A 56,864-nucleotide genomic window follows, 5' to 3' on the forward strand; every position below is an offset into this window, starting at 1 on the left:
GGATTGATGAGGTCCTGCAAACCGACGGTATTCTCGAGCGGCTTTGGCGAAAGCTCATCAAGGAGCAGCCGTACACGGAGTACTTCGCGCATGCGGCGGAGCTTGAACTGCTGGCGACGGAGATCTGCGAGTACGCGCCCATGGTGATCCCGGGCCTTCTCCAGACCCCGGAGTACGCGCGAGCGCCCTTTCTGGCGAGCAACCCGCTCGCCACTGACGAGTACATCGAGGAGTTGGTCAGGGGGACGCATGGACCGGACGCAACTACTCAAGGACGCTACACGACCCGTGTATTGGGCGGTCCTACACGAGGCAGCCCTGCGCATCCCGGTCGGCGACAGGGGGGTCATGGCGCGTCAGTTGGACCACATCGCGGGGCTGATGCGGTAGCGCAAGGTAGCTGTTGCAGGTGCTGCTGTTCGCTGCCGGGGCGCACCCGTCCATGGGCAAGATGATGAAGCTCATGGAGTTCGAGGACGCCCCGCCAACCCTCTATACAGAGGGGGTGTTTTCGGGGAATCTGCTGGACGATCCGGCTGTGGTGAAGCGAGTCCAAGCGTCTTACGATCTCCTCAGGGCTACCGCGTTTTCGCGGGAAGCGTCCCTGGCCCTGATCGAATCGGCTGCGGAGGACTACAGACGATGCGCGAGTCCTGACCAACGCCCGCTGGTGCAAGAGCAGCTACAGCAACGGCGAGGGCGGCAGTTGTGTCGAGGTCGCCGACGGAGTCCCCGGCGTTGTCCCTGTTCGAGACAGCAAGGTCCCGCACGGGCCCGTCCTGATGGTCGGTACCGCCGCCTGGGCGGAGTTCGCCCGGTTCGCTTCAGCGTCCGTGTAGTGTCGGCGGGCCTTCCAGGCGGGCGTCCCAGAGCTTGTCGAATCGGGCCTGGCGGCGATTGACGTTCCCCTCACGGGCATCGAGTTTGGCATTGGGGTTGAGCTGCTGCACATCCGTTTTGATCTCGAAGTACAGCTGCCCGTCCAGGATGACGACGTCCAACGTCTCGCCCACCCTGATGTGGGGCGGCAGCTGGGACAGGACCAGGACCCCGGTCTCGATGCCCGCGTTCCTTTGTTCCTCAAGGATTTCGTCAAGGTCGTCCAGTTCCTCCGGGAGCTGCACGATGAACAGGCGCCTGACCTTCACGCCACGCCGAATCGCCTCGCGCTGCACGTCCAGGTACTGCTTCGCGGTTGCGGTTTTCCAGAAGGCCAGGTCGACGAAGCTGCTGGTGGCGTGAATGCTCCGGCGGGCGCACGGTGTGAGAGCGATGAGCAGGTCGTTGTTCTCCCCTTCCAGGTCTGCGGTTCCCGAGGTCAGCGCCGTCATCATCGAGGCCACTCGCGTGATCTCGGCCCGCACGAACTCCTGCATGACGACCTGGCCCTGTGATCCCAGCTGCACGGCGCCCCTGACCAGCCTCGAAACCTCGCCGGACGGTATCCCCGAGTTGTCCAGCCTGCTGAACAGCTCCGTCACCTCGCCGACCCGCCGGAAGCCCCGACCCACGATCTCCGTCACCTCAAGGTGCTGGGCGGTCAGGCTCTCCCTCAGGTCACGCCTGCTCTCCCACTGCCCGGTCTCGACCGAGCGCAGCCGCTGTTCGAAGTCGACCATGTACTGGACGATCAGCGTCGCACCGCCGATGATGACGGCCAGGGCGAGTTGCCACAGTTCCTCCTGGGACAGGGGGATGAGGTTGGTGATCGCATAGGTGCCCGTCCCTACGGTCACCGTGATCAAGATCTTCAGAACGACCCGGGGTATGCGCAGACCGCCCGTTGCCGGACCGGGGGTTCCCGGTTCTCCGTCCATGCCTGCCTCTTCCGCCGGAATCGTTGGGGTTGCCGAGTCAGCGCGGGGAGAGCGCCTCGTACAACAACGGAACTGCCTGAAGCGCCAGTCGATCTCTGATGCGCCGGCTCAGGTTCTCCCACTGCCGGGAGAATCCCGGTTTCTCTTCCAGCACGTCCCACATGTGCCCCAGCACGGGGTCCACGTGTGCTCGCGGCATCCACAGATGCAGTAGATGAACCACGACCGGACGCAGCGCCTCGACCGCGGAAAGTCCGTCCGCCGCACCGATCCGGCCGTTGTCCAACATGTGCTGAACAGCCGTCAGGAGCCAGTCATGCAAGGCAAGATCTTCACATAGTCCCGCCGCGACGGCAGCCGGAACGTCCTCCGGTAGCCCTAGCTCCATGGTCCGCAGTCCGCCCTCGGCCACCGTGAAGTTCGTCAGGGATGCCCGCTCACCCTCGGACTCCCGTCGCGCGACCCAACGCAGCCGTGTGGGGCTGGATTTGAAAGGCACCCTGCGGTCCAGTAGGGCGTGGCGGCGGAGTTGGGCCAGCAGGCCCTCGGCGACCGCCCCGATATCGAGCTCGCCCCTCCCGGGACCGCACAACACGCCCTCTACAGCCGCCTGTTCGGGCAGCTTACCGAAGGGCTCAACCATGCCCGGCCGTACGAGGTACTGACCCCAGGGGCGCCGCACAACGGGGCCGACGGCCGGGAGGCCGAAGTACGCGGTCGACTGCAATAGGCGCCCTTCCGTCAGCGCCGCCCGGGCGACCACCGTACCGACAGCTCGGACCTTCGCACCGTTGGACGTGGGCAGTCGGCAGTCCACCCCGGTCAGCACCTCGGGGGAAAGGGCGTACATGGTGGGCCGTTCGGAGACCCGGACGTGTTCGTCGGCGCGCAGCCTGAGCAGCTGGGCGGCAGCCCGGCCGTCCAGCGCCTGAAGGGACGGCAGCAGACAGGTGCGCACCTCACCACAGACGAGTACCTCACGCGCCGGTTGTCCGGAGACCGTCGTCATCTCAGGGCTCCTCGTAGAAGACATAAGTGGCGCGCTGCGCGACCGCCGTCGGCACCGGCATCCTCTCGGCGGCAGACCGCTCGGAGACCTGCTGGAGCGCCCCCGCATCGACGTCGATCTGGTCGAGGATCAGCCGTACGGCGTCCTCGACGGCAAGGAAGCGGTTCGGCATGAGGGTGCAGGTGCGGTACGCGCTGAAGGCCGCCTTCGTGTCGCTGAGCCTGATCAGCGGCGGCAGCCGGTCCCAGTCGTGCGGGAAGTCCCCGCCCTCCCAGTCCCTCGGCACCAGCACGGGGTCCCCCTGGTGCCGTAGCAGCCCCAGCCGGGCCAGTTGCCACACTGCGGCCAGGAACGGGCAGGACCACAGCCGCCGTCCGTCCTTCTCGGACCACAGCTCTACGTCCATGAAGACCGAGTGGTTACGGGCCGCGGTCTCCTGGGGCGGCTCCCAGCCCTTGACCTCGCCCAGGGCGCTGCGTGCCGTCGTGGGCGTGCGCTGGCCGTTGGCGAGCCAGCCCGTCTGGCTGACGGGCGGGCGGGAACCGTAGCTGCCCGGTGGCGGCGACTCGACGAGGCGGTGCATCACGGACTCGGCGAGCTCGATCCGGTCGGCGACCGCGCAGCCCGACTCACGGGCCAGGTAGTCGATGACAAGGCCGGCCTTCTCGGCCTCCTCCAGCACCAGCGGTACGAGTTCGGCCGGGGTGGAAAAGCGGGTGAAGTAGTCGTCGATCAGGAAGCAGGTGCTGATGCGCAGCCTCTTGCTGCGGCGGGCGGCAGAGGCGCGCACCGCGTCCACCCAGATCCGCACCTCGGCAAAGTGCTCGCCCAGCCGCTTGGGGCCCGCCTCGAAGTCCTCCATGTAGAGGTGGCCCAGCTCCAAGGAGAGGTGGGCCAGCGGCACGGACTGGGTGCGCAGCTCCGCAGTGGTCTCCTGGAACACGGCTTCGGTCACGCCTGCTCCCAGTACTTGTCGTCGGTCAGGCGTCCGGCGAGCTGGCTCAGTGCCGTCCAGGTAGCCTCGTTGGCGATCTGGCTATCGAGCACGTCCTCGTCGGTAATGAGCTGCTCCCGCCACTGCAGGACCGGTTCGAGCGGCACCGAGCCGAGGACCTGGCTGTAGCCGATGCCGTGGGCGGAGGCGAGTTGCTTGAGGTCGCCGTCGGTCTTACGCATCCACGCCGACTGGGTGGGCGAGACCTGCGACCACAGGGGCGACTCGGGATCGGGTACGCCTGCCCGCACGAAGCGTATGGCGCCGCGCAGCGCCTCCTCGTCGTGGCCGCGGTCGACGCCGCCGGGGACGATGCCGCGCTTGCCGAAGACCAGGTTGGCCGCGGCAGCCACGTGCTGGCGGGTCCAGCGGTGGAAGACCAGCCAGCGGGCCGTGACTTCGCTCATCTCGGGCTGTGCGGTGGCCTCCAGGACCATGTCGACGGCGTAAGAGCGGCCGGCGCTGAGGTCGACGATGACCAAGTCGAACTCGTAGTAGAGCGTCGTCAGCAGGTCCACACACCGACGCAGGTTGTCGGCGCTGGTGGGGAACTCGCCGCCGCTGGGGTCGCCTGGCATCAGGATCAGGCGGCCGCAGCCGGGCGGCGGGAAGCGCAACACCTGGTGCTCGGTGTCGGCCCAGACGTCGATCCGGGCCGGTTCGCTGATCTCGCCTATCAGATAGGCGTGCAGTCCGCGGTCCTCGGTGGCCTGCCTGGCGTCGGCCACGTCGAAGACAGCCGCTGCAGTGGGCGACCCGAAGTCGAAATCCAGATAGCAGACGTCGTCCCCGGCCAGCGCGCGGTGGTAGGCGAGGTTAGCGCTGGTGACGGAGCGGCCGGTGCCTCCCTTGTCGGAGGCGGCGAAGATCAGCACGGTGTCACACTCCCCGGTACGCGGCTTCGCGGGCCCGGGCGAGCGAGTCGAGTTGTCCCAGCACGTCGAGCGCCAACGCGTAGGCCGTACCCGGCTGTTCGTCCACGAGGCCGCGGGCACGGCGCAACTTGACCTCGATGTTCCTGAGCTGCATCCCTTGCCGACCGGCGTCCGTGGGCGCGGGTTCCATCTGTTCGTTGCCCAGGAGGTGGGCGGACTCACTGATCAACGCCCTGGCCAGCTCGGTGAGTTCGGGACTACGGATCGGCGGTTGCCGGTACATCTCGTGGGCCTGGACCATCACCTCGGTGACCCGCTCGGTGATGCTCCACGACACCGGCACGCGCCGCTTGCGGATCTCCGCCTCGGGATAGACGGCGTGGATGTTGTCCCACAGACCGGCGCCCTCGCCGTCACGGATGCGGCGTTTCCACATGTGGTCGAAGATGTCCTCGGCGAGTCCGAGCAGCCGCTCGTGCGAGGCGAGGTTGCGCGACAGCGTGCATAACTGGATGGTCCGCTTCAGCAGCTGCGCCGAGAAGTCGCTCATGGACCATTGCAAGGGCGGGCCGAGTTGGTCGCTGCCCTGCAACGGCAGGGTGACACCGGGGTCGTGCAGCCGGATCATGGGGTCGTCAATGGTCATCCGGCTGGTGATGCGGCCGCGTTCGGCGAGCCGCTCCATGACGCTGACGGTGCGGGTCAGGTCGTCGTCGGTGGCACGGCGGCGCATCAGGTCGTGGACGAGGATGGCAGCGACGGAGAGCGACAAGTACTCGGATTCGAGCCGCTGTCCCGTCGTACGCCAGGGGATGTCCTCCAGTGGCCAGCGGTCGGCGCCGAACCGGGCGATGCCCGACCAGAACTGCTGGGTGAGCACCCAGCGCAGTCTTAGCGCCTCGGCAAGCTTCTGCTGTTCGGCGGAGAGCAGGCCGAGGGTGAGGGTGCGCTCGGAGAACAGGTCCTGGATGCCATCGAGGGCGACGACGGTGAAATACAGGTGCGGCACAGAATCAGCGACGCCCGCGGGCTGCGAACCGATGAGTTCGTCGGTCCCGACCTCGGGAGTGTCCCTGACGATGCTCCAGGCCCAACCGCATTCAAAGAACTGGTTCTCGTCCCTAAGCCGTTCCTCGACGTTGGCACTGAGGACTAGATCGTCGACGATCGCAGCGCGAAGCGTCCGGAAGTGACGCTGGAACCTCTCCAGGACCTGCCGCTGCGACGGCCTGTCCTGGCCCAGGAGGCCGATGAGGGTACGGCCCTGGTCGGAGTCTGCCTCGAAGACGTCGACGGTGAAGGAGCGCAGCAGGCTCACCATCGCGGCGGTGAGCCTGCCACTGGTGGCGGCGCGCAGTTCAGCGATCGTCTCGCGGACGTCGGCGCGCCGGGTTCTGGTTTCGTAAACCTTGAGGAAGCCGAGCGTGGCCAGACAAAGGGTGACCGACATGGAGTAGGAGTCGACCACGCCGAGTGCACGCTGCCTGTCTGTGACCTCCGTGGCCTCGCCCTTGGAGCCGAAATAGTGACCCCCGGCGAAAGAGGGGCTCTTGTCGTCACAGGTGTGGGTGCGCATGAAATCGGCCGCGGCGGCGACGATCTTGGCCGGAAGCTCCGGCCGCCCGCCGGCCTTCTTCATCACCTGATAGACGTCCTCCTGCGTGGTATCCGGGTCGTCCAGGCGGAACGCCGGGATCTCCGTGGCCGGATACAGCAGGCAGAGCAGGCGTTCCGCGTCGGCGACACTGCTCTCTCCGCCCCACTCGCCCCAGACCCACTCTCCGTCGTGGAAGGAGTGGCGAGCCATCGCCTGCCAAATGTCCAGCAGATGCTGGCGTGGCTTGATCTGCACTGAGTGCCCCCTCACAGATGCAGTCCCGGTGTCCTGTCGGAGAATCTCTAGTTACCCCCGGCGCGGAATCCGCAAGCCACGATCATGGACATATAGCCGGGCCGCACCGCGTCGGGCTGCCCAACCGTGAACATCCTGAGGCCTTCGGCATAGACCTCGATAGCGGAACGTATCTCCGACTCGCCGACGTCGCATGCGGGGAAGTGCGTGTCCCCGACGAAGTACCCCTCGGAGTGCTCCATGAACGCGGCGGCGAACGGCGCACCTGGCGTGAGCGCCCGCAGAAAACACTCGACGGCCTGCCGGAACTCCTCGTGGCTGGTCGACAGGGATTCCGCGACGAAGAACATGGTCCCGAGCGACCAGTGGTCCCGCCGGCCGCTGAGCGCGAAGAGATCTGCTTTCTCGACCCGTGTGACCTCGGTGAACCTGTCCCTCGGGTCGCCGGCAAGCGCGGCATAGGCCTCGTCCTTGCAGAAAAGGTCCCAGAACGCGTCCCAGGCCCTGTCGTATCCGAGCTGCTGTCCCTCCAGGTAGTCGACATTCGGCCCCGCGCGGTCGAGCAGGGTGATCTCGTCACACCACGGCAACATGGAAAAGGCCGGATAAAGGTTGGCTCCGGCCCCGACGTCGATCCCCCGGACCGAGCGATCCGAGTTGACACGGAAATGATCACCGAAGTGGGCGCGGACGATCGAAATGATCTCCCGGTCCTCCTGGATCACGCTCTTGTAGTTGTGATCGACGTAAGCCAGTGGGTCGAAAGCGTCCCAGGGGGCTTCCGCGTTCAGTTGCGACAGGTTCCCGGGTGATCCCAGATGCATGCCTCACGGTACCAAGATCGGAAAGTGCGATTACTTGAACTCCCGTACCCAAGCGGGCAATTCTGGTCGAATGTCTGATCACGACCCCGACCCGGACGTCCGCTCAACCTGCGAGAAGGATCTGCTGGAGCTCCACCGTCTCGACAACGAGGTCTTCGAGTCCAGCCCGTACCCCTACTTCGTCCTGCGTCAGCACTTCGATGCACACCACGACCAGCTGCTGGTTCTGCCCGAGGGGGAGAGCCTGCAAGGCTACGTCCTATTCGCCACCAGCTCGGATCGGTCCGTGAGTTGGTGCCTGAGCCTGGCCATCGCCCCGGACCGACGCGGCTGCGGGCTGGGCAAGAAGCTGATGCACGAAGCACTGAGGCGGCTGCGCGAGGCCGGCGTCCACGAGGCCCGCCTGGCCGTAGAACCGACGAACACCGCGGCCATCACGCTGTATCGGTCTTTGGGGTTCTCGTCCGAAGATTCCGAAGAGTTCGCGCGCAAGGACTACTTCGGACCCGGCGAGCACCGGCTCATCATGTCGCTGAAGTTGTGAGCGGTGATTGGTCCCCTTCGTCTTCTCCATGTCCTCACTGTGGCGCCCGCGCCCACGCCCCGCCGTCCACCGATGGTCTACGGCCTCGCAACCAAGGAATGACATCAGGCGTCGATCACTGGAGAGACGATCAGAGATCAACGACCCGGCGTCGAGCGAAGGAGAACAAGATCTTAGGCCGACGCACCCTGATCACGGCAGGCACCGTCACCGCCGCCGCGCTCCTCACGAGCGCACCCGCACACGCCGCCGACAAGCAAGTCACCGCCCGCCTCTGTGAATTGGAGCGGCAACACGGCGCCCGCCTCGGCGTGTTCGCGCACAACGTCCGTACGAAGCAGACCGTGGCCCACCGAGCCGACGAACGCTTTCCCATCTGCTCGGTCTTCAAGACCCTGGCCGCGGCGGCCGTCCTGCGCGATCTGGACCGGGACGGCGAGGTCCTGGCCCGCCGTGTCCACTACACGCGCGACGACCTGGTCGACGGCGCACCCATCACCGGGACGGACGAGCACCTGGCCGAGGGCATGACGATCGCCGAACTCTGCGACGCGGCCATCCGCTACAGCGACAACTCGGCAGGCAACTTCCTCCTGCGCGCGCTGGGCGGCCCCACCGCGATCACCCGCCTCGCCCGCTCGCTCGGCGACCAGGTGACCCGCCTCGACCGCTGGGAGACGGAGCTGAACTCGGCCGAACCGTGGCGGCGTACGGACACGACGAGCCCGTACGCGATCGGGCGCACGTACGGCCGTCTCGTCCTCGGCGGCGCCCTGTCCCGCCCGGACCGCGAGATCCTGACGGACTGGCTGCTGCGTAACACGACCAGCGTCAACCGTTTCCGCTTCGCGCTGCCGAAGACATGGACGATCGCCGACAAGACGGGCGCGGGCGGCGTGTACGGCACGAACCACGACGTGGGCGTGGCCTGGACGGACGACGGCACCCCGCTGGTCCTGGCGGTCCTGACGACGAAGCCGGACCGTGACGCCGCCGCCGACCACGACCTGGTGGTGGCGACGGCCACGCTCCTCGCGGAGGTCCTCGGTTAGGACCTGCACCTCGGGGACCCGGTGGCCGCGGTGACGCTGCCGGTCCGCCTGAAGCTACGCTTCCGCGGCCACCGCCCCCGAGCCACCCGGGCCCGAGCCCTGGCCCGGGTCCCCGAACCGCCGTACGTAGCGCCTTTGCCAGGGCGTCTCGACCGCGTGCCGGTCGCAGTTCCGGCGGACGAACTTCACCGCCTCGTCCGCCGGGACCCCGTCCGCACCGTCACACAGGCCAGCGCCGTCCCGGTGCGCCCGTGTCCGCCGCCGCAGGCGATCTCCACCCGCTCGGCCGCCGCCCGCCGCCACGCCTCCGCGAGCGCCGAGCGGGCCGCCTCGCTGTCCGAGGGGAGCCGGAAGTCCGGCCAGCGGATCCAGCCGGACTCCCAGGGGACTCCGGCGGCCGCCGGCCGTGGAGGTAGACGCCGTGCGAGGGGGCGGCGGGGGCCGCCGGGTCGAGGGGCGGCGCAGGGCCCGGCCGCGGATCAGGCGTCCGGACGGCAACCGCAGCACACCGGGGTGCAGAACTGTTGCCGCTTGACCGTGCAGGAGCGCGTTTTCGCGAGCATGAGTGAGCGCTGGTGCCGCGGTGGGCAGAGGGATGGGTTTCCGGTCGGGTGGGAACGGGAGTGTGTCCGTCGAATGCGTGACCTTTGCGGGCGGGGTTCGTTGAGCGGGACGACAGGATGTGTCAGCGCGCTACTGGGGTGGGGTGACGGGAGTGGGTGGACTGCGGGAGGTGGCCTCGCCGTTTGTCGTGCCCGGCCCGGCGGGTGTGGCGATCCGGGGCCGGTTGCGGGTGTCGCAGGCGGATGCGGCGGTGCTGGCCGAGGTGGGGGTGTTCCTCGGCTCGCTGGCCGCGGGTGACCTCGCGGTGCGTTCCCGGCACGGGTTGGAGCACGGCAGTGACACCTGGGCGGTGCGCAAGCGGGAGCTGACCGGGCTCTGTTCGGCCAGGTGGGCGGGCAGTATCACCAAGGCCACGCACGACCAGTGGGCGCTGGCCCGGCGGGGGCAGGCGGCGGAGATGGCGTGGCTGCGGGGGCAGATCGCGCGAATCGAGGCGCGGCTGGCGCGTCCGCTGGGGGCGAAGGCGGACCGGCGGGCGGGGCTGGCGCGGGGGTACGGGTCGCGGTCGGAGTGGCATGCCAAGTCCCGCCGCCTGCACGCCCTGCGGGCCCGGCTGGCCGGGGTGGAGGCGGACTGGGCGGCCGGCCGGGTGCGCGTGGTGCGCGGCGGGAAGAAACTCGCGCACCAGCGCCACCACCTGGATGCGGCCGGGCTGAGCCGGGATGCCTGGCGGGAGCGGTGGCGGGCGGCGCGGATGTTCCTGGCCGCGGACGGGGAGTCCGGCAAACGCTTCGGCAACGAAACCCTGCGCGTCACCGACACCGGACAGCTCTCCCTCAAACTCCCCGCCGCGCTGGCCCATCTGGCCAACGCCCCGCACGGCCGGTACCTCCTGGACGCGACCGTGCAGTTCACGCACCGGGGTGCGGAGTGGCTGGACCGGATCACCAACAATCGGGCGGTGGCCTACCGCATCCACCACGACGTGACACGGGGCCGCTGGTACGTGACCGCCTCCTGGCACCGCACCCCCGCCCCGGTCCTGCCACTGGAAGCGGCTCTCGCCCGGGGCGTGGTCGCCGTCGACATGAACGACGACCACCTCGCCGCCTGGCGCCTCGATAAGCACGGCAACCCGGTCGGCGAGCCCCGCCGCTACTTCTACGACCTGACCGGCTCCACCCAGCACCGGGACGCGCAGATCCGGCACGCCCTCACCAGGCTGCTGCACCACACCCGCGCCACCGGCGCGGCGGCGATCGCGATCGAGGACCTGGACTTCACCGACGGCCGGTGCCGGGAGAAGCACGGCCGCAACAAACGCTTCCGCCGCCTCATCTCCCGCTTCCCCACCGCCAAGCTGAGGGCGCGACTGGTGGCGATGGCCGCCGAACAGGACATCGCCATCGTGGCGGTCGACCCGGCCTACACCTCCCGGTGGGGCGCCCAGCACTGGCAGAAGCCCCTGACGAGCAGCAACCGACAGGTTTCCCGGCACGATGCAGCGTGCATCGCGATCGGGCGACGCGCCCTCGGACACCCGATCCGGCGACGGACGACACCGCCCCCACACGACCGGAGCGATCGTGCGGGGCATCGGACCGCCCAGGCCCGACCGGAAACCCGAGAGCGCGAGGAACCCCGCCCCCGCATCCCCGGACCACGCACCAGATGCGTGCCGCCCGGACGCGGAGCGAACGCGGGCGACCAGCGTGCCCAACACCGTTCGGAGCACGCGACTGAGCAGCGGTCCTGGATGCAGGACGCACTCCCGCTCAGTCTGTAGGAACGGTGCTTGATGCAGGCCGATAAAGAGGCCCACGTCGCGGTCAAGAAGGACGCGACCCCGCAGCAGGTCCGGCTGATCTGCAACGTCAAGGACGGCAAGGCTAGCGACCTCAACACCAGCGTGGGCAATGACGCGCCGGCGGACGCGGGCGCCGTGTACGCCGACATCAACAGCGGCAAGCTGTACCAGCAGTCGTTCCTCGACCGCGGCAACTGGAAGCTGCCGTTCCGCTGGGGCATCATCGGCACGGTCGACCCCTCGGTGACCAAGGTGACCGTCTCCTACGGCGGCAGCACCGGCGAGACCGCCCTGGACCACGGCTGGTTCGTCGCCTACGGCACCCTGAACCAGCAGGTCACGAAGGCTCCGCACATCAAGGGCTACGACGCCGCCGGCAAGCTCGTGTACGACTCCGACCAGGACAAGTACTACCAGAAGACCTTGCCCTGACCGCGGCCGCACGATCTGACCACGGCCGCACAGTCCAATCACCGTCGTACGGCCTGCCCGCCCGCGCCTCGATCCCTCGGAAGTGGACGGTCATCACGCGCTGCGCGCCCTCGACATCGCGGGCGCGCGGTGCGGTCAGCCGATCCCCACCCGCCGGAACTCGATCCTCTCGTACGCCCCCGCCACCCCCGTCTCGTACAGCACCCCGACGGTGCCCCGCCCCACCTGCACCAGATCCGAATACGCCGCCCGCCGCGCCGACAACGTCACCACCTTCTCGAAGCTCACCCCGCCGTCCACGCTCCGCCAGATCGCCATGGCCCGCCGGGCGGTCGGCACGGACGGGCCGGAGAACAGCAACGGCGCTCCGGGTCCGAGAAGTTGGAGGACGCTTCCCTCGACCACCGGCACCTCGTTCAGCGTGGGCTGCACGGCGTAGGGCCGGGACAGGGTCTTGGCACCGTCACTGGAGTAGCTGTCGAGGCGGTTGCCTGCGCTCGTGCCGCTCTGGTCCCGGGAGCTGAAGTACAGCCGCCCGTCGGGGAGTTGTGCCGCGCTGGACTCGTTGGAGTTGTTCACGCCGTCGTAGGAGTCGTCCACGAAACCGAGCCGCCAGCTGCGGCCACCGTCGTCGCTGTACAGCGCGTGGGCCCCGTAGTACCTGGCCTCCCGCCCCGTGTCGGCCGACCCTGCGGGCGGGGTGGCGGAGTGGTTGGCGGGGACGACCAGCCGGCCCGCGTGCGGCCCCCGGGTGAGGGCCACCGCATGGCCGGGCCCGGTCGCGTACCAGCGCCAGCCGGCCGGCTTCACCTCGGCCGTGATGTCTCGCGGAGGTGTGAAGTGCCGCCCGTCGTCCCCACTGCGCTGCACGAACACCCGTCGGCCCTGCTCCGGGGTGACCTCCCCACGCATGATCTGCGCCTCGGTCACGGCACCGCTGTTGTAGGAGGTGAGCAGCACGACCGCGCCGGTGCGCGGATCGACCACCGGTGCCGGGTTCCCCCGCGTGTCCCCGTCCCCGGCGGCGACGACGGTCATCGGCCCCCAGGTGCAGCCGCCGTCGGCCGAGCGGCGCAGGACGACATCGATGTCGCCGGTGTCGCCGGCGCCGCTGCGTCTGCCCTCGGCCAAGGCGAGGACCGTACCCCGGCGCGTGGTGACCGTGGCGGGGATGCGGTACGTGTCGTAGCCGCCCTCGCCCGAGACGTACGGCACGGAGGAGGTGCAGCCGGGCGTTGCCGAGGCGGCCCGGGTCGTGACGGTGAACGGGGTGAGAAGCACGGCGGTGGCCAGGAGTGTGCGGCTCAGGGAAATCATGGCTCTCCCTTACGGATGTGTCGTCCCGCACGGGACGCCGACCTGTCCGTCACATGGTCCCCGGTGTGACCATCCCCGACTCGTACGCCACGACGACCAACTGCGCCCGGTCCCGCGCCCCCAGTTTCCCCATGATCCGGCTGACGTGGGTCTTCGCGGTGAGCGGGCTCAGCCCCAGCGCCTCGGCGACCTCGGTGTTGTTGAGCCCGCGCCCGACGAGGGTGAGCACCTCCCGTTCACGGTCGGAGAGGCACTCCGGTCCGCCCGCCACCGGCGCCACCGGACTGCGCAGGAACCGTGCGATCAGCCGGGCGGTCGGCCCCGGCGAGAGCAGCGCCTCCCCGGCGGCCACCGTGCGGACGGCGTCGAGGAGTTCGGCCGGGCGGGTGTCCTTCACCAGGAAGCCGGAGGCACCGGCGCGCAGCGCCTCGACGATGTTCTCGTCCGTGTCGTACGTGGTGAGGACCAGGACCCTCACACCCGCCAGGTCCTCGTCCGCCGCGATCAGCCGGGTCGCCTCGATGCCGTCCAGGTCGGGCATGCGGATGTCCATCACGACCACGTCGGCACGCCGGGTACGGGCCAGCTCGACGGCCTCCCGCCCCGTGCCCGCCTGCCCGACGACCTCCATGTCCCGTGCCGACTCGACGAGCATCGCGAACGCGGCCCGTACCAGGGTCTGGTCGTCGGCGAGCAGCACGCGGATCGTCATTCGGTTCCTCCCAGCGGCAGCAGCGCCGTCACCTCGAAGCCCCCGTCGGCGCCGGGTCCGGCCGTCACCGTTCCGCCCACGCTGCGGGCTCGTTCCCGCATCCCGACGAGCCCGAAGCCGGGTGCGCGCGTGGCTGCGCCCGCCTCGCCGTGGTCGACGTCCACCCGGCGGTCGCCCTCACCGACGCGGGCGCCCGCCCCGTCGTCGGTGACGTGCACCCGGAGGGCGCCCTCACCGTCGTACACGCTCACCCGCACGGTGAGGTCGTCCCGGCCGCCGTGGCGCACGGCGTTGGTCAGCGCCTCCTGCACGATCCGGTAGGCGGCGGCCCCGACGGCGGGCGGCGCCTCGTGGGCCGTCAGGGACAGTTCGACCTTCGCCCCCGCGAGCCGGGCGACCTCCGCGAGGTCGGGCAGGCCGTGCAGGCCGGGCAGCGGCCCGCGGGCGTCCGGCGAGTCGTGTTCGCGGAGCACTTCCAGGGTCGTACGCAGCTCACCGCGTGCCGTCCGGCAGGTCTCGGCGATGTCGTCGAGGGCCTGGGCGACGGCGGTGCGATCGAGGCGGTCCGGGTCGGCGGCGAGGACGTGCGCGGCCACCGACGTCTGGACGCCGATCAGGGTGATGCTGTGCGCGAGCAGGTCGTGCAGGTCGCGCGCGATGCGCAGCCGCTCCTCCGCGACGCGGCGGCGGGCCTCCTCCTCGCGGGTGCGTTCGGCGCGTTCGGCGCGTTCGACGATCCCCGCGACGTACTGGCGGTAGTAGCGGACGTCGACGCCGAAGAAAAGCATCGCGATCACCCAGCCGGAGATCCGCAGCAGTTCGACGGCCTGGTGGGTGTTGACCGTGAGCATCACGCTGACGGAGATGGTGAGGACGGTCATGCCCGTCAGCACGGTGCGCAGTGGGCGGCCGGTGACGGCGAGGGTGTAGAGCGCGATGTACGAGGCCGGGGTCGGGGCCGCGTGGTTGTTGTCGAGGGCGTGGTAGGGCACAACGAGGGCCACGACCAGGGCCAGGACGAGCAGCGGGCGGCGCCGCCGCCACACCAGGGGCACGGGGACGGCGAGCAGCAGGATCCAGCCGAGCGCGTCGGGGCGGCGCCCGTGGTCGGTGCACAGCGCGATCACCACGCCGAGCACGGCGACCGCCGCCGCCAGCCACGCGTCGTTGCGGGTGGCGTGCGGGGCGGTCCGGGGGTCGCGGTTGATCGCCGCCATGATCCGCTCGCTGCGGCGGGCCGGCGCCGAGGTGGTTGCCTGCACGGGTTCATCTTCCGGTAGGAGGGCGCCCCTCCGGCAGGGAGGGGCGCCCGACGGTCACACGGGCTCCGGTTGCCGCTCCGGCCGTGCCGGATCGGGCGTCCGCGACAGCCGGCCCGGCCACCACACCTTCCGCCCCAGCGCCACGCTCGCGCTGGTCACCAGGTAGGTCCGGACGAGGAACGTGTCCAGCAGCACGCCGACCGCGATCACGAAGCCCAGCTCGACGAGTTGCACGAGTCCCATGTTGGTGAGCACGGCGAAGGTCGCGGCGAGGACCAGGCCCGCCGAGGCGATGACCCCGCCCGTCGTGCGCAGCGCGGTCAGCGCGGCGGCGACCGGCTCCGCGCCCCGCGTCGACTCCTCCCGCATCCGGTGCATGAGGAAGATCCCGTAGTCGACGCCGAGGGCGACCAGGAACACGAAGGACAGCAGCCCGAGCCCCGGATCCGTGCCCTCGAAGCCGAACACCGGCCCGAACACCAGCCCGCCGAGGCCGAGCGCCGCGCCCCACACCGCGACCACGGCGGCGACGAGCATCAGCGGCGCGACGAGCGACCGCAGCAGGACGACGAGGATCAGCAGGACGGAGACGAGGACGATCGGCACGACGATGAGCCGGTCGCGGGCGTTGGTGTCCGCCAGGTCGATCTGCTGGGCGCTGGGTCCGCCGACGTAGGAGTCGTCGAGGTCGTGCCGCAGTCGCTCGATGGTGGCGGTCTCGCCCGCCGACTGGGGCGGCGCCGCGGCGGTCACGGAGATCTCGGTCCAGCCGCCTCCGGTACGCCCCTGCTGCGCGCCCGCGACGCCCTGTGTGCCGCGGATCGCCGCGAGGGTGGCGTCGGCCCGGTCGGCCGGGGTGAGCACGTCTATGGGCTGGGCGGACCGTTCGGGGTAGGCCTCGGCGAGGGTCTCCATGGCGGCGACCGACTCGGGCCGGTCGACGAAGGAGTCCTGCTGTTTGACCGCGCCGGGCAGGTTCAGCGCGCCCAGCGCGAGCGCGCCGAGCAACACGGCTCCGCCGGCCAGCACGGTCAGCGGGCGCCGTCCCGCCGAGGTGCCCATCGCGGCGAACAGCGACCTGCGCACCTTGGGCGTGCTGCCGTAGGCGGGCACGAGCGGCCAGAAAACCCGGCGGCCCAGCAGGACGAGGAGCGCGGGCAGCAGCGTCAGCATCGCGACGAGCGCGCACAGCACCCCGACGGTGCCCAGCGGGCCCATCGCCCGGCTGGAGTTGAGGTCGGCGGCGAGCAGGCACAGCAGTCCGACGGCGACGGTCCCCGAGGAGGCGAGCACGGCGGGCCCGCAGCCGCGCAGCGCGGCCCGCATGGCGTCGTACGGCCGCTCCACGCGCCGCAGCTCCTCCCGGTAGCGGGAGACGAGCAGCAGGGCGTAATCGGTGCCGGCGCCGAAGACGAGGATGGTCATGATGCCCGAGCTCTGCCCCGACACCGAGGTTCCGAAGGCCTGGTTCAGGCCGTAGGCGACGCCCATGGAGAGGTAATCGGCGATGCCGGCCACGACGAGCGGCACCAGCCACAGCACCGGGCTGCGGTAGATGAGGATCAGCAGGACGGCGACGACGCCGACGGTGGTGTAGAGCAGCGGTCCGCCGAGCGATTGGTAGACCTTGCCCGCGTCGGTGGCCAGGGCGCCCGACCCGCCCACCTCGACCGTCAGCCCGCCCTCGCTGTGGGCGACGTGGCGTACGTCCTCGACGAAGGCGTCCCGCTTGTCCTCGTCGGTGCCGGGCTCGTTGGTGGCGACCGGGTACATCAGGGACGTCCCGTCCTTCGACGGGATCCCCTGCGGGGTCCCCGTCAGCGCGTGCCGCCCGGCGACCTCGGCGACCTGCCCCTGCGCGGCGGCCCGGTCGGCCGCGGTGAGCCCGCCGGCGCGGTGGTAGACCAGCACCAGCTCGGTGCTCTCGCCGCCCGGCAACCGGTCCTGGAGCTTGGCGGCCTGCGTCGAGTCGGCGCTCGCGGGCAGATAGTCGGTGACCCTGTCGTGCTGCACGTCGGCGAGCTTCGCCGCGAACGGCCCCGCGACCGCCAGCACCCCGACCCACAACGCGAGCACCAGCCAGGGCACGGCTCGTCGCCGCGTCCGCGTACTTGTGTCTCCGGCCCCCATGGAACGGGCCCTCCCTCCGGCACGGCTGTCTGGTTACGGGTTCCAGACTTCCGGCGCGGGAGGCGGGAATCGTCGCGCGCGAGGGCGAGTTCGGGCGTACTGCGTGGGGTGACGGCGCGGGCGCGTTACTCCCCGGGGAGTAACGGCACAGAGCGGTCCTCGTTCCCCGGCCCGCTACGACGGCGTACGCGCCGCCGCCAGCAACCGGCCCACGTCGTCCGCGCAGATCGCCAGCGCCGCCCCCACCGTCGCGAGGACGTCCCGCTCGGCGGGGGTGTAGGGGCCGTCGGCGAGGGCGATTCCGGCGCCCTGGAGGAGGATCGACTCGCGGCCGGCCGGGGCGAGGTGGGGGGTGAGCGGGTCCAGGGCCTCGTGGAGCTCTATGGCGAGGCCGGCGCCGCAGGGCGGGCCGAGGACGCGGCCGGTGTCCTCCGCGAGGGCCTCGACGAGGGCGCCGAGTTGGTCCTCCGTGCAGTCCTCGAAGCCGGCCGCGCGGACCGTGACCGCGGCGGCCTCCAGGGACGTACGGGCGCAGCTGCCGCCGGCGGCCAGGACGGCGAGGGCGACGGTGTGGACGGCGTCGCGGAGCATGGCGGAGAAGCGGGTGGTGGTGGGGTGGTCGAGGACGTCGGCGCCGAAGTGGCGGCGGCAGGCCGCGCACTCGACGACCGGGCCGGTCTCGCCGCGCGGCAGCACGGGCACGCCCAGGAAGGTGAAGCGCCGACGGCCGGTCAGGCGCTGGTAGTTGCGGTCGCCCCCGCAGCCGGGGCAGAAGAACTCGCCGTCGCCGACCGGCGTCCAGGCGGTACGTGTGCCCAGGATGCGCGCAAGCCTGGCGGCACGGCCGTCTCGTCCCCGTACTGGCAGCACGTCGCACCTCCGTAAGGCCGCAGCAACATCGCTGCGCTTGCGTGATGTTAGCCACATCGGCGAGGCGGAGTCAGTACCCCGGACGAGACCTTTCCGTGACCTCCACGGGTGGATGGCCGGAAACCGACGGGGCCCTGGCCGCCGTGGAAGGCGGTCAGGGCCCCGAAATGCCCGGTCGGACAGGCTCTAGCGGGTCGCGCGGTTCACCGCGGAGACGACCGCCTTCAGCGACGCACGCGTCGTGTTCGCGTCGATGCCGATGCCCCACAGAACCTTGTCGCCGATCGCGCACTCGATGTACGAGGCGGCCTGCGCGGAGGCACCCTCGCTCATCGTGTGCTCCTGGTAGTCCAGCAGGCGTACGTCGACGCCGATCGACTCCAGGGCGTTGAAGAAGGCCGAGATCGGACCGTTGCCCGAGCCCGACAGGACCGTGTCCTCGCCGTCGACCGTCGCCTCGACGGTGAGGGTGTCCACGCCGTCGGTGTCGGTTGTCGACTGGCCGTTCCTGACCTGGATGCGACCCCACGGGTTCTCGGGGTTCGGCAGGTACTCGTCCTGGAAGACCGCCCAGATGTCACCGCCGGTGACCTCGCCGCCCTCGGCGTCCGTCTTCGCCTGGATGATCTTCGAGAACTCGATCTGCATCCGGCGCGGCAGGTCCAGCTTGTGGTCGTTCTTCAGGACGTACGCGATACCGCCCTTGCCGGACTGTGAGTTGACGCGGATGACGGCCTCGTAGGAGCGGCCGACGTCCTTGGGGTCGATCGGCAGGTACGGGACCGCCCACTCGATGTCGTCGACGGTGACGCCCTTGGCCTTGGCGTCGGCCTCCATGGCGTCGAAGCCCTTCTTGATGGCGTCCTGGTGGGAGCCGGAGAAGGACGTGTAGACCAGGTCGCCCACGTACGGGTGGCGCGGGTGGACCTCCATCTGGTTGCAGTACTCCCACGTACGACGGATCTCGTCGATGTCGGAGAAGTCGATCTGCGGGTCGACGCCCTGCGAGAACAGGTTCATGCCCAGGGTGACCAGGTCGACGTTGCCGGTGCGCTCGCCCTGCCCGAACAGGCAGCCCTCGACGCGGTCGGCGCCGGCCATCAGCGCCAGCTCGGCGGCGGCGACGGCGGTGCCGCGGTCGTTGTGCGGGTGGACCGACAGGCAGACGTGCTCGCGGCGGGAGAGGTTGCGGTGCATCCACTCGAAGCGGTCCGCGTGCGTGGAGGGCGTCGAGCGCTCGACCGTCGCGGGCAGGTTCAGGATGATCTCGCGGCCCGGGCCGGGCTGCCAGACGTCCATGACCGCCTCGCAGACCTCCAGGGCGAAGTCCAGCTCGGTGTCGGTGAAGATCTCGGGGCTGTACTGGTAGCCGAACTCCGTCTCCGGGCCCAGCAGCTTCTCGGCGTACTCCACGACCAGCCGCGTGCCGTCGACGGCGATCTGCTTGATCTCGTCCCTGGAGCCGCGGAAGACGACCCGGCGGAAGACCGGGGCGGTGGCGTTGTACAGGTGGACGGTGGCGCGGCGGGCACCCTTCAGGGACTCCACCGTGCGCTCGATCAGGTCCTCGCGGGCCTGGGTCAGCACGGAGATCGTCACGTCGTCCGGGATCGCGCCCTCTTCCTCGATGATCGAGCGCACGAAGTCGAAGTCGGTCTGGCCGGAGGCCGGGAAGCCGACCTCGATCTCCTTGTAGCCCATCTTGACCAGCTGGTCGAACATCCGGCGCTTGCGCTCGGGCGACATGGGGTCGATCAGGGCCTGGTTGCCGTCGCGCAGGTCGGTGGAGAGCCAGCGGGGGGCTACGGTGATCCGCTTCTGGGGCCAGGTGCGGTCCGGGATGTCGACCTGCTCATAGCGGCCGTACTTGTGGATCGGCATGGAACTGGGCTGCTGGCGGTTCGCCATGATGCGTGGGCTCCTCGAGAAGGTGTCCGACGGGACGGCCGACGACGCAACGCCAAGCTCCGCGGGGAGGGAGTCGGCCTCGACTACAGGCCCTCGCCGCGGCAGCTAAGGAGAAGCAGCCCGAAACGCATGATGCTCCGCAGCCTAGCCGAGCCGCACCGGATGCGCGGGCCTGTTCCAGTATGCGGGACCGGCGGGGCAAGGGGAGCAAAGTGGACAAAAAGTGCTCCATACCACTCCGTGACGACGACCGGAGCCCTTTGCCCCCGTATTTCACCAATCATGGTTGCGGGTAGTGACAGCGAAATAACGCAGTGCAAAGGTGCCGAGCATGACGACACACGGGGGCTCCGAGCCCGTCTTCTGCACGATCATCCCGCCACACGTTCTCGACAAGCTCGCCCAGCACGAGGACCCCGCGCTCTCCGGTCCCGCCCGCCGCTCCCTGGAGCGCGACGCCCTCGAGCGCACCCGCCGCCGGCTGACCACCGTCGTGGGCGCCCCGGCCGTCGCCGCGGCGGCCGAGACCGGCAAGCCGCAGCGCACCGTCTACGACGCCCGCCACCGCACCGACCTGCCCGGCAAGAAGGTGCGCGGCGAGAGCGACAAGCCCACCAAGGACGCCACGGTCAATCGCGCGTACGCGGGCCTGGGCGCCACCTTCGAGCTGTACCTGAGCGCCTACCAGCGCGACTCGATCGACGGCAACGGCCTGCCGCTGGACGCGACCGTGCACTACGACACGGACTACAACAACGCGTTCTGGAACGGCGAGCAGATGGTGTTCGGCGACGGTGACGGCGAGATCTTCCTCGACTTCACCATCCCGGTCGACGTCATCGGGCACGAACTCACCCACGGCGTCACGCAGTACACGGCGAACCTCGCCTACTTCGGCCAGTCCGGCGCGCTCAACGAGTCGCTGTCCGACGTCTTCGGCTCGCTCATCAAGCAGTACACGCTCGGCCAGACCGCCGCCGAGGCCGACTGGCTGATCGGCGCGGGCCTGCTCGCCCCGCGCGTCACCGGCGTCGCGCTGCGCTCGATGAAGGAGCCGGGCACGGCGTACGACGACGACGTCCTCGGCAAGGACCCGCAGCCCGCGACCATGGACGACTTCGTGCACACCAACCGTGACAACGGCGGCGTCCACATCAACTCCGGCATCCCCAACCACGCCTTCTGCCTCGCCGCCACCGCCCTCGGCGGCCACGCCTGGGAGCGGGCGGGCCAGGTCTGGTACGACGTGCTGACCGGCGGCGAACTGAAGAAGGACGCGCTGTTCGCCGACTTCGCCACGCTGACCGTCAAGGCGGCCCGGGGCCGCTACGGCGAGGGCGAGGAACTCCAGGCGGTACTGAAGGCCTGGGAGCAGGTCGGGGTGCGCACCCTCTAGTTCCGTACTAGACAGGGACCTATGCGTATTCAGGTGAGGCGCACGGGCGGATTCGCGGGCATCGAGCGGTACGCCGAGGTGGACACCTCGGGGCGGCCCGATGCCCACGAGTGGCAGGCCCTGGCCGAGCAGGCACACGCCGCCGGCCGGGGCACGCCGCCCATCGGAGTGCCGGACGGTTTCAGCTACGAGATCACGGTGGACGGGAAGACCGTGTACGCGGCGGACCCCCGGCTGACGGAGGAGCAGCGGAAGCTGATCTCACGGGTGCTGAAGGAAGGGGCGTAGGGGACTCAACCGGCAGTTCACGCCCGGGCGTTGACTTCTGTTACCGCAGGTACGGATGATCCGGCCCATGGCGACGAACCCGATACCTCAGTTCCCGGCGTCCCCGGACAGCTTCCTGTGGGGCGTCTCCACCTCGGCCCACCAGATCGAGGGGGCCACGGACGGGCGCGAGCCGTCCGTGTGGGACGCGTTCACGGCCGAGCCGGGACGGGTGAAGGACGGCTCGACGGCGGCGGTGGCCTGCGACCACTACCACCGCTACCGCGAGGACGTGGCACTCCTGGCCGGCCTGGGCGTGGACGCCTACCGCTTCTCCGTCTCCTGGCCGCGGGTGAACTCCCCAGGCGGCCTCGACTTCTACGACCGCCTGGTGGACGAGCTGTGCGCGGCGGGCGTCCGCCCCGTCCCGACGCTCTTCCACTGGGACCTTCCGGTGCAGCTGGACTGGCTGGACCGGGACACGGCGGCCCGGTTCGCCGAGTACGTGTCGGTGGTCGCGGCACGGCTCGGTGACCGCGTCACCAAGTGGATCACCCTCAACGAGCCCGCGGAACACACCCTGCTGGGCCACGCCCTCGGCGCCCACGCCCCTGGCAAGCAACTCCTCTTCGACGCGCTCCCGGTCGCCCACCACCAGCTGCTGGCCCACGGTCTGGCCGTACGGGCGCTGCGCGCGGCGGGCGCCACGGACATCGGCATCGCCAACTCGCACGGCCCGACCTGGCCGGCGTCGCAGGACCCGGCGGACCTGGAGGCGGCCGGCTTCTACGACCTCCTGCTGAACCGCCTGTTCGCGGAGCCGCTGCTGCTGGGCCGATATCCCGAGGGCCTGGGCGAGTTGATGCCCGGAGACGTGGCAGCGGACCTGAAGGTCATCGCGGAACCGATCGACTGGTACGGCATCAACTACTACGCCCCGACGAAGGTGGGCTCCCCACAGGGCGCGGAGATCGAGTTCGGCGGTCTGACGCTTCCGGCCGAACTCCCCTTCTCCGTGCGGGAGATCGAGGACCGCCCGATGACGGACTTCGGCTGGCCGGTGGTCCCGGAGGGCCTGACGGAGCTGCTCACCACCTTCCACGAGCGCTACGGCGACCGGCTCCCGCCCGTCGTCATCACCGAGAACGGCTGCTCCTACGAGGGCCTCGACGACCAGGACCGCATCGCCTACCTGGACGGCCACCTGAGGGCGCTGCACCGGGCGATGGATGCGGGCGTGGACGTACGGGGCTACTTCGTGTGGTCGCTGCTGGACAACTTCGAGTGGGCGGAGGGCTACGCACGCCGCTTCGGCCTGGTCCACGTCGACTACGAGACCCTGACGAGGACCCCGAAGGCGTCGTACGCCTGGTTCCGGGACGTGCTGCGGGCCCAGAGATGACGGCCGCCGAGCCCTCGCCCGCTCATGCTCTCGCCGAGCCCGTCATGGGGGTCCCCCCGGTTTGAGCGAAGCCGAGAACTGGGGGAGGGTCGGCCGGGGGTGGACGGCGGCACTCGCGCTCGCCAACGGGGCGATCTGGGTCGGCTGGTTCGGTCCGCTCCAGATCCTGCTGGCCTCCCAGTCCGAGGACTTCGCGCCCGGCTCCGGGATGTCGAAGGAGACGATGCTGGCGTGGGTCACGGGCGTGGGCGCGGTCGTGTCCCTCGTCGCCAATCCGCTGTTCGGCGCGCTGTCGGACCGCACCACGGCCCGCCGGGGCCGCCGTACGCCGTGGATCGTGGCCGGGGCGGCGGGCGGCGCGCTGTCGCTGCTGCTGCTCGCGGGCGCGGACGGCGTGTGGACGATGACGGCGGGCTGGTGCCTGGTCCAGCTGACCCTGAACGCGGCCTTCGCGGCGATCACGGCAGCGGTCCCCGACCGCGTGCCCCGGCTGCAACGGGGCGCGGTCGGCGGCTGGTTGGGCGCGGCCCAGGTCCTGGGCGTGGTCGGCGGCACGGGCCTGGCGACGGCGGCGGGCGGCATCGGGGCCGGATACGTGGCGTGCGCGGTGTTCACGATGGCCGGCGTACTGCCGTACGTCCTGCGCCACGAGGATCTACGGCTGTCCCCCGCGGACCGCCCCGCATGGTCCGTCCGCGGCTTCCTGACGGGCTTCTGGCTGAGCCCGCGCCATCACCCGGACCTGGCCTGGGCCTGGCTGACCCGCTTCCTGATCAACCTGAGCAACGCGCTGGTGCTGCTGTACCTGCTGTACTACCTGCGGGACCGCCTGCACTACGACGACCCCGACGAGGGAGTCCTGATCCTCACGGCGGTGAACGCCCTGACCCTCCTCGCGACGGTCGTCGTCGGCGGCGTCTGGTCGGACCGGGTCGGCCGCCGCAAACCCTTCGTGGTCTGGTCGGGCGTCCTGATGGCGGTAGCCACAGCGGCCCTGTCGGCCTGGCAGACCTGGCCGGGAGCCGTCGTCGCGGCGGCGGTCCTGGGAGTCGGCTTCGGCGTCTTCACGTCGGTCGACTTCGCCCTGATGACGGACGTCCTGCCGAAAGCCTTGAACCGGGGCAAGGACCTGGGCGTGATCAACATCGCCAACGCCCTCCCCCAGGTGGCGGCCCCGGCCCTCGCCGCGCCGATCGTGACGTATCTCGGCGGCTACCGGGTGCTGTACCTGGTCGCGGCGGTGATCGGGGTGGCGGGGGCGGGGTTGGTGGGGCGGATCCGGGGGGTTGACTGACACCGGCCCGCCCGGTCCGATGTCCGAAGGCTCAGAAGCCGAGCTTCCGGAGCTGCCTGGGGTCCCGCTGCCAGTCCTTCGCCACCTTCACGTGCAGGTCCAGGAACACCGGGGTGCCCAGCAGCGCCTCGATCTGCTTGCGGGACTTGATGCCGACGTCCTTGAGCCGCTTGCCCTTGGGGCCGATGATGATCCCCTTCTGGCTGGGCCGCTCGATGTAGACGAAGGCGTGGATGTCGAGGAGCGGCTTGTCGGCGGGCCGGTCCTCGCGCGGCAGCATCTCCTCCACGACCACGGCGATGGAGTGCGGGAGCTCGTCGCGTACGCCCTCCAGCGCCGCCTCCCGGATCAGCTCCGCCACCATCACCTGCTCGGGCTCGTCCGTCAGGTCGCCCTCGGGGTAGAGCGCGGGTCCCTCCGGCAGCAACGGAACGATCAGGTCGGCGAGCAGGTCCACCTGCTTGTCCCCGACCGCCGACACCGGAATGATCTCGGCCCACTCGAAGCCGAGCTCCGCGCCGAGCCGGTCGATCGCGATGAGCTGTTCGGCCAGCGTCTTGCTGTCCACCAGGTCGGTCTTCGTGACGATCGCGATCTTCGGCGTCTTCTTGATCGACGCCAGCTCCTTCGCGATGAAACGGTCACCGGGACCGAGCTTCTCGTTCGCCGGCAGGCAGAAGCCGATCACGTCGACCTCGGCCCACGTCGTGCGGACGACGTCGTTGAGCCGCTCGCCGAGCAGCGTGCGCGGCTTGTGCAGCCCGGGGGTGTCCACCAGGATCAGCTGGGCATCCGGCCGGTGCACGATGCCGCGCACCGTGTGCCGCGTCGTCTGCGGCTGGTTCGCCGTGATCGCCACCTTCTGGCCGACCAGAGCATTCGTCAGGGTGGACTTGCCCGCGTTGGGGCGGCCCACGAAGCAGGCGAAGCCGGCGCGGTGAGGGACCTCGGCCGGCTGTTCGGATGACTGGGTACGAACGCTCATGCCGCCCATTCTCCCTGATCCACAAGCCCCCGCCGCACGCAGCGCGAACCACCCGCCAACGGTGAGGTTCCGGAAACCACCCTGCAACACGAAACGCCACCGAAACACACCCGTACACAACCGGAAACGCACAGCCGTGACCCTCTGACGAGCCCCCACTTCGTTGGAGACCCCGTGACCCTCGCCGCAGCGCGCATCGACACCGGCGACACCGCCTGGCTGCTCGCCGCCACCGCCCTCGTCCTGCTGATGACTCCGGGCCTGGCCCTCTTCTACGGCGGTATGGTCCGCACGAAGAGCGTCCTCAACATGCTGATGCTGAGCTTCGTGTCGATCGCCCTGGTCACGGTCGTATGGCTGGCGGCCGGATACTCCCTCGCCTTCGGCGACGACCTCGCGGGCGGACTGATCGGCGGCCTCGACCACGCCGGTATGTCCGGCCTCGGCCCCGACAGCGTCCAGGGCACCGTCCCCACCCTCCTCTTCGCCACCTTCCAGCTCACCTTCGCGATCGTCACGGCCGCGCTGATCAGCGGCGCGGTCGCGGACCGGGTGAAGTTCGGGGCGTGGCTGGTCTTCGTTCCCGTCTGGGCGCTGCTCGTATACGTCCCCGTCGCCCACTGGGTCTGGGGCCCCGGCGGCTGGATCCTGGACCACCTCGGCGCCCTCGACTTCGCCGGCGGACTCCCCGTCGAGATCACCTCCGGCGCCTCCGGTCTCGCCCTCTGCCTGGTCCTCGGCCCCCGCCTGGGCTTCAAGAAGGACGCGATGCGCCCGCACAACCTCCCCATGGTGATGCTGGGCGCCGGTCTCCTCTGGTTCGGCTGGTTCGGCTTCAACGCCGGCTCGGCCCTCGGCGCGAACGGCCTCGCGGCCGCCGCCTTCCTCAACACCCTCGCCGCCGGCAGCACCGGCCTGCTCGGCTGGCTCTTCGTCGAGCAGCGCCGCGACGGCCACCCCACCACCCTGGGCGCGGCCTCCGGCGCGGTCGCGGGCCTGGTCGCCATCACCCCGTCCTGCGGTTCGGTCTCCCTGCTCGGCGCCCTGGTCGTCGGCCTCGCCGCCGGTGTCGTCTGCTCGTACGCGGTGAGCTGGAAGTTCAAGCTGAACTACGACGACTCCCTCGACGTCGTCGGCGTCCACCTGGTCGGCGGCGTCGTCGGCACCCTCCTCATCGGCGTCTTCGCCACCGCCGAGATGACCGGCGGCGCCGAGGGCCTCCTCTACGGCGGCGGGCTCGCCCAGCTCGGCAAGCAACTGGTGGCCGTGGCGGCCGTGGCGGCGTACGCCTTCGGTGTCACGTACGGCATCGGCAAGCTGCTCGACCGGCTGATCGGCTTCCGCGCGAGCGAGGAGCAGGAGCACACCGGCCTGGACCTTACGGTGCACGCCGAGACGGCTTACGATCACGGGGTCCTGGGCCACGGCGCCCCGGTCGGCCACTCCGTCCTCCCCACCGCCCAGAAGGTCAAGCCCCAGGCATGAAGCTCATCACCGCGATCGTCAAGCCGTACCGCCTCGACGAGGTCAAGGCGGCCCTGCAGGAGCTCGGCGTGCACGGTCTGACCGTCACCGAGGCCAGCGGCTACGGCCGTCAGCGCGGCCACACCGAGGTGTACCGCGGCGCCGAGTACCAGGTCGACCTGGTGCCCAAGGTCCGTATCGAGGTCGTCGTGGAGGACGCCGACTCGGACGCCGTCATCGACGCGATCGTCAGGGCCGCGCAGACGGGGAAGATCGGGGACGGGAAGGTGTGGGCAGTGCCCGTCGAGACGGTCGTCCGGGTACGGACCGGCGAGCGCGGACCCGACGCGCTCTGACCAGCAGCACCCCGCCGACGACCCCCGCGGCGAACACCACCGCCACCACCAGCCACGGCAGGGCGAGGAACGAGGCGCTCGCCGATTCGCGGGTGTCCCGCGCGCTGGCCGTCAGCGTGACGTCCCCCCGGTCGAGCTGGGGCGCGCCGTGCCAGGGCTCGCTGAGCCGGACGCGCTGCCCCGGCAGCAGCTCGGAGGGGATCTTCGTCAGCGTGCGGGCGAGGAGCGTACGGCCGAACAGGCCCCGCGCCCTCAGCTCCACCTTCGGCTCGAGGGTGACGTTGCCCGTGTTGCTCAGGGTGTAAGAGATCGTCGCCGTGCTGTCGCCGAGGCCGGGCACGAGGGGCTGATGGTGGGTGACGTGGACGTCCTCGACGGAGATCGCGGGCATGGTGGGTCCGCTCACCCGTAGGTAGACGCGGGCGCCGACGGCCCGCTGCACCCCGACGGCGAGTGATCCGCCGCCGGGGTCGACGCGCTCGTCGAGCGCCACGACGGCTCCCGGGTGGTCGCCCGGTTCGGCGTCCTTCGGCACGCGGAGCGTGAAGGGCACGGTGACCGACTTGTGGGCGGGGACGGTGACCCGGGACCGCGCGGGCTTCGCCCACGCGCCCACGCCCCGCATCCGCTCCTTCGCCGTCCGCACGGCGAACCCCCCGTCGCGGTCGGTGTTGTAGGCGTCGGCCGCGTAGAGGCGGAAGGACAGGGGCTTGCCGGTCTTGTTGGCGACGACGACCTTGTCCTCGATCGTCTGGCCGGGGTCGGCGGAGAGGGAGAAGTAGGGCCGTGCGGCGACGGCCGAGGAGGCGGGGTAGACGGACCAGCTGCCGTTGTCGGCGGCGTGCGCGGGAGCGCCCGCGACGGCGAGGAAGAGGCTCAGGAGCAGGAGGAGGACGTACAGGTACGACTTGCGCACGGGTGCGGACATGGGTGCGGACCCCCCACGGGCGTAACGGAGTCGAGGTGGACGGGCGGGTGCGGACCTGTGGGGCGGGCGCCCGGCCACCGGAACGCTGGGTGGTGTCAGGTGAGCGTGAGCGTGAGGATGCCGGAGTACGTTCCTGGCGGAGTGAACTCCGGGACGTTCAGGGACAGTTGGGCGTCCACGGTGAACTCGCCGCCGGTGAGCGTGCCGTCGGGGGCGGCGGCCAGCGTCGCTCCCGAAGCGCCCACCGTGCCCGCCGAACCGGCCTGGCAGGTGCTCGGGCTGCCCGCCTTGGTGGCGCAGGCGGGGGTCCAGCCCAGCCTGCCGGCGTCGATCTTGGCGCCGGGTCCGGTGAAGTCGGTGACCTTGCCGGTCAGGGACCAGCCCGCGGGTCCGCCGCGGAAGTCCTTGACGGTCACCGTCTGCAGGGACCCGGTCGAGGCCCCGCCCTTGCCGAAGTCGACCCCGGTCAGCTGCACGGCGTCCCCGGCCTGGGACATCGACAGCGTCCCCGCCCTCACCGTGGTGGTCAGTTTCTGGCTGCCTTCGGGTACGGGCGTGTTGTCGATGACGACATAGGCGGCGGGTCCCGCGCCCTTGCCCGAACTCCACGCGCCGCCCTCGTAGGCCACGACCCCGGTGGTCGTCCTGTCGTTGACGACGAGCGGGCCGCTGAAGGCACCCCGGTCGTCCGCGGTCACGGTCGCCGTGTCCGCGGTCTGCGCGGTCCCGGCCCGGCCGGCCAGGGTGACGGTCGCGCCCGGCGTGAAGTTGCCGCCGGTGACGGTGACGCTGTCACCGGGGTTGCCGGAGGCCGAACTCAGCGTGATGGCACGGATGTTGGGCTGGCTCACGTCCGTCGCGGTGACGGTCTCGGAGACCGGCGCGGGCGGCGTGATGACGGTGCACGGGGTGTCCAGCTCCAGGATGTAGCTGGTGTGGATGTTGTAGTCGCCGGGCGAGAGCGTGATCGCGCCGGGTGCGGTGACCGTGAACGTGCCGGTCATGGAGAACGACGGGAAGGCGCCCTTCCCCGGCACCGGGGTGTTCTTCTTCGGCCCCGCGACCGTGACGCTGCCGGTCTGCGCCCCGCCGAGGGTGACCTTGCCGGTCGGCGTCATGATGTCGGCCGGCAGGGCGAGGTCGGTGGGGTTGCTCGCGGCGGGTGCGACCACCGTGTAGGTCACGGTGACGGTTTCGCCGACCTTGGGGCTGGCGTTGTCCACCGCGACGCTCGCGGTGGTGGTGCCGTCGATCGGCGGGATGCCCGCGATCTCGGGCGGGATGCAGTGCGTGGCGAAGTCCACGTTCGTGGACGCGGCTCCGGCCGGACAGGCCAGCGCGCCCCCCGCGGTGACCGCGAGCGCGGTCGCCCCGAGCAGCGACGCCCACCGGCACCTTCGGGATCTTCGGGGTGTCGGACCCATGCTTGCCCCCTTTGAGGGATGCGGGCGCAGCGGCTCGTCTGCGCCGACAGGGGGCCATTGATGTGCAGGTCGCGTGAGAAGTCAATGGAGATGCGGCAGAGGAACTGACACTCCATCAGGTTTCCTGCCGCTTTCGACTCCGTTCGGGCCGAAGCGGGGTTCCGGGGGCGGCCCCCCGGGGGATCTCAGCCCGCGGAGACGGTCTCCCGAACCGTGCCGTCCGGTGAAGCCACCAGCACCGGTGTCCGCGGCCCGCCCAGATCCCGTACCGCCGCCCGGTCCTCCGCGGACGCGGACTCCGCCTCGGTCACCACCGCCGCCGCCTCCAGTGATGTCGCCCCGGACGCCACCGCCATGGCGACAGCCGTCTGCAGGGCGCTCAGCTTCAGGGAGTCGAGAGCGACGGTGCCGGCCACGTACGTACGGCCGGTCTCGTCCCGTACGGCAGCCCCCTCGGGCACACCGTTGCGGGCCCGGGCGGAACGGGCCAGGGTGACGATCTTGCGGTCCTCGGGGTCAAGCGCGTTGCTGTCGGTCATGCCCTGAGCATACGAAGAACCGCGCCGCTCACCCGGCCACGGGGTACATCGCCCCGCGCCTGCCCTCCGGAGAGGCCAGCCACTCCAGCTTCGCCGCGGTGTTCGCCTCGTCGAGCGGGGTGTGCAGCACGATCGTCAGATCGGGCCGGGCCGGCACCTTCATCGCCGTCGACTCCACGACCAGCAGCCCGACCAGCGGATGGTCGAGCTCCTTGCGGATCTGGCCGGCGTCCTCGATGTCCCGCTCCGCCCACAGCTCGGTGAACTCCGCGCTCGTGGCCTTCAGCTCGGCGACCACCTGCTGGAACCCCTCGTCGTCGGGGCAGGCGGAGCACGCCGCCCGGAACTGCGCGACGACCGTGCGCGCGTTGCGCTCCCAGCTGTTGCTCCGGGACCGGTACAGCTCATCGGTGAAGAAGTCGACGATGCAGTTCTGCGTGGTGCCGGGACGCATGCCGAGCACCATCGCGGCGGCGTCGTTGTACATCACGCAGTTGTAGTACATGTCCATGATGTGCGCCGGATACGGCATCCAGGTGTCGATCACCCGGCGCAGCCCGTCGCACATGTCCCGCTTCTCGGGCGCCACTTCGGGCGCCGGCGGGTTCAGCCCGGCGAGGACGTACAGATGGCGGCGCTCGGCGTTGCTGAGCCGCAGCACGCGGGCGACGGAGTCGAGGACCTGCGGCGAGACGGAGATGTCCCGGCCCTGCTCCAGCCACTGGTACCAGGACGCGCCCACCCCGGCGAGCACGGCGACCTCTTCGCGGCGCAGACCGGGCGTGCGGCGCCGCGCCCCGCCGTCCGGCAGGCCCGCCTCGGCCGGGGTGACCCGGGCCCGCCTGCTGACCAGGAACTCGCGCAGTTCACGCAGCCGATGACTTTTCAGCGCGTCCTCAGGCACGTACAGATCCCCCTCGTGCTGTCTGGTGGTGCCACCACCACCATAAGTTCTGACTCCCCATGGTTATTCCGGCCGCCGGAAGCTCTTGCCATGGCGATCGAAACCACCACCTCACCCACCGCTCCCGTGCGGGATCCGCTCGGCAGCGCCGACACTTCCGGCAGTACCCGCCTGTCGACGCGCGACAAACTCGTCCTCTTCGTCCTGTGCGCGGCCCAGTTCATGGTCGCCTTGGACTTCTCCGTCCTGAACGTGGCCCTGCCCGCCCTCGGCGCCGACCTCGGCATGAGCACCTCCGCCCTCCAGTGGGCGGTCACGGCGTTCGCGCTGCCGTCCGGCGGGTTCCTGCTGCTCTTCGGCCGCATCGGCGACCTCTACGGCCGCCGCCGGCTGTTCCTGACCGGCCTGACCCTGTTCGGCGCGGCCTCGCTGCTGGCCACGTTCGCCTGGGACCCGGCGTCCTTCCTCGCCGGACGCGCCCTGCAGGGCCTGGGCGCGGCGGCGATCGTGCCGACCGGCATGTCCCTGCTGACCACGACCTTCCCCGAGGGCCCGGCCCGGGACCGCGCCCTCGGCATCTCCGGCACCCTGCTGTCGCTGGGCTTCACCATCGGCATGGTGGCCGGCGGTGGGCTGACCGACGCGCTCGGCTGGCGCTCGACGATGGGCCTGCTGACCGTCTTCGCCCTGATCGTGCTGCCGCTGGCCCCGGGCCTGCTCCCCGAGTCCCGCACCCCGGACCGCCCCCGACTGGACGTGCCCGGCGCGGTCACCGTCACCGGCGGTCTGCTGTCCCTGATCTACGCCCTCTCGACGGCCGCCGACCACGGCTTCGCCCGCAGCGACGTCGTCACCACACTGATCGCGGGCCTCCTGCTGCTGGCCGCCTTCGTCGCCGTCGAGTCCCGCGCGCACGCACCCCTGGTCTCGCTGCCCATGCTGCGCCGCCGCACGGTGGCCTGGGGCAACCTGGGCGGTCTGGTCACCTTCTCGATGATGTCGACGGTCGTCTTCGTGCTGACCCTGTACCTCCAGGACGTCCTGCACCTGTCGGCCTTCGAGACCGGCCTGGTCTTCGGCGTCCAGGGGGTGCTGTCGGTCGTGGCGGGCTCGTTCACCCCGAAGGTCATCGGCCGCTTCGGCGCCCGCCGCACGCTGGTCGGCTCGCTCGCCGGCCAGGGCGCGCTCGTCGCCGCGCTGCTGGGCCTGAACTCCCACACCTGGTCGGTGTGGCTCGCCACGGCCGCCGTCTCCCTGGCCAGCATGTTCCATCTCGGCGCGATCATCTCCTACGGTCTCACGGCCACCTCCGGCGTCCCGGACGAGGAACAGGGCCTGGCCACCGGCCTGGTCACCTCGACCCAGCAGATCGGCCTCACCGTCGGCATCCCACTGCTGGGCGTCCTGGCCACCACGTCGGACGACCTGCTGGCCGGCGTGCACACCGTGCTGGCCCTGGACGCGGCGATCGTGCTCGTGGCCTGCGTGCTGGTGGCGCTGGGACTGCGCCGGACTCAGCCGAGGATCTGAGTGAGCTCGCTGCGCGTGGCCGTGTGGACGACACGGCCACGCGCTCCGTTCACGATCGGCATATACGGCGGTACGTGGCCGCACTCGACATCGGCGACGATCGGCACGTTCAGCGAGCCGAGGGCGTCGAGGACCGCTTCGTGCTGGGTGAGGGTGCGGCCGTCCGGCGCCTTGGTCCGGCCGACGAGGACGGCGTTCGCCGCGTCGAAGAAGCCGGCCAGGCGCATGCCGTGCAGGTTGCGGCAGATGGTGTAGGCGTTGTCCTCGCACGCCTCGACGTACACGAGCAGCCCCTCCGGAGCCGAACTCCGCGCGAAGGACGCGACGTCCAGGTACGGCGTTCCCGCGAGATTGACGAGGGTCTCGATGCAGCCGCCGATCAGCCGGCCCTCGACGTCCACGTCTGCGTCGCCGTCGAGGCGGGTCCACCGGCCGGGGGTGTCGAGGGTGAGGTCGCGGACGTCCGGGTGGGCCCGGTAGTCGTCCCAGCCCGTCGAGCGGTAACGGCCCGGCGGGGTCTGCGCGAACGGCCGGCCCTGGGGTGCGGCGACGATGTCCAGCCAGGTCAGCAGCCCCTCGGGCGCCCGATAGGGCGTGTCCATGAGGTTGTTGCCGTGCACGGTCGCCGTCCCGGTCAGCAGGGTCAGCGGTGTCGCCACCGTCGAGATGTCGGACCAGCCGACCAGCCAGGTCGGTTCGGCCGCCCGCAGCCGGTCCCAGTCGAGCAGCGGCACCAGGTCGATCGCCGTCTCCCCGCCCCACGGCGGCACCACGGCCCGGACGGCGGGGTCGGTCAGCATGTCCATCAGCTCGGCCGCGCGGTCGGCGGCGGGTGCGCTGAGGTGCCCGTCACCGTCCATGCACCGCCCGACGACCACCTCGTACCCGCGCGCCTGCAGATCACCGACCGCCACGTCCAGCCGCCCGCGCAGTTCCTTCGGGACCCCGCTGGACGGAGACGTGATGCCGACACGGTCACCGGGGCGCAGAGGGCGCGGGTATCGAACAGTCATGCGCTGGATTCTGACACGCGGTCAGACTGCCCCGCCAAGGGTTTACGGCCGGTCCAGCCGCAGCCGCTCCGCCCGCGGCAGCCCGGCCACCACCAGGTCGTACGAGTCCTCGACGAGCTCCCGGACCAGCCGGGCGGGAAGCTCACCGTCGACCGTGACGGTGTTCCAGTGGCGCTTGTTCATGTGGTAGCCGGGGATGATCAGGCCGGGATACTCGCCCCGCAGCCGGACCGCGTCCTCCGGGTCGCACTTGAGGTTGACCGTCAGGGGCCGCGCGCCCAGGTTCGACAGGGCGAAGAGCTTGCCCAGGACCTTGAAGACGGACGTCTCCGGGTTGAACGGGAAGTCCTCCACGGTCGCGTTGAAGGACAGGCACAGGGCGCGCAGCTCCTTGGGGGTCACTCCGGCTTCGTCTCCTCGTCGTCAGGCGGGTCGACGGGGTCCACCGGCTCCACCAGCACCGTCACGATCTTGTTCCGGCGGCCGGCGGAGGCCTCCGCGGTCAGACGCAGTTCACGCCCGTCGGGGAGTTCGACCACGGACGACGCCCCGGCGATGGGCACCCGGCCCAGCGCCTTCGCCAGCAGTCCGCCGACGGTCTCCACGTCCTCGTCGTCGTACTCGTCCAGGCCGTACAGCTCGCCGAGGTCGGTGATGTCGAGGCGGGCGGTGACCCGGTAGCGGTCGTCGTCCAGCTCCACCACCGGCGGGAGTTCGCGGTCGTACTCGTCGGTGATCTCGCCGACGATCTCCTCGAGGATGTCCTCGATGGTGACGATGCCGGCCGTGCCGCCGTACTCGTCGATGACGACGGCGACGTGGTTGCGGTCCTGCTGCATCTCGCGCAGCAGGTCACCGGCGTTCTTGGTGTCGGGCACGAAGGCGGCCGGCCGCATGGCCGTCGACACCAGCTCGCTCTCCGCGTCCCGGCTGATGTGCGTCTTGCGGACGAGGTCCTTCAGGTACACGATCCCGACTATGTCGTCCTCGCTCTCGCCCGTGACGGGGATGCGCGAGAAACCGGAGCGCAGGGCCAGGGTGAGGGCCTGACGGATGGTCTTGTAGCGCTCGATGACGACGAGGTCGGTGCGCGGGACCATGACCTCCCGTACGAGCGTGTCGCCCAGCTCGAAGACCGAGTGCACCATGCGGCGCTCGTCGTCCTCGATGAGGGACTCCTTCTCGGCGAGGTCGACCAGCGCGCGCAGCTCGGCCTCGGAGGCGAACGGGCCGCGGCGGAAGCCCTTGCCGGGAGTGAGGGCGTTGCCGATGAGGATGAGCAGCGACGGGATCGGGCCCATGATCCGCGCGAGCGGCAGCAGCACGTACGCCGCCGCCGTAGCCGTGTTCAGGGGGTGCTGGCGGCCGATGGTGCGCGGGGAGACGCCGACGGCGACGTACGACACGAGGACCATGACCGCGATGGCGACCAGGAGGGCCTCGGCGGTGGCGTCGAACTCCTTCAGGCAGGCGTACGTGACCAGCGCGGCCGCCGCCATCTCGCACACGACGCGGACCAGCAGCGCCACGTTGAGGTAGCGGGTCGGGTCGGCGGCGATCTGGGCCAGCTTCGCGCTGCCGCGGCGGCCGGACTTCACGGCCTCCTCGGCGCGGAAGCTGGAGACGCGCGCGAGGCCCGCCTCCGCGCAGGCGGCGAGCCAGGCGACGACGACCAGGGCGATCGCGCCGAGGACGAGTTGCGGACTCATGAGACGGTCGGGGCCGGGGACGGGCCGGTCAGGCCCTTCTCCGCACGCCAGCCGTCCACGATGGCCGCCTGGAGGCCGAACATCTCGGTCTTCTCGCCGGGCTCCTCGTGGTCGTAGCCCAGCAGGTGCAGCACGCCGTGGACGGTGAGCAGCTGGAGCTCCTCGTCCATGGAGTGCTGCGTGGGCGCTTCCCTGCCCTGCCGCTCGGCGACCTCCGGGCACAGCACGATGTCGCCGAGGAGGCCCTGCGGGGGCTCGTCGTCGTCCTTCGACGGCGGACGCAGTTCGTCCATCGGGAAGGACATGACGTCCGTGGGCCCCGGCAGGTCCATCCACTGGATGTGCAGCTGCTCCATGGCGTCGGCGTCCACGACGATCACCGAGAGCTCGGAGAGCGGGTGGATGCGCATCCGCGCGAGCGCGTAACGGGCGATGTCGAGGATCGCCTGCTCGTCGACCTCGGTTCCGGACTCGTTGTTGACGTCGATCGACATGGTGCTGGCTTGTCTACTTCCGCTTGTTACGGCTGCCCTTGTGGGTGCCGTTCTCCGTACCGTTCTCGCTGTCGTACTTCTCGTACGCGTCGACGATACGGCCGACCAGCTTGTGCCGGACGACATCCTGGGACGACAGCCGGGAGAAGTGGACGTCGTCGAGGCCCTCCAGGATCTCCTGGACCTGGCGCAGACCCGACTTCGTGCCGTTCGGCAGGTCGACCTGCGTCACGTCACCCGTGATCACGATCTTCGAGTCGAAGCCGAGGCGGGTGAGGAACATCTTCATCTGCTCGGGGCTCGTGTTCTGGGCCTCGTCCAGGATGATGAAGGCGTCGTTGAGCGTACGGCCGCGCATGTAGGCCAGTGGCGCGACCTCGATGGTCCCCGCTGCCATCAGGCGTGGGATCGAGTCCGGGTCGAGCATGTCGTGCAGGGCGTCGTACAGCGGGCGCAGGTACGGGTCGATCTTCTCGTAGAGGGTGCCGGGGAGGAAGCCGAGGCGCTCGCCCGCCTCCACCGCCGGGCGGGTCAGGATGATGCGGTTGACCTGCTTGGACTGCAGGGCCTGGACCGCCTTGGCCATGGCGAGGTAGGTCTTGCCGGTACCGGCGGGGCCGATGCCGAAGACGATCGTGTGCTTGTCGATCGCGTCGACGTACCGCTTCTGGTTGAGGGTCTTGGGACGGATCGTGCGACCGCGCGAGGACAGGATGTTCTGCGTCAGTACCTCGGCCGGGGTCTCCAGGCCGTCGTTCGTCCCGTTCTCACTTGCCCTCAGCATGGCGATCGAGCGTTCCACTGCGTCCTCCGTCATCGGCTGCCCGGTGCGGAGCACCAGCATCATCTCGTCGAACAGGCGCTGGATGAGGGCGACTTCCCGCGGGTCGCCGACGGCGCTTATCTCATTGCCCCGGACGTGGATGTCGGCCGCCGGGAAGGCCGTCTCGATCACGCGCAGAAGGGAGTCGCCGGACCCCAGTACGGTCACCATGGGGTGCTGGGCGGGGACGGTGAACCGTGCTCTCGCCTGCCCCTGCGCGGGGCTGTGAGCTGTGGGTGTCTGAGTCATGGGCCGGCTCTGTAGGCCTGCGGTTCCTCCTCGTCACGGCCGCGCAGCTGAGGGCGGCCTCGCGATTCCAAGGGTACGACGGTGCACCGACAACGCCGTAGGGCTTTTCCGCACCGGAATCACTCGGGTACCGTCCGCCGCTCACGCCGACCGCCCGAACCCGATCGTCGGCACCGCCCTCCGCAGCGGCCACGGTCTGACCTGCTCCTCCCCCGGCAGCAGGCGGTCCAGGAACGCGTACCGGCGCAGCGCGGCCGGATCCTGCTCCTCGACCGACTGCACCCGGCGCCACCAGGCCGCGATCTCCGCCCAGCCGGGGGCGGACAGCGAGCCCCCGAACTCCTGGACGGAGAGGGCGGCGGTGAGGCCTGCGAAGGCCAGGCGGTCGGCCAGCGGCCAGCCCGCCAGGGTGCCCGTGACGAAGCCCGCCACGAAGACGTCGCCGGCGCCGGTCGGGTCGAGGGCCTCGACGGCGATCGCCGGGACCTCGGCGGTCTCGCCCGTGCGCCGGTCCACCGCGTACGCGCCCTCCGCACCGAGGGTGACGACGGCGAGCGGTACGTGTGCGGTGAGGGCGTGGGCGGCGGCGCGGGGGGAGTCGGCGCCGGTGTAGCGCATGGCCTCCTCGGCGTTCGGCAGGAACGCCTCGCAGTGTCGAAGGTCGGGCAGGCCCGCCAGGTCCCAGGCGCCGGTGTCGTCCCAGCCGACGTCCGCGAAGATGCGGGTGCCCTCGCGGGCGGCCTGGGCGATCCAGGGGGCGCCGCGCCTGCCGGGCGTGAGCGAGGCGACGGCGGCACGCGCGCGTGGGGCGTGGTCGGGAGCGCCCCCTTGGAGGCGCACGGCTTCGGGGGGCGGCTCGTGGCCGTGGGAGACCATCGTGCGCTCGCCCTCGTACGCCATGGAGACGGTGACCGAGGAGTGCCAGCCGCGGACCTTGCGGGACGGCGAGAGGTCGATGCCCTCGCCCTGCTCCAGCGCGTCCCAGCAGTACTCGCCGTAGTGGTCGTCGCCGAAGGCCGCCGCCAGGGACGTCCGCAGGCCGAGGCGGGCCAGCGCGGTGGCCATGTTGGCGACGCCTCCGGGGCTCGACCCCATTCCGCGCGCCCAGGTCTCCGTCCCGCGCACCGGGGCGGAGTCGAGCCCGGTGAAGACGATGTCGAGGAACACGGTGCCGGTGAGGTACACGTCCCAGGGCGGGTCGTCCGGGGTGCGCAGGGCGGACAGAGGGTCGATGTGGGCCTGACAGTGCTGCGGTCCCTCGGTGATGGGCGACGGTCCCTTTCCGGTGGACGCGTTGGACGCGGTCACGTGGCGCTCCCTGACGTGGTGCGGATCTGGCCAGTGTGCCATCCGCGCCTTTTTCCGGGCTCGGTTCACCTCCGGAGCCCGGAAGCCTGTGTCGGGGCGCCGCCCGTGCCCAGGCCTACCAGCGGGGCATCGACGGCGTGACCCACCCGGGGTCCGCGACGCGCATCGCCGCCGCGTCGTCGCGGTCCCGGAGCGATCCGTCGTCTTCGAGCCACCGTCGGTGCAGGAGCGCCAGCTTGTCGCGGTCGAGTTCGACGCCCAGCCCCGGTGCGTCCGACACGGCGACCTTGCCGGCCTCGAAGGTGAGGCGTTCGGTGAGGACGTCCTCCGACTGCCAGGGGTAGTGGGAGTCGCAGGCATGGTGGAGGCCCGGGACGGTGGCGGCGACATGGGTCATCGCGGCGAGGCTGATGCCGAGATGGGTGTTGGAGTGCATGGACACCCCGACGCCGAAGGTGCCGCAGATGGCGGCGAGTCGCTGGGTGTTGCGCAGGCCGCCCCAGTAGTGGTGGTCGGAGAGCACGACCTGGACGGCGTCCTTCGTGAACGCCTCCTTGATCTCGGCGAAGGTCGTCACGCACATGTTGGTGGCGAGCGGTACGTCGGTCCCGGCGGAGACCTCGGACATGGCCGGGGTGCCGAGCGCCGGGTCCTCCAGGTATTCGAGGACGCCTCCCAGTTCCTTCGCGACCTTCAGTGACGTCTCCACCGACCAGGCGCCGTTGGGGTCGAGGCGCAGGGGATGCCCGGGGAAGGCCTCCGCCAGGGCCCGTACGGCGGCGATCTCCTCGTCCGGCGGGAAGACACCGCCCTTGAGCTTGAAGGACGTGAAGCCGTAGCGCTCCTTGAACCTGCGTGCCTGCTCGACGACTCCGGCCGGGTCGACCGCGGCACCCCAGTCGTCCTTCTCGGCGGCGACGCCCTCCGGGTGGTCGGCCCACTTGTAGAAGAGGTACGCGCTGTACTCGACCGCGTCCCGCACCTTCCCGCCGAGCAGCGTGTGCACGGGCAGGCCGAGGGCCTTGCCGAGGGCGTCGAGGCAGGCCACCTCGAAGCCGGAGACGACGGACAGGCGCAGCTTGTCGGCGGTCTGGACGCCGCGCAGTCCGCCGACGTCGACCTGCCCGGAGACCCGGGAGTCGTCCACGGACACCTCGTCGGCGATGGTGAACAGGCCGTTCAGGTCGGAGACCTGCCGTCCGACCAGCCGGTTGGCGAACGGCCGGGCCAGTTCGAGGTACTTGGTGTCGCCGTACGTCTCCCCGATGCCCGTGATCCCGTCCGCCGTCACCACCTCCACGACCAGCCGGGGCGTGTACGGCTGGTGCACGCCCTGCGTGTTCAGCAGCGGCGGGTCGGCGACCAGGATCGGTGTCAGCCGGACCTCGGCGACGGTCAGATCACGAGAGGCCGTGGCGGTCACAGGGCGGCTCCTACGAGGTCGAGTCCGGCGGTCAGGACGGTCCTGAGGTCGGCGAGGTCGGTGGCCGACGGGTCGGTGAGCGGGGCGCGCACGGGGCCGACGGGGCGACCGCGCAGCCGGGCCGCGGCCTTCACCAGGGACACCGCGTATCCGGGGGTGCGGTCGCGGAGTTCGACGAGCGGGACGTAGAAGTCGCGCAGCAGCCGGTCGGCGGTCTTGTCGTCGCCGTCGCGCAGAGCGCTGTGGAAGGCGTTCGCGATCTCGGGGGCGAAGGCGTGGACGGCGGAGGAGTAGGCGGGGACGCCGACGGCCGCGTAGGCGCGGGCCTGGATCTCGGCGGTGGCGGCGCCGTTGAAGAAGAGGAAGTCCTCGGGCGCGTTGAGGGTGAGGCGCTGGAGGCGGTCGAGGTCGCTGTGGCCGTCCTTGAGACCGATGACGCCGGGGATCCGCGTGATGCGCCGGAACGCCTGCACACCGTAGGCGACCTGGCCGCGCTGGTAGGCGATGAGCGGCAGCCGGGTGCGGGCGGCGAGCTGTTCCAGCTGCGCGACGAGGCCGTCCTGCGGGGCGGCGACCAGGTAGTGCGGCAGGACGAGGAGCGCGTCGGCCCCGGCGTCCTCGGCGACGCGGGCGAAGCGCAGCGCCTGCGCCCAGCCGTAGCCGACGCCCGCGACCACGGGCACGCGGCCCGCCGTCTCCTCGACGGCGGCGGAGACGACCCGTCGGTACTCGTCCTCGTCGAGCGAGAAGAACTCGCCGGTGCCGCAGGCGGGAAAGAGGGCGCCGGGCCCGGTGGCGAGCTGGGCCGCGAGGTGGGCGCGGAAGCCGTCCAGGTCGAGGGAGCCGTCGTCGTGGAAGGACGTGAGCGGGAAGGACAGCACGCCGTTCGCCATCCCGTCCCGGAGTCTGCGCACCACGGTCTGTGTCTGCGCGTCACCTGTCACGGCGCCATCTCCCCATGTAGACGTTATCCATGTATGAAAACCGAGATTAGATACACGAACTGCCGCCGTCAACGGCGCGACGCGGCCCTCTTGATGCGCCCCGCCACGCATACGATCGGCACATGTCGGAGACAGGGGGCGTCCGCGAGGTGAAGTCCGCGGCGCGCACGGTCGAGCTGCTGGAACTGCTCGCCGCACGCGGGGACCGGCCGGCGCGTCTTCAGGAGCTGGCGGACGAGCTGGGCGTGCCACGCAGCTCGATGTACGCGCTGCTCCAGACGCTGGTCTCGCGTGCCTGGGTGCGCACGGACGACACCGGCTCCCTCTACGGCATCGGCATCCACGCCCTGCTCACCGGCACCAGCTACCTCGACTCCGACCCGCACGTCCGGCTCGTACGCCCGTTCCTCGACGAGGCCTCGGAGGCGCTCGGTGAGACGATCCACCTCGGGCGGCTGGACGGACGCAACGTGGCGTATCTGGCGACGCGCGAGTCGCACGAGTACCTGCGGACCATCAGCCGGGTGGGGCGCCGGCTGCCCGCGCACGTGGGCGCCCTGGGCAAGGCGCTGCTGGCGGAACGGCCGGACGAGGAACTCCCCGAGGGCCCCTACGAGGCCCTCACCCCCAACACCCGCACGACCCGCGCCTCCCTGGCCGCCGACCTCGCCGGAGTGCGGGCCCGCGGCTACTCCGTCGACCGCGAGGAGGGCGTCCTCGGCATCGCCGGCTTCGGCTTCGCACTGCGCTACGACGTTCCGGCACAGGACGCGATCAGCTGCTCGGTGCCGGTGGCCCGGCTCACGCCGGAGCACGAGGAGCGGATCGTCGCCGTGATGCGGGAGGTCCGGGCGAGGATCGAGGAGACGGCGCCGGGGCGGGCGCGCGGGGTGCGGTGAGCCGGCGGTAGCGCTCGCATTTACCCGAGCTCCCCCGCCCCAAACACAACGTGCCCCACATCACACCCCCCGCCCTTCTTCTCGAACCGCGTGCTTGATACAAATTGCCCGCGCGTTCCTGTCCGTCGACGGTCGTTGCCCAACCCCCCTTTCTTGAGCCGCTCCTTTCGCATGCCCCGGGAACGCCCGTGTTCGCCCCTCGCACCACCCCCTGGCCCCTCGTCGCCCTTTTCACGGCCGGGTACCTCGCCCCGTATCTGCTGCCCACCACCGTCGGCAGGCTGGACGCGGGACTGCCGCTGTCCGCCACGCAGGCGGGGGCCGTCGGCAGTGCCCTGCTGCTGAGTTCGGCGTCGGCCGGGTTCGTCCTCGCGTCGCGGGTCGAGCGGATCGGGGCGCGGCGGCTGGCCCGGATCGGCCTCGCGCTCGCCGCGTTCGGCTACGGCGGGGCCGCCCTCACCCACTCCGTACCGGCCGTCGTCCTCGGCGCGCTGGTGGGCGGCTTCGGGTCCGGTACGGCCACCACGGTCGCCGCCACCCGGATCGCCGCCGAACGCGACCCGCACCGCGCCTCCGCACTCGGCCTGCTCGGTGTGTCCGCGCTCGCGGGCGTCGTCTATCTGACGGTGCCGCATCTCGGCCGGGGCCACGGCCAGCCGCTCGCCGCGATCGCCCTGACCGCTCTCGCCGTCTGGCCCCTGACGAGCCGTCTCCCGGGCCGTACGGCCCTCCCGCAGACCCGGCGGCAGCGAGCCCGACTCCCCCATCTCCGCTCCGGGCTCGTCCTCGCCGGGGCCATGCCCTGCTGGTCCCTCGTCCAGAACTCCCTCTGGGGAGTCAGCGGCCGCATCGGCCTGACCCAGGCGCATCTCACCGAGGCCGCCGTCGGTGTCGTCTTCGCCGTCGCACTGGGGGCCGGCCTGCTGGGGGTCCTGGGCGCGGGAGCGCTCGGGCCGCGGCTGGGCCGGGCGCTGCCCATCGGGGCCGGTACCGCGCTCATCGCCGGCTGCGTCGTGGCCAGCGCGTCCGCGACCGACCTGACGACCTTCGCCGCCGGCGAGATCGCGTGGAACCTCCTGTACCCGGTGGTCCTTTCGTACCTCATCGGCCTCGCCGCCTCGCTCGACCCGCGCGGCCGCTGGGCGGTGCTCGTCGGCTCCGCGTCCTCGCTGGGTACGGCGGCGGGACCGCTGACCGGCAGTCTCCTGTCGGCGCGGGCCGGCTTCCCCGACATGGGTGCCGTCCTCGCCGCCGGGCTGCTCGTCGTCGCCGTACCCATGACCGCCGTCGCCCTGCACACCGCCGGCCGGCCGCTGCTGCCGGGCACGGTCCGGCGGCGGGGCGGCACACCGGCCGCCGTGGTCGCCGCCTCCACCGGGGCGCCGACGGGAGCGGTCCCGCAGGTGGGTGCGCCGGAGCAGGCGGTCGTGGAGATCACGGTGGACGCACCCGCGGTTTCCGCCCGGGGCGCCTACGACACGGCGGGTCCCCGGCGGGCGGCTGCCGCACCGGGGCCCTCGGCCGACTAGGGACAGCTCCTGGCTCGCGCGAGCCGCGCCCCGTCCGCAGGCGGACGCGTGCCTACGAGAACTCGTACGCCTCCACCTCGGCGAGGTAACGCGCCCGCAGTTCCTCGTCGTCCTCCAGGAAGGAGGCGACGAAGGAGTTGCGGGCCAGTTCGCGCAGGCGGTCCTCGGTCAGGCCGAGGACGGACCGTACGGCGTCGAAGTTGTCGCCGGCGTAGCCGCCGAAGTAGGCGGGGTCGTCGGAGTTGACCGTGCACAACAGGCCGGCGTCCAGCATGGCGGGCAGCGGGTGGTCCGCCAGGACGTCCACCGTGCGCAGCCGGACGTTGGACAGGGGGCACAGGGTCAGCGGGATGCGCTCGCGCACCAGCCGCTCGACCAGCGCCGGGTCCTCCATGCAGCGCAGGCCGTGGTCGACGCGCTCGACGCCGAGCACGTCCAGCGCCTCGGTGATGTACTGCGGCGGTCCCTCCTCGCCGGCGTGCGCCACGCGTCGCAGCCCGAGGGCGGCGGCAGCCTCGTACACCTCGCGGAATTTCACCGGCGGGTGGCCGACCTCGGCGGAGTCCAGGCCGATGCCGGTGATCCGGTCGAGGTAGGGCTTCGCCGCCTCCAGGGTCTCCAGGGCCGACTCGGCGGACTCGTCGCGCAGGAAGCACAGGATCAGCCTGGTGGAGACGCCGTGGTTCTCCTCGCTGCGGCCGAGGGCCCGCCACAGCCCCTCGACGACCGTCCCCATGCCCACACCCCGGGCGATGTGCGCCTGCGGGTCGAAGAAGATCTCCGCGTGCCGCACGCCCTGCGCGGCGGCGCGGGCGAGGTAGGCGTTCGCGAGGTCCTCGAAGTCCCGCTCGGTGCGCAGGACGGCCATCAGCTCGTAGTACAGGTTCAGGAAGGACTGGAGATCATCGAACTGGTACGCCTTGCGGAGCTCTTCCGTGTCGGCGTACGGCAGCGTGACACCGTTGCGCGCGGCGAGCGCGAACGCCAGCTCGGGCTCCAGGGTGCCTTCGATGTGGAGGTGCAGTTCAGCTTTGGGCAGGGGCATCAAAGCATGGTACGGGGGTTTTATCTGCGCTTCGGAACCGGCACTCTCAGCAGATCGTGCGCCACGCTCAGCTCCCCCGCGAACCCGGCGGCCCGCGCCTGCCGCTCGAACTCTCCCCCACTCTCGGCTTCGCTCGAGCGGGAGGTGCCCCCATGGCCGGAGTAGCGCTGGCTGAAGTGGGTGAGCACCAGGTGCCGCACGCCCGCGTCCCGCGCCACCCGGGCCGCCTGGCCGGCTGTCAGGTGACCGTGCTCCACCGCGAGTTCCTCGTCCTCGTCGAGGAACGTGGACTCGATGACGAGCAGGTCGCAGCCCTCGGCGAGCACGTGCACACCGTCGCACAGCCGGGTGTCCATGACGAACGCGAACCGCTGACCGCGCCGCGGCTCGCTGACGTCCTCCAGCGTGACGGTCCCGATCGCGCCCTCGCGCTGGATCCGGCCCACGTCCGGACCCTTGATGCCGTGCGCGGCGAGCCGGTCGGGCAGCATGCGGCGGCCGTCGGGCTCGACGAGCCGGTAGCCGTAGGACTCGACGGGGTGGTCGAGCCTGCGCGCCTCGAGCGTGTACGCGCCCGTGACGGTGAGCGGGCCGTCCTCGGCGACCGGGGCCTCGGTGATCCCGACGGTCTCGCGGTAGGCGGTGGCGTAGCGCAGTCGGTCGAAGAAGCGCTGGCCGGAGCGCGGATAGTGGGCGGTGACCTGGTGCGGCACCTTGTCGAGGTTGATGCGCTGGATCACGCCGGCCAGGCCCAGGGAATGGTCGCCGTGGAAGTGGGTGACGCAGATCCGGTTCAGGTCGTGCGCGGCGACCCCGGCACGCAGCATCTGCCGCTGCGTGCCCTCGCCGGGGTCGAAGAGGATGCCCTCGCCGTCCCAGCGCAGCAGGTAGCCGTTGTGGTTGCGGTGCCGGGTGGGGACCTGGCTGGCGGTGCCGAGGACCACCAGTTCGCGTACGGACACGGCGACTTACCCGGGGGGCCACTGCATGCCGCGGCCACCGAGGACGTGCGCATGGGCGTGGAAGACGGTCTGGCCCGCGCCGGCTCCGGTGTTGAAGACGACGCGGTAGCTCTCCAGCTTGTCCTCTTCGGCGACCGCCCGCGTCTCGCGCAGCACGTCGGCGGTGAGCGCCGGGTCGGCGGCGGCGAGCTCGGCCGCGTTCGGGTAGTGCGCCTTGGGGATCACCAGGACGTGCGTGGGCGCCTGGGGATTGATGTCCCGGAACGCGACGGTCGTCTCCGTCTCACGGACGATCGTCGCCGGGACATGCCCCGCCACGATCTTGCAGAACAGGCAGTCGTCCTGCGGCTCCCCGCCCTCGTTTCGTGCCATGCGTGTGCCTCCTCGCGCAGTTCACCTCGTACCACGGCATCGTAGCGAGCCGGTGTGTCACTCCAGGCCCGGCAGGCTCGGCGGGATCTTGGCGGGCGTCTCCTGAAGCGCCTCCAGCGCGATCCGGACCGCCTCCTCCAACTGGACGTCCCGCCCGGCCGCGTGGTCCTGCGGGCGCTGCACCACCTCCACGTCCGGGTCCACGCCGTGGTTCTCCACGCCCCACCCGTGACCCTCCAGCCAGAAGGCGTACTTGGGCTGGGTGATCAGGGTGTCGTCGACCAGGCGGTAGCGGCTGTCGATGCCGATGACACCGCCCCAGGTGCGGGTGCCGACGACCGGTCCGATGCCGAGCGCCTTGATCGCCGCGTTGACGATGTCGCCGTCGGAGCCGGAGAACTCGTTGGCGACGGCGACCACCGGTCCGCGGGGCGCGTCGCGCGGGTAGCTGAAGGGCCGCATGCCACGGGGCAGGTTCCAGCCGACGATCCGCCGCGCCAGCTTCTCCACGATCAGCTGGGAGGTGTGACCGCCCCGGTTCTCCCGGACGTCGACGACGAGGCCCTCCCGGATCACCTCGACGCGCAGGTCGCGGTGGATCTGGGCCCAGCCGGGCGCCTGCATGTCGGGGACGTGCAGATAGCCGAGCCGGCCGGCGGAGCGCTCGTGCACGTACGCCCGCCGGTCGGCGACCCAGGCGTGGTAGCGCAGTGGTTCCTCGTCGGCGATCGGGACGACGACCGCGTGCCGCGGGTCGCCGCCGCCCGCCGGGGAGATCGTCAGCTCCACCGGCCTGCCCGCCGTACCGACGAGGAGCGGCCCGGGGCCGGTCACCGGATCCACCGGATGCCCGGCGACCGCCACGACGGCGTCCCCGGCGCGCACCGCGACGCCGGGCGCGGCCAGCGGGGATCGGCCCTTCGGGTCGGAGGTCTCCGAGGGCAGGATCCGGTCGATGCGCCAGGTGCCGTCCGGGTGCCGGGAGATGTCGGCGCCGAGCAGGCCCTGACGCGCGCCGCGGCCGTAGCCGCCGTTCGGCGTGATGTACGCGTGCGAGGTGCCGAGTTCGCCGTGCACCTCCCACAGCAGGTCGACCAGGTCGTCGTGGGTGGCGAGGCGGTCCAGCACCGGACGGTAGCGGTCCAGGACACCGTCCCAGTCGGTCCCGCCCAGGTCCGGCCGCCAGAAGTTGTCCCGCATGACGCGGCCGGTCTCCTCGTACATCTGCCGCCACTCGGCCGCCGGGTCGACGGTCTGCCGTACCCGGGTGAGGTCGACGGTGATGTTGGAGTCGCTGTCGTCGTCGTTCGAGGCGCGCCGGTCGCTGGGGACGACCTTGAGCCTGCCGTCGGTCCACAGCAGCAGCCGCTTGCCGTCGCCGGTGACCTCGAAGTCGTCAGCGTCGGCGGCCAGGTGCTCGATGCGCTGCTGGGCCAGGTCGTAGCGCTCCAGCTCGGTCTTGGGGTCCGGGTCGTCGGGGGTCGCGCGGGAGGCGCCGAGGACACCGCGCACCGGGTGGCGCAGCCACAGCACACCGTCCTTGGCGGCACGCAGGGTGGAGTAGCGGGCGGCCTCGACGGGGAAGGGGACGATGCGGTCGGCGAGCCCTTCGAGGTCGACACGGGTCGCCGGGGTGCCCTCGCTGTCGGGCGTCTCGTCCTTGTCGGGGGCCTCGAAGGGGCGGCCGTGGCGCTGCGGTCCGAACGGCGACGGTGTGGTCGCGGCGAGCGTGATCAGGTGCGGGCGGGCGCCCTCGACGAACGCGAGGTCGAAGACGTGCTCGTCGTAGACCGGGTCGAAGGAGCGGGTCGACAGGAAGGCGAGGTGCTTGCCGTCGAGGGTGAACGCGGGGGCGTAGTCCTGGAAGCGCAGCGGCGTCGCCTCGGTGACCGACAGGTCGGTGGTGTTGGCGAGCCTGAGCTGGGTCAGCGGGTACGGGCCGGGGTGCGACCAGGCGAGCCAGGCGGAGTCGGGCGAGAAGGCGAGGCCCTCCACGTCCCCGTACTCGCTGCGGTCGACCTCGCGCACCTCGCCGGTCTCCCGCTCGACGAGCAGCAGCCGTCCGTCGTGCGCGGCGACGGCGGCACGGCTGCCGTCGGGCGCCATGGCCAGGTCGAGAACGCGGCCGAGCCGTCCGGCGGCGATCCGGCGCGGGGTCGCTCCGGGAGCGAGGCCGGTCGAGGGCGCGAACTCCAAGGCGTCGTCGCCCTCGGCGTCCGTCACCCACACCACCCATTCCTCGCCCTCCGTGCGGAAGGTGCGCGGCAGCCGGGCCCGTACACCGGGCCGCGCGGCGAGCGCCCGGGCCGGTCCCGCGCGGTGGGTGACCCAGTGGACGGCACCGCGCACGGCGACCGCGCTGCCGCGCCCGGTGTGGTCGGGGGAGGCCGAGCCGAACCAGCGGGCCGCGTTCACCGGGCGGGGCTGCCGGTCGGTGCGCTGCCCGCCGAGCCGGATGTCGAGCCGGCGCGGCTCGGCCCCGTCGAGGTCGTCGAGCAGCCACAGTTCACCGGCCGAGACGTACACGACACGGCTGCCGTCGCTCGCCGCGTGCCGGGCGTAGAAACCGTCGAGAGGGGTGTGACGCCGCAGGTCGGAGCCGTCGGCGAGGGAGGAGTACAGCGCGCCGGTGCCCTCGTGGTCGGAGAGGAAGGCGATGCGCTCGCCCACCCACACCGGGTATTCGATGTTGCCGTCCAACTCCTCGTGCAGCCGGGTGAATTCGCCGTCCCCTTCTTCACCTTCGGCGGCACGGTCGATCCACAACTTGCCCGCCGTACCGCCGCGATACCGCTTCCACCACGCGGCCTCACGCCCCATAGGCGCCGACAGCAGCACGGTGTGCGGCCCGTACGCCACGTCACCGACGGGCCCGTACGGCAGCACGGCGGCCGGCCCGCCGTCGAGCGGGACGGCGCGCGCCCAGCTGCGGCGCAGGCTGGCCTGACCCTGGGTGCTGGTGGCGAGGACCTCGCCGTCCGGGGTCCAGCCGCGCACCCTGGTCATCCAACTGCCCCAGTACGTCAGCCGCTCGGCGGGGCCGCCGTCGACCGGGGCGATGTGCACCTCGGGGGCGCCGTCACGGGTGGAGGTCCAGGCGACGGTGGTGCCGTCGGGCGAGATGCGCGGCAGGGTCACGGGCACGTTGTCGGCGCTGACCCGCCAGGCCCTCCCGCCGTCGAGGGGCGCGAGCCACACGTCGTCCTCGGCGGTGAAGGCCACCAACTCGCCGTGCAGATGCGGGAAGCGGAGATACGCCGACGAGGGCGATGCTGCTGCTGCGGACTGTGTCACACGATCAGCCTATGCAGCGCCGCCGCCGGCTGACAGGGAAACGGATCTCTCACTTGCCCTCGACGGGCCGGCACCGCGGGTCGCTGTTCGTGCACCAGACGGTCCTGGTGACGGTCACCGTGGCGGTGGGCTGTCCCTGCTGCCCGCCGGCGCCCCCGTTGACGGGCGAGGGCGTGGCGTCGCAGTTGCCGAGCCCGCTCACATGGAACCACGGCTTGCCGCCCACCTTGGCGGTGAGGTCCCCGCGCACGCACGCACCGTCGACGGCCCGGGTGACCTTCCCGGTGACGGTGATGTCCTTCGCGTCGTCGGTCTCGCCCTGGCAGTCGACGGAGGCGACGGAGTTCGCGCTCGCCGTGGCCGCATGGTCACCGAAGTTGGCGGTGCAGCTGAGCCACCGCACGTTCACGTGCTGCCGTTCGAGTTCCTTCGTCGCGGTCCGGTCGGTCGTGTACGCCACCGAGGCCGAATTCAGCCCACCCGGATCGCACGCCACGAGGCCACCCACGGCGACCATCGCACACCCTGCCACTGCCACCACCCGCGTCCCGCGCGGGCGGGCCCAAATCCGCCTCAATGCCCCCATGGAGGGCATCGTGCCACTCGTGGCGGCACGACGGTAGACCGCATGCGGTCACAATGCGAGCCCGGGTCAGCACGTAGCAGCGGCCAAGTCGGTGACGAGCAGCCGTACCTGGGCGAGTTCCACGGCGACCTCCCGGCGGTCAGGACCAGCGGCCGGTGCGGCCGAGGAGAAGGGCCGCGGCCGCGGTCCCGGCGGTCGAGGTGCGCAGCACGCTCGGCCCCAGGCGGTACGGTCGCGCGCCCGCCTCCTCGAACAGCGCCAACTCCTCGGGGGACACACCGCCTTCAGGTCCGACCACGAGCACGATGTCGCCCTCGGCAGGCAGTTCGACGGCGGCCAGCGGGGCGTCACCGCTCTCGTGGAGTACGGCGGCGAAGTCGGCCTTGGCCAGAAGTGCGCCAACCTGCTTGGTCGTCGCCGCGTCCGCGACCTCGGGGAAGCGCACCCGCCGGGACTGCTTGCCGGCCTCGCGGGCGGTGGCCCGCCACTTGCCGAGCGCCTTCAGCCCGCGCTCGCCCTTCCACTGGGTGATGCAGCGGGAGGCCGCCCACGGCACGATCGCGTCGACGCCGACCTCGGTCATCGTCTCGACGGCGACCTCGCCGCGATCACCCTTGGGCAGCGCCTGCACGACGGTGATACGGGGCGCCGCCCGGGGCTCCTCGTGCACCTCGCGCAGGTCGACGATCAGCCGGTCCTTGCCCTCGGCGGCCGCGACCTCGCCCTCGGCCCAGCGTCCGGCGCCGTCGGTGAGGACGACGGCCTCGCCCGGCCGCAGCCGCTTCACGGAGACCGCGTGCCGCCCCTCGGGCCCGTCGAGGACGTACTGCCCGGCGCCGTCGGCGCGGACGTCCTCGACGACGAAGACGGGCGCGGTCACCGGACCTCACCCCGTTCCGACAACGCCGCCCGGGCCGCGTCGAGTTCGGCCGCCAGCACCTCGACCAGCTGCCCGGCGGGGAATTCGCGGGCCATCCGGTGGCCCTGGCCCGCCCACAGGGCCATGCCCTGCGCGTCACCGGCCTTGGCGGCGGCCTTGCGCAACGGCGAGGTGAGGTGGTGGACCTCCGGGTAGGCGGCGGGGGCGTACGGCCCGTGCTCACGCAGGAAGCGGTTGACCAGACCACGGGCCGGGCGCCCGGAGAAGGCGCGGGTCAGCTCCGTGCGGACGAACAGGGGGTTGGTCAGCGCCTGCTTGTGCAGGGCGTGGGCGCCCGACTCGGGGGTGGCGACGAACGCCGTGCCGAGCTGGGCCGCACCGGCGCCCGCCGCGAGCACGGCGGCGATCTGGCTGCCGCGCATGATGCCGCCGGCGGCGACCAGCGGGAGGCTCACGGCCTCACGGACCTGCGCGATCAGCGCGAGCAGTCCGATGCCACAGCCGTCGTTCTCCTGGATGTCACGGTGGGTTCCCTGGTGGCCGCCCGCCTCGACGCCCTGCACGATCACCGCGTCGGCGCCCGCCCGCTCCACCGCGAGGGCCTCCTCGACGGTAGTGGCGGTGACCCACGTGAGGCTGCCGGCACGGCGCAGGGATTCCAGCACGTCCCGGCTCGGGACGCCGAAGTGGAACGACACCACCGGCACCGGGTTGTCCAGCAGCACCGCGAGCTTGGCCTCGTACCCGTCGTCACGCCCGCTGTCCGGGTCGCCGAGCTCCGTCTCGTACCAGGCGGCCTCGCCGGCCAGCTGGTGGGCGTAGACCTCGACGGCGCCGGCCGCGGGGGGCGCGGCGTCGGCAGTGGAGCCGGTGCTCGCACCGGGGAACTCCGGCTGCGGCATGAACAGGTTCACGCCGAAGGGGCGGGCTGTGAGGCTCCGCAGCTGCTTGATCTCCTGGTACACGCCGTCGGCGGTCTTGTACCCGGCGGCCAGGAACCCGAGCCCGCCCGCCTCGGAGACGGCGGCGGCGAGCTGCGGCACGGAGACGCCGCCCGCCATGGGGGCCTGCACGATCGGATGGGGGCAGAGATCGGTCAGTGCGGAGGACATGACGGCATGTTGTCACGTCCTTCGAACAAGTCCGAATCGAGACTTCCCCCCTGGCACAGGCCAGGGGGAGAGGGGACCTCAGCGACCGTTGAACGCGTCCTTCAACCGCGAGAACAACCCTTGCTGCCCCGGCTGACCGCGCCTGCCCGGGGGACGACCCCCGGACCCCCAGCCGCCCCGCAGCTCACGTACGACCGTTGAACGCGTCCTTCAACCGCGAGAACAACCCTTGCTGCCCCGGCTGGAACTGCCCCTGCGGACGCTCCTCCCCGCGCAGCTTGGCCAGCTCGCGCAGCAGGCGCTCCTGCTCGGGGTCGAGCTTGGTCGGGGTCTGCACCTCGACGTGGACGATGAGGTCGCCCCGGCCGCCGCCGCGCAGGTGGGTGACGCCACGGCCGTGCAGCGGGATCGACTGGCCGGACTGGGTGCCGGGCCTGATGTCGACCTCCTCCATGCCGTCCAGGGTCTCCAGCGGCACCTTCGTGCCGAGGGCCGCCGCCGTCATCGGGATCGTCACCGTGCAGTGCAGGTCGTCGCCGCGCCGCTGGAACATCGCGTGCGGCAGCTCGTGGATCTCGACGTACAGGTCACCGGCGGGACCGCCACCGGGCCCGACCTCGCCCTCACCGGCCAGCTGGATACGCGTGCCGTTGTCGACACCCGCCGGGATCTTCACGGTCAGGGTCCGACGGGACCGCACCCGGCCGTCGCCCGCGCACTCCGGGCACGGGGTCGGCACGACGGTCCCGAAGCCCTGGCACTGGGGGCAGGGGCGGGACGTCATGACCTGGCCGAGGAAGGACCGCGTGACCTGCGACACCTCGCCGCGACCGCGGCACATGTCACACGTCTGGGCACTCGTCCCCGGCGCCGCGCCCTCACCGTTGCAGGTGGAGCAGACGATCGCCGTGTCGACCTGGATGTCCTTCGTGGTGCCGAAGGCCGCCTCGTCCAGCTCGATCTCGAGCCGGATCATCGCGTCCTGGCCCCGGCGCGTGCGCGAGCGCGGTCCGCGCTGCGACGCCGTGCCGAAGAAGGCGTCCATGATGTCGGAGAAGTTGCCGAAGCCACCGGCGCCGAAGCCGCCCGCGCCGGCCCCGCCCGACTGGGAGAGCGGGTCGCCGCCGAGGTCGTAGACCTGCTTCTTCTGCGGGTCCGACAACACCTCGTAAGCGGCGTTGATCTCCTTGAACCGCTCCTGGGTCTTCGGATCGGGGTTGACGTCCGGATGCAGCTCGCGCGCGAGCCGCCGGAAGGCCTTCTTGATCTCTTCCTGCGACGCGTCGCGACGCACGCCGAGAACGGCGTAGTAGTCCGTGGCCACTTAGGACTCCGCCAGGATCTGTCCGACGTACCGTGCCACTGCGCGTACCGCTCCCATCGTTCCCGGGTAATCCATGCGGGTCGGTCCGACCACGCCGAGCTTGGCGACCGCCTCGTTGCCCGAACCGTAGCCGACCGACACCACCGAAGTGGAGTTGAGTCCCTCATAGGCGTTCTCGTGACCGATCCGCACGGTCATGCCCGAATCTCCCGCCTCGCCAAGCAACTTGAGGAGCACGACATGCTCCTCCAGCGCCTCGAGGACGGGACGGATCGTGAGAGGGAAGTCATGTCCGAAGCGGGTCAGATTGGCGGTGCCGCCGATCATCAACCGCTCCTCGTTCTCCTCGACGAGCGTCTCCAGCAGAGTGGAGAGCACCGTCGAGACCGTGCCGCGGTCCTCTGCCTCGAAGGCGTCCGGCAGATCCTCCACGAGACGGGGTACGTCCGCGAACCGGCGCCCCGCGACCCGGCTGTTCAGCCGCGCCCGCAGATCCGCCAGGGAGGTCTCGCCGAAGGGCGCCGTGCAGTCGACCACGCGCTGCTCGACCCGGCCGGTGTCGGTGATCAGCACCAGCATCACGCGCGCCGGCGCCAGCGCCAGCAGCTCCACGTGCCGCACCGTCGAGCGGGTCAGCGACGGGTACTGCACGACGGCGACCTGCCGGGTCAGCTGCGCGAGCAGCCGTACGGTCCGGGCCACCACGTCGTCGAGGTCGACGGCCCCGTCGAGGAAGTTCTGGATCGCGCGCCGCTCGGGCGCCGTCATCGGTTTGACGCCCGCGAGCTTGTCGACGAACAGCCGGTAGCCCTTGTCGGTGGGGATGCGCCCGGCGCTGGTGTGCGGCTGGGCGATGTACCCCTCGTCCTCGAGGGCCGCCATGTCGTTGCGGACGGTCGCGGGGGAGACGCCGAGCTTGTGCCGCTCGGTGAGTGCCTTGGAGCCCACGGGCTCCTCGGTACCGACGTAGTCCTGGACGATGGCGCGCAGCACCTGAAGCCTGCGTTCGCTCAGCATCTCGCGCACACCTCCCGGAATGTCGTCCCCGTGGCCTTCCGCCTGGCACTCTGCGAGCGCGAGTGCCAGCGTTCCCCGAGCCAGTGTACGGCCGTGGGGTACGCCCCGGGCAAGGCTGGGCCTGCGACGACGTGACGGGCCCGCTCCCACGGCTAGCGTCGCCGCATGACGGTGACTTGGGAAGAGCTGGGGTGGGAGCGGCTGACCGAGGGGTCGGACGGTGCCGTCTTCCGGTGTGGGACTGCGCGGTGGGGCTGGTCGTGGGGGACGGTTCGGCTCTGCCGATCGACGCCGGTTCGATCCTCGCGAAGGGCGCCCGGCTGCGCGGGCAGGCGGAGGCGATCGCCGGCGGCCGTGTGTGCTTTCTCGCACTCACCCACCGTTCCTGGAGGCTGAGCGGGAGCGAGTCCTGCGTCCAGGACCTTCGTACGGGCGCAGCGGCACGCGCCGGCGGAGTGTTTCGGCGTGTCGTGAGCCCTCGTCCACGACACGCCGACGGCTTCTCCTATCGTCATCCGAATGCGCCAGTACTCACCCGACCTGACTCCGCCGTGGAAGAAGCCCAAGCCGGTCCCGGAGGTCCCCGCCGAGCCCGGCCTGGTGGTCGAGGAGCCCGGGACCGGTTTCTGCGGGGCGGTGATCCGCTGCGAGGCGGGCACGGTGACGCTGGAGGACCGCTTCGGCAAGCACCGGGTGTTCCCGCTGGAGCCGCGGGGCTTCCTGCTGGAGGGCCGGGTGGTGACGCTGGTCCGCCCGTCGTCCTCGGCTCCGCCACGGCCCACCCGTACGGCATCCGGCTCGGTCGCCGTCCCCGGCGCACGCGCGCGGGTGGCCCGCGCCGGGCGTATCTACGTGGAGGGCCGGCACGACGCCGAGCTGGTCGAGAAGGTGTGGGGCGACGACCTGCGCATCGAGGGCGTGGTCGTGGAGTACCTGGAGGGCGTCGACGACCTCCCGTCGATCGTCGCCGCGTTCTCCCCCGGCCCGGACGCCCGCCTGGGTGTCCTGGTGGACCACCTGGTGCCGGGCTCCAAGGAGTCCCGTATCGCCGCGTCGGTGACGAGCGAACACGCGCTGGTGGTGGGCCACCCGTACATCGACATCTGGCAGGCGGTGAAGCCGTCGTCCCTGGGGATCGAGGCGTGGCCCCGGATCCCGCACGGGCAGGACTGGAAGACGGGGGTGTGCCGGGCACTGGGGTGGCCGGAGAACACGGGCGCGGTGTGGCAGGCGATTCTGGCGCGGGTGGAGTCCTACAAGGACCTGGAGCCGGAGTTGCTGGGCTCCGTGGAGCGGCTCATCGACCATGTGACCGTGCCCTGAAGCCTGCGGCCGCGTCGCCCTCAGTCCACCAGGTCCCGCACCACGGCGTCCGCCAGCAGCCGCCCGCGCAGGGTGAGCACCGCCCGTCCCTCGTCGTACGGCCCCGTTTCGAGCAGCCCGTCGGACAGTGCCCGCCGCGAGGCCGCGAGGCCGGGCTCGTGCAGCAGATCCAGCGGCACGCCCTCCCGCAGGCGCAGCTCCAGCAGGATGCGCTCGACCCGGCGGTCCTCGACCGACAGAAGCTCACGCCCGGCCCCCGGCGACCGTCCCTCCGCGAGGGCCGCCGCGTACGCCCCCGGATGCTTCACGTTCCACCAGCGCACCCCGCCGACGTGGCTGTGGGCGCCGGGGCCCGCGCCCCACCAGTCGGCGCCGCGCCAGTACAGCTCGTTGTGCAGGCAGCGGCCCGCCTCGGACGTCGCCCAGTTCGACACCTCGTACCAGTCGAAGCCCGCCGCCGACAGCGCCTCGTCGGCGATCAGGTACCGGTCGGCGTGGACGTCGTCGTCCGTCATCGGTACCTCGCCGCGCCGGATGCGGCGGGCGAGCTGGGTGCCCTCCTCGACGATCAGGGCGTACGCGCTGATGTGGTCGGGGCCCGCGCCCAGCGCCGCGTCCAGCGACGCCCGCCAGTCGTCGTCCGACTCGCCGGGCGTGCCGTAGATCAGGTCCAGGTTGACGTGCTCGAAGCCCGCCGCACGCGCCTCCGCGACGCACGCCTCCGGGCGGCCCGGGGTGTGGGTGCGGTCGAGGATCTTCAGTACGTGCTGCTTGGCGCTCTGCATGCCGAAGGAGATCCGGTTGAAGCCGCCGTCCCGGAGCGTGGCGAGGTAGGCCGGGTTCACCGACTCCGGGTTCGCCTCCGTCGTGATCTCCGCGTCCGCCGCCAGCCCGAACTCGTCGCGGATCGCCCCCAGCATCCGTACGAGATCGTCCGCGGCCAGCAGGGTGGGCGTACCGCCGCCGACGAAGACCGTGCGGACCTCGCGCCGGTCGTCGCCGAGGACCTTGCGGGCCAGGCGGATCTCATCGATCAGGGTCTCGGCGTAGTTGTCGCGGGAGGCGAGGACGCCGCCGGTGCCGCGCAGCTCGGTCGCGGTGTAGGTGTTGAAGTCGCAGTAGCCGCAGCGGGTCGCGCAGTAGGGGACGTGGAGGTAGAACCCGAGGGGGCGGTCGGCGGTCCCGGCGAGCGCGGACGCGGGCAGTGCGCCGTCGTCGGGGACGGGCTCGCCGTCGGGGAGTGCGGAAGGCATGTCCTCCATTGTCCAGCACGTGGACGGTTGCCCCGTGGACGGCTACTCGGCCTGGAGCACCAGCAGCGCCAGGTCGTCCTCCGGCGGCTGTCCGCCGAACTCGTGCACCAGCCGTCTGATGCGCTCCGCGATCAGTTCGGCGTCGAGGCCCCTGCACCCGGCGAACGCGGCGGCGAGGCCGTCGCCGTCGTCGAACTGGCGCGAGCCGGAGCGCCGCTCGGTCACCCCGTCCGTGACGCACAGCAGGCTGTCGCCCGGGAGCAGCTCGAAGGTCTCGCTGGTGTACGTCTCGTCCTCGAAGACCCCGAGGAGGGTCTGCGGTCGCGCGACCGTACGGACACCGCCGTCGGGCCCGAGGAGCAGCGGCAGCGGGTGTCCGGCGGAGGCGAGGGTGCAGCGGACGCCGCCTTCGAAGGGGGCGAGCTCGCCGTAGACGAGGGAGAGGAAGCGGGTCTGCGGGCCGTCGCCGGGGCCGGCGGGTCCGATGAGGGCGCGGGCGGCGGCGTCGGCAGCCTCCGTGGCGTCGTCGAGGAGGAGCTGGTTGAGACGGTCGAGGACGTCGGCGACGCGGTAGCCCTCGCGGGCCAGGAGCCGCAGCCAGGGCCGGGCGAGGCCGATCACGACGGCCGCCTCGGGGCCCTTGCCCTGGACGTCGCCGACGGCGAAGCACCAGCGTCCGTCGCCGGCCGGGAAGAGGTCGTAGAAGTCGCCGCTGGGGCCACCCTTGTCGCACGGCTCGTAGACGAGGGCGCTGCGCACCCCGGGGATCTCGGCGACGGCGCCGGGCAGCAGCCCGCGCTGGAGGACGGCGCTGATGGTGGCCTGGCGGGCATACTGGCGGGCCGCG

52 protein-coding genes and 3 pseudogenes (3 of these 55 cut by a window edge) are annotated in these 56,864 nt (G+C 71.2%); 17 read left to right on the top strand and 38 right to left on the bottom strand.

What is annotated here, in order from left to right; translation table 11 throughout:
* Positions 1-20: the 5' end (the start) of a DUF1266 domain-containing protein gene (locus tag ACFY16_RS00790; RefSeq protein WP_390646062.1), read on the bottom strand. It extends 481 nt beyond the left edge of the window; only the first 20 of its 501 coding nucleotides appear in the window; its start codon is at positions 18-20; its stop codon lies off the left edge, out of view.
* Between ACFY16_RS00790 and ACFY16_RS00795 the strand changes: the two are divergent.
* Both ACFY16_RS00795 and ACFY16_RS00800 read left to right on the top strand, forming a co-directional pair.
* A pseudogene (locus ACFY16_RS00795) lies at positions 1-652 on the top strand (DUF5753 domain-containing protein); its annotated part reaches 55 nt to the left of the window's first position; the annotation flags it as partial. The gene ACFY16_RS00790 and the pseudogene ACFY16_RS00795 overlap by 75 nt on opposite strands.
* 1 nt (position 653) lies before the next feature.
* Positions 654-839, top strand: a complete 186-nt coding sequence (locus ACFY16_RS00800) for a DUF397 domain-containing protein (protein WP_390646063.1) — start codon at positions 654-656, stop codon at positions 837-839.
* Here ACFY16_RS00800 and ACFY16_RS00805 read toward each other — a convergent pair.
* From ACFY16_RS00805 to ACFY16_RS00830, 6 genes are all read right to left on the bottom strand, one after another.
* The gene (locus ACFY16_RS00805) at positions 825-1,736 is read right to left on the bottom strand and encodes a hypothetical protein (RefSeq protein ID WP_390644918.1); all 912 of its coding nucleotides are present in this window, start codon (positions 1,734-1,736) and stop codon (positions 825-827) included. The two genes, ACFY16_RS00800 and ACFY16_RS00805, sit on opposite strands and share 15 nt — an antisense overlap.
* 118 nt (positions 1,737-1,854) lie before the next feature.
* Complete coding sequence (locus ACFY16_RS00810) at positions 1,855-2,826, bottom strand: SCO2521 family protein (protein WP_390644919.1); 972 nt, start codon at positions 2,824-2,826, stop codon at positions 1,855-1,857.
* A 1-nt stretch (position 2,827) separates the two neighbouring features.
* The gene (locus ACFY16_RS00815) at positions 2,828-3,781 is read right to left on the bottom strand and encodes an SCO2522 family protein (protein ID WP_390644920.1); all 954 of its coding nucleotides are present in this window, start codon (positions 3,779-3,781) and stop codon (positions 2,828-2,830) included.
* Positions 3,778-4,695 (bottom strand): SCO2523 family variant P-loop protein, encoded by a 918-nt coding sequence (locus tag ACFY16_RS00820; RefSeq protein WP_390644921.1) that lies wholly within the window; start codon positions 4,693-4,695, stop codon positions 3,778-3,780. The genes ACFY16_RS00815 and ACFY16_RS00820 overlap by 4 nt, the downstream gene beginning before the upstream one ends.
* A 4-nt stretch (positions 4,696-4,699) precedes the next feature.
* Positions 4,700-6,547 (bottom strand): SCO2524 family protein, encoded by a 1,848-nt coding sequence (locus tag ACFY16_RS00825; RefSeq protein WP_390644922.1) that lies wholly within the window; start codon positions 6,545-6,547, stop codon positions 4,700-4,702.
* A 47-nt stretch (positions 6,548-6,594) separates the two neighbouring features.
* The gene (locus tag ACFY16_RS00830) at positions 6,595-7,371 is read right to left on the bottom strand and encodes an SCO2525 family SAM-dependent methyltransferase (RefSeq protein WP_390644923.1); all 777 of its coding nucleotides are present in this window, start codon (positions 7,369-7,371) and stop codon (positions 6,595-6,597) included.
* Between the two features lie 70 nt (positions 7,372-7,441).
* Between ACFY16_RS00830 and ACFY16_RS00835 the strand changes: the two genes are divergently transcribed.
* Together ACFY16_RS00835 and bla are read left to right on the top strand one after the other, a co-directional pair.
* Positions 7,442-7,915, top strand: coding sequence for a GNAT family N-acetyltransferase (locus ACFY16_RS00835; protein ID WP_390644924.1), 474 nt, complete (start codon positions 7,442-7,444; stop codon positions 7,913-7,915).
* Between the two features lie 281 nt (positions 7,916-8,196).
* Positions 8,197-8,967 carry a class A beta-lactamase gene (gene bla / locus ACFY16_RS00840; protein WP_390644925.1) on the top strand — a complete coding sequence of 257 codons (771 nt, stop codon included), beginning with the start codon at positions 8,197-8,199 and terminating at the stop codon, positions 8,965-8,967.
* A gap of 54 nt (positions 8,968-9,021) precedes the next feature.
* On the opposite strand, the pseudogene ACFY16_RS00845 reads toward bla, so the two are convergent.
* Positions 9,022-9,510 (bottom strand): annotated as a pseudogene (locus tag ACFY16_RS00845) (protein phosphatase).
* Positions 9,511-9,700: 190 nt separating this feature from the next.
* On the opposite strand from ACFY16_RS00845, the gene ACFY16_RS00850 reads away from it, so the two are divergent.
* Positions 9,701-11,317 carry an IS200/IS605 family accessory protein TnpB-related protein gene (locus tag ACFY16_RS00850; RefSeq protein ID WP_390644926.1) on the top strand — a complete coding sequence of 539 codons (1,617 nt, stop codon included), beginning with the start codon at positions 9,701-9,703 and terminating at the stop codon, positions 11,315-11,317.
* A gap of 12 nt (positions 11,318-11,329) precedes the next feature.
* Positions 11,330-11,770 (top strand): hypothetical protein, encoded by a 441-nt coding sequence (locus tag ACFY16_RS00855; RefSeq protein WP_390644927.1) that lies wholly within the window; start codon positions 11,330-11,332, stop codon positions 11,768-11,770.
* 135 nt (positions 11,771-11,905) lie between these two features.
* On the opposite strand, the gene ACFY16_RS00860 is transcribed toward ACFY16_RS00855, so the two are convergent.
* The 6 genes from ACFY16_RS00860 to leuA form a co-directional block, all read right to left on the bottom strand.
* Complete coding sequence (locus ACFY16_RS00860) at positions 11,906-13,087, bottom strand: exo-alpha-sialidase (protein ID WP_390644928.1); 1,182 nt, start codon at positions 13,085-13,087, stop codon at positions 11,906-11,908.
* A 49-nt stretch (positions 13,088-13,136) separates the two neighbouring features.
* A complete protein-coding gene (locus ACFY16_RS00865; protein ID WP_390644929.1) occupies positions 13,137-13,799 on the bottom strand; it encodes a response regulator in 663 nt (220 codons plus the stop codon).
* Entirely contained in the window at positions 13,796-15,061 is a 1,266-nt protein-coding gene (locus tag ACFY16_RS00870; RefSeq protein ID WP_390644930.1) for a sensor histidine kinase, read from the bottom strand. Before ACFY16_RS00870 ends, ACFY16_RS00865 begins: the two co-directional genes overlap by 4 nt.
* A gap of 54 nt (positions 15,062-15,115) precedes the next feature.
* The gene (locus tag ACFY16_RS00875) at positions 15,116-17,191 is read right to left on the bottom strand and encodes an MMPL family transporter (RefSeq protein ID WP_390644931.1); all 2,076 of its coding nucleotides are present in this window, start codon (positions 17,189-17,191) and stop codon (positions 15,116-15,118) included.
* Positions 17,192-17,365: 174 nt separating this feature from the next.
* Entirely contained in the window at positions 17,366-18,061 is a 696-nt protein-coding gene (locus ACFY16_RS00880; RefSeq protein ID WP_390644932.1) for a TerB family tellurite resistance protein, read from the bottom strand.
* 186 nt (positions 18,062-18,247) lie between these two features.
* Positions 18,248-19,969 (bottom strand): 2-isopropylmalate synthase, encoded by a 1,722-nt coding sequence (gene leuA / locus ACFY16_RS00885; protein ID WP_390644933.1) that lies wholly within the window; start codon positions 19,967-19,969, stop codon positions 18,248-18,250.
* Positions 19,970-20,300: 331 nt separating this feature from the next.
* On the opposite strand from leuA, the gene ACFY16_RS00890 reads away from it, so the two are divergent.
* From ACFY16_RS00890 to ACFY16_RS00905, 4 genes are all read left to right on the top strand, one after another.
* Positions 20,301-21,365 (top strand): M4 family metallopeptidase, encoded by a 1,065-nt coding sequence (locus tag ACFY16_RS00890; protein ID WP_390644934.1) that lies wholly within the window; start codon positions 20,301-20,303, stop codon positions 21,363-21,365.
* 21 nt (positions 21,366-21,386) lie between these two features.
* A complete protein-coding gene (locus ACFY16_RS00895) occupies positions 21,387-21,653 on the top strand; it encodes a protealysin inhibitor emfourin (protein ID WP_351140389.1) in 267 nt (88 codons plus the stop codon).
* Positions 21,654-21,708: 55 nt separating this feature from the next.
* The gene (locus tag ACFY16_RS00900) at positions 21,709-23,034 is read left to right on the top strand and encodes a GH1 family beta-glucosidase (protein WP_390644935.1); all 1,326 of its coding nucleotides are present in this window, start codon (positions 21,709-21,711) and stop codon (positions 23,032-23,034) included.
* Between the two features lie 61 nt (positions 23,035-23,095).
* The gene (locus ACFY16_RS00905; protein WP_390644936.1) at positions 23,096-24,328 is read left to right on the top strand and encodes an MFS transporter; all 1,233 of its coding nucleotides are present in this window, start codon (positions 23,096-23,098) and stop codon (positions 24,326-24,328) included.
* Between the two features lie 31 nt (positions 24,329-24,359).
* Here ACFY16_RS00905 and era read toward each other — a convergent pair whose 3' ends face one another.
* The gene (gene era, locus ACFY16_RS00910; RefSeq protein ID WP_390644937.1) at positions 24,360-25,322 is read right to left on the bottom strand and encodes a GTPase Era; all 963 of its coding nucleotides are present in this window, start codon (positions 25,320-25,322) and stop codon (positions 24,360-24,362) included.
* A 165-nt stretch (positions 25,323-25,487) separates the two neighbouring features.
* On the opposite strand from era, the gene ACFY16_RS00915 reads away from it, so the two are divergent.
* Positions 25,488-26,798: an ammonium transporter gene (locus ACFY16_RS00915; RefSeq protein ID WP_390644938.1), complete on the top strand. Its 1,311-nt coding sequence runs from the start codon at positions 25,488-25,490 to the stop codon at positions 26,796-26,798.
* On the top strand, positions 26,795-27,133 hold the full coding sequence (locus ACFY16_RS00920) for a P-II family nitrogen regulator (protein WP_390644939.1): 339 nt from the start codon (positions 26,795-26,797) through the stop codon (positions 27,131-27,133). Before ACFY16_RS00915 ends, ACFY16_RS00920 begins: the two co-directional genes overlap by 4 nt.
* Here the strand turns inward: ACFY16_RS00920 and ACFY16_RS00925 are convergent.
* The 4 genes from ACFY16_RS00925 to ACFY16_RS00940 all read right to left on the bottom strand — a co-directional run bounded on the left by ACFY16_RS00925 (position 27,027) and on the right by ACFY16_RS00940 (position 30,928).
* Complete coding sequence (locus ACFY16_RS00925; RefSeq protein WP_390644940.1) at positions 27,027-28,061, bottom strand: WxL protein peptidoglycan domain-containing protein; 1,035 nt, start codon at positions 28,059-28,061, stop codon at positions 27,027-27,029. The genes ACFY16_RS00920 and ACFY16_RS00925 overlap by 107 nt on opposite strands.
* Positions 28,062-28,156: 95 nt before the next feature.
* Positions 28,157-29,485 (bottom strand): beta-xylosidase, encoded by a 1,329-nt coding sequence (locus tag ACFY16_RS00930; protein ID WP_390644941.1) that lies wholly within the window; start codon positions 29,483-29,485, stop codon positions 28,157-28,159.
* A gap of 185 nt (positions 29,486-29,670) precedes the next feature.
* Positions 29,671-30,024: a cytidine deaminase gene (locus tag ACFY16_RS00935; RefSeq protein WP_390644942.1), complete on the bottom strand. Its 354-nt coding sequence runs from the start codon at positions 30,022-30,024 to the stop codon at positions 29,671-29,673.
* A 28-nt stretch (positions 30,025-30,052) separates the two neighbouring features.
* Entirely contained in the window at positions 30,053-30,928 is an 876-nt protein-coding gene (locus ACFY16_RS00940; RefSeq protein ID WP_390644943.1) for a helix-turn-helix transcriptional regulator, read from the bottom strand.
* 90 nt (positions 30,929-31,018) lie between these two features.
* Between ACFY16_RS00940 and ACFY16_RS00945 the strand changes: the two genes are divergently transcribed.
* Positions 31,019-32,458, top strand: coding sequence for an MFS transporter (locus ACFY16_RS00945; protein WP_390644944.1), 1,440 nt, complete (start codon positions 31,019-31,021; stop codon positions 32,456-32,458).
* On the opposite strand, the gene ACFY16_RS00950 is transcribed toward ACFY16_RS00945, so the two are convergent.
* The 8 genes from ACFY16_RS00950 to ACFY16_RS00985 form a co-directional block, all read right to left on the bottom strand.
* Entirely contained in the window at positions 32,443-33,471 is a 1,029-nt protein-coding gene (locus ACFY16_RS00950; protein WP_390644945.1) for a S66 peptidase family protein, read from the bottom strand. The genes ACFY16_RS00945 and ACFY16_RS00950 overlap by 16 nt on opposite strands.
* A gap of 42 nt (positions 33,472-33,513) precedes the next feature.
* The gene (locus tag ACFY16_RS00955; RefSeq protein WP_390644946.1) at positions 33,514-33,873 is read right to left on the bottom strand and encodes an MmcQ/YjbR family DNA-binding protein; all 360 of its coding nucleotides are present in this window, start codon (positions 33,871-33,873) and stop codon (positions 33,514-33,516) included.
* Positions 33,870-35,180: a hemolysin family protein gene (locus ACFY16_RS00960; protein WP_390644947.1), complete on the bottom strand. Its 1,311-nt coding sequence runs from the start codon at positions 35,178-35,180 to the stop codon at positions 33,870-33,872. The genes ACFY16_RS00955 and ACFY16_RS00960 overlap by 4 nt, the downstream gene beginning before the upstream one ends.
* On the bottom strand, positions 35,177-35,674 hold the full coding sequence (gene ybeY, locus ACFY16_RS00965) for an rRNA maturation RNase YbeY (RefSeq protein WP_390644948.1): 498 nt from the start codon (positions 35,672-35,674) through the stop codon (positions 35,177-35,179). The genes ACFY16_RS00960 and ybeY overlap by 4 nt, the downstream gene beginning before the upstream one ends.
* A gap of 13 nt (positions 35,675-35,687) precedes the next feature.
* Positions 35,688-36,746: a PhoH family protein gene (locus ACFY16_RS00970; protein WP_390644949.1), complete on the bottom strand. Its 1,059-nt coding sequence runs from the start codon at positions 36,744-36,746 to the stop codon at positions 35,688-35,690.
* A gap of 141 nt (positions 36,747-36,887) precedes the next feature.
* Positions 36,888-38,096, bottom strand: a complete 1,209-nt coding sequence (locus ACFY16_RS00975) for a carbohydrate kinase family protein (protein ID WP_390644950.1) — start codon at positions 38,094-38,096, stop codon at positions 36,888-36,890.
* Between the two features lie 73 nt (positions 38,097-38,169).
* A complete protein-coding gene (locus ACFY16_RS00980) occupies positions 38,170-39,477 on the bottom strand; it encodes a glucarate dehydratase family protein (RefSeq protein WP_390644951.1) in 1,308 nt (435 codons plus the stop codon).
* Entirely contained in the window at positions 39,474-40,370 is an 897-nt protein-coding gene (locus ACFY16_RS00985) for a 5-dehydro-4-deoxyglucarate dehydratase (RefSeq protein ID WP_390646064.1), read from the bottom strand. Before ACFY16_RS00985 ends, ACFY16_RS00980 begins: the two co-directional genes overlap by 4 nt.
* Positions 40,371-40,543: 173 nt before the next feature.
* Between ACFY16_RS00985 and ACFY16_RS00990 the strand changes: the two genes are divergently transcribed.
* Entirely contained in the window at positions 40,544-41,320 is a 777-nt protein-coding gene (locus tag ACFY16_RS00990; RefSeq protein WP_390644952.1) for an IclR family transcriptional regulator, read from the top strand.
* A gap of 188 nt (positions 41,321-41,508) precedes the next feature.
* Entirely contained in the window at positions 41,509-42,849 is a 1,341-nt protein-coding gene (locus tag ACFY16_RS00995; protein WP_390644953.1) for an MFS transporter, read from the top strand.
* A gap of 52 nt (positions 42,850-42,901) precedes the next feature.
* Here the strand turns inward: ACFY16_RS00995 and ACFY16_RS01000 are convergent, their stop codons facing one another.
* The 9 genes from ACFY16_RS01000 to hrcA all read right to left on the bottom strand — a co-directional run bounded on the left by ACFY16_RS01000 (position 42,902) and on the right by hrcA (position 53,441).
* Positions 42,902-43,894, bottom strand: coding sequence for an adenosine deaminase (locus ACFY16_RS01000; RefSeq protein WP_390644954.1), 993 nt, complete (start codon positions 43,892-43,894; stop codon positions 42,902-42,904).
* 20 nt (positions 43,895-43,914) lie between these two features.
* Entirely contained in the window at positions 43,915-44,856 is a 942-nt protein-coding gene (locus ACFY16_RS01005; RefSeq protein WP_390644955.1) for a ribonuclease Z, read from the bottom strand.
* Between the two features lie 6 nt (positions 44,857-44,862).
* Positions 44,863-45,228 (bottom strand): histidine triad nucleotide-binding protein, encoded by a 366-nt coding sequence (locus tag ACFY16_RS01010; RefSeq protein WP_390644956.1) that lies wholly within the window; start codon positions 45,226-45,228, stop codon positions 44,863-44,865.
* 57 nt (positions 45,229-45,285) lie between these two features.
* Positions 45,286-48,522: a S41 family peptidase gene (locus tag ACFY16_RS01015; protein ID WP_390644957.1), complete on the bottom strand. Its 3,237-nt coding sequence runs from the start codon at positions 48,520-48,522 to the stop codon at positions 45,286-45,288.
* A gap of 49 nt (positions 48,523-48,571) precedes the next feature.
* Positions 48,572-49,108 (bottom strand): hypothetical protein, encoded by a 537-nt coding sequence (locus tag ACFY16_RS01020; protein WP_390644958.1) that lies wholly within the window; start codon positions 49,106-49,108, stop codon positions 48,572-48,574.
* A gap of 139 nt (positions 49,109-49,247) precedes the next feature.
* The gene (locus tag ACFY16_RS01025) at positions 49,248-49,988 is read right to left on the bottom strand and encodes a 16S rRNA (uracil(1498)-N(3))-methyltransferase (protein ID WP_390644959.1); all 741 of its coding nucleotides are present in this window, start codon (positions 49,986-49,988) and stop codon (positions 49,248-49,250) included.
* A complete protein-coding gene (locus tag ACFY16_RS01030; protein WP_390644960.1) occupies positions 49,985-51,100 on the bottom strand; it encodes a nitronate monooxygenase in 1,116 nt (371 codons plus the stop codon). Before ACFY16_RS01030 ends, ACFY16_RS01025 begins: the two co-directional genes overlap by 4 nt.
* Positions 51,101-51,284: 184 nt before the next feature.
* Positions 51,285-52,424, bottom strand: a complete 1,140-nt coding sequence (gene dnaJ, locus ACFY16_RS01035; RefSeq protein ID WP_390644961.1) for a molecular chaperone DnaJ — start codon at positions 52,422-52,424, stop codon at positions 51,285-51,287.
* Complete coding sequence (hrcA, locus tag ACFY16_RS01040; protein WP_390644962.1) at positions 52,425-53,441, bottom strand: heat-inducible transcriptional repressor HrcA; 1,017 nt, start codon at positions 53,439-53,441, stop codon at positions 52,425-52,427. It abuts the gene before it with no gap.
* 165 nt (positions 53,442-53,606) lie between these two features.
* Here hrcA and ACFY16_RS01045 point away from each other — a divergent pair.
* Together ACFY16_RS01045 and ACFY16_RS01050 are read left to right on the top strand one after the other, a co-directional pair.
* Positions 53,607-53,821: pseudogene (locus ACFY16_RS01045) on the top strand (MBL fold metallo-hydrolase); the annotation flags it as partial.
* 139 nt (positions 53,822-53,960) lie between these two features.
* Complete coding sequence (locus ACFY16_RS01050; RefSeq protein ID WP_390644963.1) at positions 53,961-54,764, top strand: DUF3097 domain-containing protein; 804 nt, start codon at positions 53,961-53,963, stop codon at positions 54,762-54,764.
* 20 nt (positions 54,765-54,784) lie between these two features.
* Here the strand turns inward: ACFY16_RS01050 and hemW are convergent, their stop codons facing one another.
* Together hemW and ACFY16_RS01060 are read right to left on the bottom strand one after the other, a co-directional pair.
* On the bottom strand, positions 54,785-56,017 hold the full coding sequence (gene hemW, locus ACFY16_RS01055; protein WP_390644964.1) for a radical SAM family heme chaperone HemW: 1,233 nt from the start codon (positions 56,015-56,017) through the stop codon (positions 54,785-54,787).
* 42 nt (positions 56,018-56,059) lie between these two features.
* Positions 56,060-56,864: the 3' portion of a SpoIIE family protein phosphatase gene (locus ACFY16_RS01060; RefSeq protein ID WP_390644965.1), read on the bottom strand. Its footprint extends 1,160 nt past the window's final position; only the last 805 of its 1,965 coding nucleotides appear in the window; its start codon lies off the right edge, out of view — the gene reads right to left on this strand; its stop codon occupies positions 56,060-56,062.

The organism is Streptomyces sp. NPDC001315, from assembly GCF_042896175.1.
Lineage (GTDB): Bacteria > Actinomycetota > Actinomycetes > Streptomycetales > Streptomycetaceae > Streptomyces.

What these genes read in the sequence shown, in the direction of transcription:
- ACFY16_RS00855 (WP_390644927.1), top strand. Translation starts at nt 11,330, where the DNA reads ATGCAGGCCGATAAAGAGGCCCACGTCGCGGTCAAGAAGGACGCGACC.
- ACFY16_RS00960 (WP_390644947.1), bottom strand. Translation starts at nt 35,180, where the DNA reads ATGAGTCCGCAACTCGTCCTCGGCGCGATCGCCCTGGTCGTCGTCGCC.
- ACFY16_RS00975 (WP_390644950.1), bottom strand. Translation starts at nt 38,096, where the DNA reads ATGGCACACTGGCCAGATCCGCACCACGTCAGGGAGCGCCACGTGACC.
- hemW (WP_390644964.1), bottom strand. Translation starts at nt 56,017, where the DNA reads ATGCCTTCCGCACTCCCCGACGGCGAGCCCGTCCCCGACGACGGCGCA.
- ACFY16_RS00985 (WP_390646064.1), bottom strand. Translation starts at nt 40,370, where the DNA reads ATGGCGAACGGCGTGCTGTCCTTCCCGCTCACGTCCTTCCACGACGAC.
- ACFY16_RS00950 (WP_390644945.1), bottom strand. Translation starts at nt 33,471, where the DNA reads ATGACTGTTCGATACCCGCGCCCTCTGCGCCCCGGTGACCGTGTCGGC.
- ACFY16_RS00875 (WP_390644931.1), bottom strand. Translation starts at nt 17,191, where the DNA reads ATGGGGGCCGGAGACACAAGTACGCGGACGCGGCGACGAGCCGTGCCC.
- ACFY16_RS01020 (WP_390644958.1), bottom strand. Translation starts at nt 49,108, where the DNA reads ATGGGGGCATTGAGGCGGATTTGGGCCCGCCCGCGCGGGACGCGGGTG.
- ACFY16_RS00920 (WP_390644939.1), top strand. Translation starts at nt 26,795, where the DNA reads ATGAAGCTCATCACCGCGATCGTCAAGCCGTACCGCCTCGACGAGGTC.
- ACFY16_RS00895 (WP_351140389.1), top strand. Translation starts at nt 21,387, where the DNA reads ATGCGTATTCAGGTGAGGCGCACGGGCGGATTCGCGGGCATCGAGCGG.
- ybeY (WP_390644948.1), bottom strand. Translation starts at nt 35,674, where the DNA reads ATGTCGATCGACGTCAACAACGAGTCCGGAACCGAGGTCGACGAGCAG.
- ACFY16_RS00925 (WP_390644940.1), bottom strand. Translation starts at nt 28,061, where the DNA reads ATGTCCGCACCCGTGCGCAAGTCGTACCTGTACGTCCTCCTCCTGCTC.
- ACFY16_RS00865 (WP_390644929.1), bottom strand. Translation starts at nt 13,799, where the DNA reads ATGACGATCCGCGTGCTGCTCGCCGACGACCAGACCCTGGTACGGGCC.
- hrcA (WP_390644962.1), bottom strand. Translation starts at nt 53,441, where the DNA reads ATGCTGAGCGAACGCAGGCTTCAGGTGCTGCGCGCCATCGTCCAGGAC.
- ACFY16_RS01050 (WP_390644963.1), top strand. Translation starts at nt 53,961, where the DNA reads ATGCGCCAGTACTCACCCGACCTGACTCCGCCGTGGAAGAAGCCCAAG.
- ACFY16_RS00970 (WP_390644949.1), bottom strand. Translation starts at nt 36,746, where the DNA reads ATGACTCAGACACCCACAGCTCACAGCCCCGCGCAGGGGCAGGCGAGA.
- ACFY16_RS00930 (WP_390644941.1), bottom strand. Translation starts at nt 29,485, where the DNA reads ATGGGTCCGACACCCCGAAGATCCCGAAGGTGCCGGTGGGCGTCGCTG.
- ACFY16_RS00860 (WP_390644928.1), bottom strand. Translation starts at nt 13,087, where the DNA reads ATGATTTCCCTGAGCCGCACACTCCTGGCCACCGCCGTGCTTCTCACC.
- ACFY16_RS01010 (WP_390644956.1), bottom strand. Translation starts at nt 45,228, where the DNA reads ATGGCACGAAACGAGGGCGGGGAGCCGCAGGACGACTGCCTGTTCTGC.
- leuA (WP_390644933.1), bottom strand. Translation starts at nt 19,969, where the DNA reads ATGGCGAACCGCCAGCAGCCCAGTTCCATGCCGATCCACAAGTACGGC.
- ACFY16_RS00835 (WP_390644924.1), top strand. Translation starts at nt 7,442, where the DNA reads ATGTCTGATCACGACCCCGACCCGGACGTCCGCTCAACCTGCGAGAAG.
- ACFY16_RS00900 (WP_390644935.1), top strand. Translation starts at nt 21,709, where the DNA reads ATGATCCGGCCCATGGCGACGAACCCGATACCTCAGTTCCCGGCGTCC.
- era (WP_390644937.1), bottom strand. Translation starts at nt 25,322, where the DNA reads ATGGGCGGCATGAGCGTTCGTACCCAGTCATCCGAACAGCCGGCCGAG.
- ACFY16_RS00890 (WP_390644934.1), top strand. Translation starts at nt 20,301, where the DNA reads ATGACGACACACGGGGGCTCCGAGCCCGTCTTCTGCACGATCATCCCG.
- ACFY16_RS00990 (WP_390644952.1), top strand. Translation starts at nt 40,544, where the DNA reads ATGTCGGAGACAGGGGGCGTCCGCGAGGTGAAGTCCGCGGCGCGCACG.
- ACFY16_RS00945 (WP_390644944.1), top strand. Translation starts at nt 31,019, where the DNA reads ATGGCGATCGAAACCACCACCTCACCCACCGCTCCCGTGCGGGATCCG.
- ACFY16_RS00830 (WP_390644923.1), bottom strand. Translation starts at nt 7,371, where the DNA reads ATGCATCTGGGATCACCCGGGAACCTGTCGCAACTGAACGCGGAAGCC.
- ACFY16_RS01030 (WP_390644960.1), bottom strand. Translation starts at nt 51,100, where the DNA reads ATGTCCTCCGCACTGACCGATCTCTGCCCCCATCCGATCGTGCAGGCC.
- ACFY16_RS01000 (WP_390644954.1), bottom strand. Translation starts at nt 43,894, where the DNA reads ATGCCCCTGCCCAAAGCTGAACTGCACCTCCACATCGAAGGCACCCTG.
- ACFY16_RS00935 (WP_390644942.1), bottom strand. Translation starts at nt 30,024, where the DNA reads ATGACCGACAGCAACGCGCTTGACCCCGAGGACCGCAAGATCGTCACC.
- ACFY16_RS00810 (WP_390644919.1), bottom strand. Translation starts at nt 2,826, where the DNA reads ATGACGACGGTCTCCGGACAACCGGCGCGTGAGGTACTCGTCTGTGGT.